Source organism: Rhodobacter sp. Har01 (genome assembly GCF_020564565.1).
Lineage (GTDB): Bacteria > Pseudomonadota > Alphaproteobacteria > Rhodobacterales > Rhodobacteraceae > Pseudogemmobacter.
The window spans coordinates 275,876-331,234 of record NZ_JAJCTD010000004.1; the positions used below are offsets into that span (position 1 = coordinate 275,876).

The 55,359-nt window shown below is 67.5% G+C and carries 53 protein-coding genes (2 of these 53 only partly in view); 31 read left to right on the top strand and 22 right to left on the bottom strand.

All coding sequences use genetic code 11. The annotated features are described in order from the left end of the window. The 10 genes from LHP98_RS12090 to LHP98_RS12135 all read left to right on the top strand — a co-directional run. A protein-coding gene (locus LHP98_RS12090; RefSeq protein ID WP_227252784.1) for a TerB family tellurite resistance protein crosses the window boundary here: on the top strand, positions 1–393 show its 3' portion. 48 nt of this gene lie to the left of the window's left edge; only the last 393 of its 441 coding nucleotides appear in the window; its start codon lies off the left edge, out of view; its stop codon occupies positions 391–393. After that, on the top strand, positions 390–1,160 hold the full coding sequence (locus LHP98_RS12095; RefSeq protein ID WP_227252785.1) for a phosphate/phosphite/phosphonate ABC transporter substrate-binding protein: 771 nt from the start codon (positions 390–392) through the stop codon (positions 1,158–1,160). The genes LHP98_RS12090 and LHP98_RS12095 overlap by 4 nt, the downstream gene beginning before the upstream one ends. A gap of 130 nt (positions 1,161–1,290) precedes the next feature. Then, positions 1,291–2,061, top strand: a complete 771-nt coding sequence (locus LHP98_RS12100; RefSeq protein WP_227252786.1) for an ABC transporter ATP-binding protein — start codon at positions 1,291–1,293, stop codon at positions 2,059–2,061. A 78-nt stretch (positions 2,062–2,139) separates the two neighbouring features. Continuing rightward, positions 2,140–2,868 carry a transporter substrate-binding domain-containing protein gene (locus LHP98_RS12105; RefSeq protein ID WP_227252787.1) on the top strand — a complete coding sequence of 243 codons (729 nt, stop codon included), beginning with the start codon at positions 2,140–2,142 and terminating at the stop codon, positions 2,866–2,868. Positions 2,869–2,913: 45 nt separating this feature from the next. Next, positions 2,914–3,801 (top strand): ABC transporter permease, encoded by an 888-nt coding sequence (locus LHP98_RS12110; RefSeq protein WP_227252788.1) that lies wholly within the window; start codon positions 2,914–2,916, stop codon positions 3,799–3,801. A 2-nt stretch (positions 3,802–3,803) separates the two neighbouring features. Continuing rightward, positions 3,804–4,631, top strand: a complete 828-nt coding sequence (locus tag LHP98_RS12115) for an ABC transporter permease (RefSeq protein ID WP_227252946.1) — start codon at positions 3,804–3,806, stop codon at positions 4,629–4,631. A 204-nt stretch (positions 4,632–4,835) separates the two neighbouring features. After that, positions 4,836–6,170, top strand: a complete 1,335-nt coding sequence (locus LHP98_RS12120; RefSeq protein ID WP_227252947.1) for a glutamine synthetase family protein — start codon at positions 4,836–4,838, stop codon at positions 6,168–6,170. 76 nt (positions 6,171–6,246) lie between these two features. Then, positions 6,247–6,960, top strand: a complete 714-nt coding sequence (locus LHP98_RS12125) for a type 1 glutamine amidotransferase (protein WP_227252789.1) — start codon at positions 6,247–6,249, stop codon at positions 6,958–6,960. A gap of 38 nt (positions 6,961–6,998) precedes the next feature. Next, the gene (locus LHP98_RS12130) at positions 6,999–8,354 is read left to right on the top strand and encodes a glutamine synthetase family protein (protein WP_227252790.1); all 1,356 of its coding nucleotides are present in this window, start codon (positions 6,999–7,001) and stop codon (positions 8,352–8,354) included. Then, positions 8,354–9,661 (top strand): NAD(P)/FAD-dependent oxidoreductase, encoded by a 1,308-nt coding sequence (locus tag LHP98_RS12135; protein ID WP_227252791.1) that lies wholly within the window; start codon positions 8,354–8,356, stop codon positions 9,659–9,661. Before LHP98_RS12130 ends, LHP98_RS12135 begins: the two co-directional genes overlap by 1 nt. Positions 9,662–9,677: 16 nt before the next feature. Here LHP98_RS12135 and LHP98_RS12140 read toward each other — a convergent pair whose 3' ends face one another. From LHP98_RS12140 to LHP98_RS12150, 3 genes are read right to left on the bottom strand one after another with little or no spacing between them, the layout of a single operon-like run. Beyond that, complete coding sequence (locus tag LHP98_RS12140; protein WP_227252792.1) at positions 9,678–10,106, bottom strand: VOC family protein; 429 nt, start codon at positions 10,104–10,106, stop codon at positions 9,678–9,680. Positions 10,107–10,145: 39 nt separating this feature from the next. Continuing rightward, positions 10,146–11,486: a tetratricopeptide repeat protein gene (locus LHP98_RS12145; protein ID WP_227252793.1), complete on the bottom strand. Its 1,341-nt coding sequence runs from the start codon at positions 11,484–11,486 to the stop codon at positions 10,146–10,148. A 53-nt stretch (positions 11,487–11,539) separates the two neighbouring features. Then, entirely contained in the window at positions 11,540–12,433 is an 894-nt protein-coding gene (locus tag LHP98_RS12150; protein WP_227252794.1) for a hypothetical protein, read from the bottom strand. A 197-nt stretch (positions 12,434–12,630) separates the two neighbouring features. Between LHP98_RS12150 and thyX the strand changes: the two genes are divergently transcribed. Beyond that, positions 12,631–13,536, top strand: a complete 906-nt coding sequence (gene thyX / locus LHP98_RS12155) for an FAD-dependent thymidylate synthase (RefSeq protein WP_227252795.1) — start codon at positions 12,631–12,633, stop codon at positions 13,534–13,536. On the opposite strand, the gene LHP98_RS12160 is transcribed toward thyX, so the two are convergent. From LHP98_RS12160 to nrdR, 5 genes are all read right to left on the bottom strand, one after another. Next, positions 13,533–13,925, bottom strand: a complete 393-nt coding sequence (locus tag LHP98_RS12160) for a hypothetical protein (RefSeq protein ID WP_227252796.1) — start codon at positions 13,923–13,925, stop codon at positions 13,533–13,535. The genes thyX and LHP98_RS12160 overlap by 4 nt on opposite strands. Next, positions 13,922–15,919 carry an RNA polymerase sigma factor RpoD gene (gene rpoD / locus LHP98_RS12165; protein WP_227252797.1) on the bottom strand — a complete coding sequence of 666 codons (1,998 nt, stop codon included), beginning with the start codon at positions 15,917–15,919 and terminating at the stop codon, positions 13,922–13,924. The genes LHP98_RS12160 and rpoD overlap by 4 nt, the downstream gene beginning before the upstream one ends. 83 nt (positions 15,920–16,002) lie before the next feature. Further along, positions 16,003–17,958, bottom strand: coding sequence for a DNA primase (gene dnaG, locus LHP98_RS12170; protein ID WP_227252798.1), 1,956 nt, complete (start codon positions 17,956–17,958; stop codon positions 16,003–16,005). 63 nt (positions 17,959–18,021) lie between these two features. Next, positions 18,022–19,089 (bottom strand): bifunctional diaminohydroxyphosphoribosylaminopyrimidine deaminase/5-amino-6-(5-phosphoribosylamino)uracil reductase RibD, encoded by a 1,068-nt coding sequence (gene ribD / locus LHP98_RS12175; RefSeq protein ID WP_227252948.1) that lies wholly within the window; start codon positions 19,087–19,089, stop codon positions 18,022–18,024. A 14-nt stretch (positions 19,090–19,103) separates the two neighbouring features. Then, entirely contained in the window at positions 19,104–19,571 is a 468-nt protein-coding gene (gene nrdR, locus LHP98_RS12180; RefSeq protein ID WP_227252799.1) for a transcriptional regulator NrdR, read from the bottom strand. A gap of 223 nt (positions 19,572–19,794) precedes the next feature. Between nrdR and yghX the strand changes: the two genes are divergently transcribed. Then, positions 19,795–20,682 (top strand): YghX family hydrolase, encoded by an 888-nt coding sequence (yghX, locus tag LHP98_RS12185; protein ID WP_227252800.1) that lies wholly within the window; start codon positions 19,795–19,797, stop codon positions 20,680–20,682. A 1-nt stretch (position 20,683) separates the two neighbouring features. Here yghX and LHP98_RS12190 read toward each other — a convergent pair whose 3' ends face one another. From LHP98_RS12190 to LHP98_RS12200, 3 genes are all read right to left on the bottom strand, one after another. Further along, positions 20,684–21,175: a hypothetical protein gene (locus LHP98_RS12190; RefSeq protein WP_227252801.1), complete on the bottom strand. Its 492-nt coding sequence runs from the start codon at positions 21,173–21,175 to the stop codon at positions 20,684–20,686. Between the two features lie 67 nt (positions 21,176–21,242). After that, a complete protein-coding gene (locus LHP98_RS12195) occupies positions 21,243–21,806 on the bottom strand; it encodes a cytochrome b/b6 domain-containing protein (RefSeq protein WP_227252802.1) in 564 nt (187 codons plus the stop codon). A 53-nt stretch (positions 21,807–21,859) separates the two neighbouring features. After that, positions 21,860–22,309, bottom strand: coding sequence for a cytochrome c (locus LHP98_RS12200; protein WP_227252803.1), 450 nt, complete (start codon positions 22,307–22,309; stop codon positions 21,860–21,862). A gap of 227 nt (positions 22,310–22,536) precedes the next feature. Between LHP98_RS12200 and LHP98_RS12205 the strand changes: the two genes are divergently transcribed. Further along, positions 22,537–22,932 carry a DUF2177 family protein gene (locus LHP98_RS12205; protein ID WP_227252804.1) on the top strand — a complete coding sequence of 132 codons (396 nt, stop codon included), beginning with the start codon at positions 22,537–22,539 and terminating at the stop codon, positions 22,930–22,932. An 81-nt stretch (positions 22,933–23,013) separates the two neighbouring features. Further along, a complete protein-coding gene (locus LHP98_RS12210; protein ID WP_227252805.1) occupies positions 23,014–23,337 on the top strand; it encodes an arsenate reductase family protein in 324 nt (107 codons plus the stop codon). Between the two features lie 27 nt (positions 23,338–23,364). Here LHP98_RS12210 and LHP98_RS12215 read toward each other — a convergent pair whose 3' ends face one another. Together LHP98_RS12215 and thrS are read right to left on the bottom strand one after the other, a co-directional pair. Continuing rightward, a complete protein-coding gene (locus tag LHP98_RS12215; RefSeq protein ID WP_227252806.1) occupies positions 23,365–23,571 on the bottom strand; it encodes a cold-shock protein in 207 nt (68 codons plus the stop codon). 226 nt (positions 23,572–23,797) lie between these two features. Next, the gene (thrS, locus tag LHP98_RS12220; protein WP_227252807.1) at positions 23,798–25,744 is read right to left on the bottom strand and encodes a threonine--tRNA ligase; all 1,947 of its coding nucleotides are present in this window, start codon (positions 25,742–25,744) and stop codon (positions 23,798–23,800) included. Positions 25,745–25,891: 147 nt separating this feature from the next. Here thrS and LHP98_RS12225 point away from each other — a divergent pair, with 147 nt between their 5' ends. From LHP98_RS12225 to LHP98_RS12235, 3 genes are read left to right on the top strand one after another with little or no spacing between them, the layout of a single operon-like run. Then, positions 25,892–26,554: a DNA-3-methyladenine glycosylase I gene (locus tag LHP98_RS12225; protein WP_227252808.1), complete on the top strand. Its 663-nt coding sequence runs from the start codon at positions 25,892–25,894 to the stop codon at positions 26,552–26,554. 28 nt (positions 26,555–26,582) lie between these two features. Next, positions 26,583–27,335, top strand: a complete 753-nt coding sequence (locus tag LHP98_RS12230; RefSeq protein WP_227252809.1) for an alpha/beta hydrolase — start codon at positions 26,583–26,585, stop codon at positions 27,333–27,335. Then, the gene (locus LHP98_RS12235) at positions 27,332–28,039 is read left to right on the top strand and encodes an alpha/beta fold hydrolase (protein WP_227252810.1); all 708 of its coding nucleotides are present in this window, start codon (positions 27,332–27,334) and stop codon (positions 28,037–28,039) included. Before LHP98_RS12230 ends, LHP98_RS12235 begins: the two co-directional genes overlap by 4 nt. 10 nt (positions 28,040–28,049) lie before the next feature. Here LHP98_RS12235 and phaZ read toward each other — a convergent pair whose 3' ends face one another. Continuing rightward, positions 28,050–29,336 (bottom strand): polyhydroxyalkanoate depolymerase, encoded by a 1,287-nt coding sequence (phaZ, locus tag LHP98_RS12240; RefSeq protein WP_227252811.1) that lies wholly within the window; start codon positions 29,334–29,336, stop codon positions 28,050–28,052. A gap of 108 nt (positions 29,337–29,444) precedes the next feature. Here phaZ and phaC point away from each other — a divergent pair, with 108 nt between their 5' ends. The 4 genes from phaC to LHP98_RS12260 all read left to right on the top strand — a co-directional run bounded on the left by phaC (position 29,445) and on the right by LHP98_RS12260 (position 33,634). Then, positions 29,445–31,250, top strand: a complete 1,806-nt coding sequence (gene phaC / locus LHP98_RS12245; protein WP_227252812.1) for a class I poly(R)-hydroxyalkanoic acid synthase — start codon at positions 29,445–29,447, stop codon at positions 31,248–31,250. A gap of 273 nt (positions 31,251–31,523) precedes the next feature. Then, on the top strand, positions 31,524–31,973 hold the full coding sequence (locus LHP98_RS12250) for a phasin family protein (RefSeq protein WP_227252813.1): 450 nt from the start codon (positions 31,524–31,526) through the stop codon (positions 31,971–31,973). 152 nt (positions 31,974–32,125) lie between these two features. Next, complete coding sequence (phaR, locus tag LHP98_RS12255) at positions 32,126–32,680, top strand: polyhydroxyalkanoate synthesis repressor PhaR (RefSeq protein WP_227252814.1); 555 nt, start codon at positions 32,126–32,128, stop codon at positions 32,678–32,680. Between the two features lie 3 nt (positions 32,681–32,683). After that, on the top strand, positions 32,684–33,634 hold the full coding sequence (locus LHP98_RS12260) for a LysR family transcriptional regulator (RefSeq protein ID WP_227252815.1): 951 nt from the start codon (positions 32,684–32,686) through the stop codon (positions 33,632–33,634). A 7-nt stretch (positions 33,635–33,641) separates the two neighbouring features. On the opposite strand, the gene LHP98_RS12265 is transcribed toward LHP98_RS12260, so the two are convergent. The 5 genes from LHP98_RS12265 to LHP98_RS12285 all read right to left on the bottom strand — a co-directional run bounded on the left by LHP98_RS12265 (position 33,642) and on the right by LHP98_RS12285 (position 40,179). Next, on the bottom strand, positions 33,642–34,829 hold the full coding sequence (locus LHP98_RS12265) for a DegT/DnrJ/EryC1/StrS family aminotransferase (protein WP_227252816.1): 1,188 nt from the start codon (positions 34,827–34,829) through the stop codon (positions 33,642–33,644). Between the two features lie 195 nt (positions 34,830–35,024). After that, complete coding sequence (locus tag LHP98_RS12270) at positions 35,025–35,579, bottom strand: sarcosine oxidase subunit gamma (protein ID WP_227252817.1); 555 nt, start codon at positions 35,577–35,579, stop codon at positions 35,025–35,027. Beyond that, the gene (locus LHP98_RS12275) at positions 35,572–38,487 is read right to left on the bottom strand and encodes a sarcosine oxidase subunit alpha family protein (RefSeq protein ID WP_227252818.1); all 2,916 of its coding nucleotides are present in this window, start codon (positions 38,485–38,487) and stop codon (positions 35,572–35,574) included. The genes LHP98_RS12270 and LHP98_RS12275 overlap by 8 nt, the downstream gene beginning before the upstream one ends. Continuing rightward, complete coding sequence (locus LHP98_RS12280; RefSeq protein ID WP_227252819.1) at positions 38,484–38,750, bottom strand: sarcosine oxidase subunit delta; 267 nt, start codon at positions 38,748–38,750, stop codon at positions 38,484–38,486. The genes LHP98_RS12275 and LHP98_RS12280 overlap by 4 nt, the downstream gene beginning before the upstream one ends. A 178-nt stretch (positions 38,751–38,928) precedes the next feature. Next, positions 38,929–40,179, bottom strand: a complete 1,251-nt coding sequence (locus LHP98_RS12285) for a sarcosine oxidase subunit beta family protein (protein ID WP_227252820.1) — start codon at positions 40,177–40,179, stop codon at positions 38,929–38,931. 207 nt (positions 40,180–40,386) lie between these two features. Here LHP98_RS12285 and LHP98_RS12290 point away from each other — a divergent pair, with 207 nt between their 5' ends. Continuing rightward, positions 40,387–41,514, top strand: coding sequence for an NAD(P)/FAD-dependent oxidoreductase (locus LHP98_RS12290; protein ID WP_227252821.1), 1,128 nt, complete (start codon positions 40,387–40,389; stop codon positions 41,512–41,514). Positions 41,515–41,593: 79 nt separating this feature from the next. On the opposite strand, the gene LHP98_RS12295 is transcribed toward LHP98_RS12290, so the two are convergent. Together LHP98_RS12295 and LHP98_RS12300 are read right to left on the bottom strand one after the other, a co-directional pair. Further along, positions 41,594–42,010, bottom strand: a complete 417-nt coding sequence (locus LHP98_RS12295) for a hypothetical protein (protein ID WP_227252822.1) — start codon at positions 42,008–42,010, stop codon at positions 41,594–41,596. Between the two features lie 88 nt (positions 42,011–42,098). Next, positions 42,099–43,526 (bottom strand): Glu/Leu/Phe/Val family dehydrogenase, encoded by a 1,428-nt coding sequence (locus LHP98_RS12300; protein WP_227252949.1) that lies wholly within the window; start codon positions 43,524–43,526, stop codon positions 42,099–42,101. Between the two features lie 396 nt (positions 43,527–43,922). Between LHP98_RS12300 and LHP98_RS12305 the strand changes: the two genes are divergently transcribed. The 7 genes from LHP98_RS12305 (at position 43,923) to glpX (ending at position 50,762) form a co-directional block, all read left to right on the top strand. Further along, positions 43,923–45,638 carry a pilus assembly protein TadG-related protein gene (locus LHP98_RS12305; RefSeq protein WP_227252823.1) on the top strand — a complete coding sequence of 572 codons (1,716 nt, stop codon included), beginning with the start codon at positions 43,923–43,925 and terminating at the stop codon, positions 45,636–45,638. Next, positions 45,635–46,192 carry a TadE/TadG family type IV pilus assembly protein gene (locus LHP98_RS12310; RefSeq protein ID WP_227252824.1) on the top strand — a complete coding sequence of 186 codons (558 nt, stop codon included), beginning with the start codon at positions 45,635–45,637 and terminating at the stop codon, positions 46,190–46,192. Before LHP98_RS12305 ends, LHP98_RS12310 begins: the two co-directional genes overlap by 4 nt. Positions 46,193–46,204: 12 nt before the next feature. Further along, positions 46,205–46,777 carry a TadE/TadG family type IV pilus assembly protein gene (locus tag LHP98_RS12315; protein WP_227252825.1) on the top strand — a complete coding sequence of 191 codons (573 nt, stop codon included), beginning with the start codon at positions 46,205–46,207 and terminating at the stop codon, positions 46,775–46,777. 162 nt (positions 46,778–46,939) lie between these two features. Next, complete coding sequence (locus LHP98_RS12320) at positions 46,940–47,164, top strand: hypothetical protein (protein WP_227252826.1); 225 nt, start codon at positions 46,940–46,942, stop codon at positions 47,162–47,164. Positions 47,165–47,236: 72 nt separating this feature from the next. Beyond that, entirely contained in the window at positions 47,237–48,535 is a 1,299-nt protein-coding gene (locus tag LHP98_RS12325; RefSeq protein WP_227252827.1) for a homoserine dehydrogenase, read from the top strand. Between the two features lie 65 nt (positions 48,536–48,600). Continuing rightward, positions 48,601–49,710 carry a hypothetical protein gene (locus tag LHP98_RS12330; protein WP_227252828.1) on the top strand — a complete coding sequence of 370 codons (1,110 nt, stop codon included), beginning with the start codon at positions 48,601–48,603 and terminating at the stop codon, positions 49,708–49,710. Positions 49,711–49,796: 86 nt separating this feature from the next. Further along, positions 49,797–50,762: a class II fructose-bisphosphatase gene (glpX, locus tag LHP98_RS12335; RefSeq protein ID WP_227252829.1), complete on the top strand. Its 966-nt coding sequence runs from the start codon at positions 49,797–49,799 to the stop codon at positions 50,760–50,762. A 144-nt stretch (positions 50,763–50,906) separates the two neighbouring features. On the opposite strand, the gene LHP98_RS12340 is transcribed toward glpX, so the two are convergent. Continuing rightward, complete coding sequence (locus LHP98_RS12340) at positions 50,907–51,797, bottom strand: helix-turn-helix domain-containing protein (protein ID WP_227252830.1); 891 nt, start codon at positions 51,795–51,797, stop codon at positions 50,907–50,909. A 237-nt stretch (positions 51,798–52,034) separates the two neighbouring features. Here LHP98_RS12340 and LHP98_RS12345 point away from each other — a divergent pair, with 237 nt between their 5' ends. Together LHP98_RS12345 and recJ are read left to right on the top strand one after the other, a co-directional pair. Beyond that, positions 52,035–53,051, top strand: coding sequence for an alpha/beta hydrolase family protein (locus LHP98_RS12345; protein WP_227252831.1), 1,017 nt, complete (start codon positions 52,035–52,037; stop codon positions 53,049–53,051). Positions 53,052–53,807: 756 nt separating this feature from the next. Continuing rightward, positions 53,808–55,359, top strand: partial view of a single-stranded-DNA-specific exonuclease RecJ gene (gene recJ / locus LHP98_RS12350; RefSeq protein WP_227252832.1) — the 5' portion only. The gene runs 191 nt beyond the window's last position; only the first 1,552 of its 1,743 coding nucleotides appear in the window; it begins with the start codon at positions 53,808–53,810; the stop codon falls past the right edge of the window.

The following is a 55,359-nucleotide window of genomic DNA, read 5'->3' on the forward strand; positions in this document are numbered from 1 at the left end:
CTGCCCGAACCCGACGCGCGCCTCGCCCTTGCCGCGCTCTTGGTCCGGGTGGCGAAAACCGACGGCCTCTACGCCGCCGAAGAGGTCGAGCGCATCGACCGCATCCTTGCCACCCGCCACGGCCTTGGCCCGTTCGAAGCCGCCCGCCTGCGCAGCGATGCCGAGCAACTGGAATCCGAAGCCCCCGACACCGTCCGTTTCACCCGCGCGCTGAAGGCCGCGACGGCGCATGAGGACCGGGCCGAGCTGATGACCGCGCTGTGGTCGGTCGCCATTGCCGATGGCCTGCGCGATTCCGAAGAAGACCGGCTGATGCGGATGGTGGCGAACCTTCTGGGCCTGACCGACGTGCAGAACGCGCAAGCCAGGCAAAGGGCGGAACGGGCGGAATGATCGCCAGCCTTGGCATGTACGACGCCGGCCCCGCACGCGCCGCGAATGACCGGTTCTGGGTCGCCATCCGCGACCGCCTCCGCGCCCGCAACCTGCCCGCGCCCGAGGCTTTGACCCGCGGCGAGGGCGCCTTCTGGCCCGCCTGGGAAAGCCCGGACCTCGTGCTGTCGCAGACCTGCGGCTACCCGTTCCGCGCCCGCCTGCAGGGCCGGGTGACCCTGGTCGGCACGCCGGATCACGGCCTGCCCGGCTGCCCGCCCGGACACTACCGGTCCGTCTTCGTGGCCCGCAAGGACGACCTGCGCGGCCTGAAGGAACTTGCGGCGACCCGCTTTGCCTGGAACGAAGACCTGTCGCAATCGGGCTGGGCGGGGCCGGTCAGCCACCTTCTGGGCCTTGGGCTGACCCCGCACCCCTGCCTGCGCAGCGGGGCGCACCGGCTTTCGGCGCTTGCGGTGGCGGAAGGCCGGGCCGACCTGGCCGGGCTGGACGCCGTCACCTGGGCGATGATGCAGGCGGACGGCGATCCCGCCGCCCCGGCGCTGCGGGTGGTGGCCGAGACGGCGCCTGCCCCCGCCCTGCCCTACATCGCCGCCAAAGGCGCCGACCGGGAGGGCCTTTTCGCGACGCTGGCCCAGGCCATCGCGGCCCTGACGCCCGAGGACCGCGCCCGCCTGCTTCTGCATGGTCTGGTCGAGATTCCCGCCGCCGCCTACCTGGCCGTGCCCACGCCGCCCCCGCCTGCCCATTTCGGCGCCGTTTGCTGACCTGATCCGACGCCGTCGCCACATCTTGCGCCGCAAACGCCGTTGCATTGGCCCGCAACATTTGCCCTATTGGCCGGAACGACCGGCACCGCCAGATGCGCCGGCGACACTCAGGGAAGCGAAAAGGGGCATGGCCGACACCCCCGTCATCGAAATCCACGACCTGCACAAGAGCTATGGCAGCCTCGAGGTGCTGAAGGGCGTCGACCTGACCGCCCCGCGCGGACACGTGATCTCGCTGATCGGCTCGTCGGGGTCGGGCAAGTCCACCCTGCTGCGCTGCTGCAACCTCTTGGAAGACAGCCAGCAGGGCGAAATCCTGTTCGAGGGCGAAGCGGTGCACTGGAAGGGCCAGGGCCTGCACCGCCACCCTTCGGACCGCGCCCAGGTGACGCGCATCCGCACCAACCTGTCGATGGTGTTCCAGCAGTTCAACCTGTGGTCCCACATGACCGTCCTGCAGAACGTCATGGAGGCCCCGGTGACGGTGCTGAAGCGCGATCCGAAGGAGGTCGAGGAAAAGGCCCGCCACTACCTGGCCAAGGTCGGCATCGGCGAGAAGGCCGATGCCTGGCCGGCGCAGCTGTCGGGTGGCCAGCAGCAGCGCGCCGCCATCGCCCGCGCCCTGTGCATGGAACCCCGCGCCTTGCTGTTCGACGAGCCGACCAGCGCGCTGGACCCCGAACTGGAACAGGAAGTCATCAAGGTCATCAAGGCCCTTGCCGACGAGGGCCGGACCATGCTGCTGGTCACCCATGACATGAAGCTGGCGGCGGATTGTTCCGACCATGTCATCTTCCTGCACATGGGCAAGATCGAGGAGGAAGGCCCGCCAGACCGCCTGTTCGGCGCACCGCAGACCGACCGCCTGCGCGGCTTTCTGTCGGCCACCATGGCCTGAGGCCGCAACCGAATTCGGCCGGGTCCCGCCGGGAACCGAGCACGATGAACAACCGAAAGCAAACTGAGGGAGACCCGTATGAAAAAGTTGCTTCTTGCCACCGCCCTTGCCACCCTTGCCGGCGTCGCTGCCGCGCAGGACGTCGTGCGCATCGGCACCGAGGGCGCCTATGAGCCCTACAACTACATCGACCAGGCCACCGGCGAGCTGACCGGCTACGAGATCGAGCTGGGCAACGAGCTGTGCAAGCGCGCCGAGTTGAAGTGCGAGTTCGTCCAGAACGCCTGGGATTCGATCATCCCGAACCTGCAGTCTGGCAACTACGACCTGATCATGGCCGGCATGTCGATCACCGACGAGCGCGACCAGGTCATCGACTTCAGCCAGAACTACATCCCGCCGGCCGCCTCGGCCTACATGGCGCTGACGGCTGACGCCAAGACCGGCGAGGGCGCGGTGATCTCGGCGCAGACTGGCACCATCCAGGCCGGCTACATCGCCGAATCGGGCGCGACACTCCTGGAATTCGCCACGCCCGACGAAACCGTCGCGGCGGTGAAGAACGGCGAGGCGGATGCGGTCTTTGCCGACAAGGACTACCTGGCGCCGATAGCCAAGGATTCCAACGGCGAGCTGCAGCTGCTGGCCAACGAAGTGCAACTGGGCGGCGGTGTCGGCATCGGCCTGCGCGAAAGCGACACCGAGCTGAAAGAGAAGATGAACGCCGCGATCCAGTCGATGAAGGATGACGGCACGCTGAACGCAATGATCACCAAGTGGTTCGGCCCCGAAGCCGTGACCTTCTGATTTGTGCAAGGAAGGGCGGCTTTCGGGCCGCCCTTTCGCCGCAGGATGTTTGAATATTGCAGTGACCCCGCAACGCTGACAGGCCTGAAATGGCTGGGATGCTTCCTGACCACCGGGACGCATCAGAATTTCTATTGGTCCTTCGGTACGGTCCTGCTGCTTCTGGCCATCACCGCGCCGGCGGCGCTGATGTTCGGCTTTCTTGGCGCCACCGCCGCGCGGTCGCACCTGCCGCCGTTGTCGCTGATCGGCCGCACCTACATTGCCGCCGTGCGGGGCGTGCCCGACATCGTCTATTTCATGTTCTTCGTGATCGCGCTGGACCAGGGCATCGAATGGACAAAGCATCTTTTCGTCTGTCCCGACCTTTCTCAGCCGGTCTGGTCAGGGCTTGAGTTCAAGGTCTGCCCTGACGCCAAGGTTCCGCTCGCGACCTCGGCGCCGATCTGGCACAAGATCTATGCCTTCGGCACCGCCGTCGTCACCTTTGCCATCGTTTTCGGGGCCTTCGCGGCCAATGTGATCTATGGCGCGATGCAGGCCGTGCCGCGCGCGCAACTGGAAACCGCCGAGGCCTATGGCATGAGCCAGGCCCAGGTGTTCCGCCGCATCCTGGTGCCGCAGATGTGGATCTATGCCCTGCCGGGCCTGTCGAACCTCTGGCTGATCCTGATCAAGGCGACGCCCTTGCTGTTCCTGCTGGGCATCCAGGACATCGTCTATTGGGCCCGCGAACTGGGCGCCGCAAAGACCAGCGGCAACAACCCCTATCCGCATGGAGACTGGCGGATCTTCTACTTCCTGGGGCTGCTGGTGTTCTACCTGGCCTTCACCCGCATCTCGGAAATCGTCCTTGGCCGCCTGACCGCGCGGCTGTCGCACGGCCAGGCCACCGCCGCCGGAGAAGCCATGCGCAAGGCCGCGGTCCCATGAGCATGACCTGCTGGGAAACCGTCCAGGCCTACGGGTTGCGCTCGCTGGGCATCGGTGAACGCCTGCTGCCGCGCGAGGATTACACGATCTGCCAGCACTTCACCCTGATCGGCTCGGGCCTGATCTGGAACATCTACTTCGGCGCGCTGGCGCTGGCCTTCGGCTTCTTTCTGGCCAATGCCCTGGCGCTGGCCAAGGCCAACCGCTCGGCATGGGTCCGCAAGCCGGCCGAGTGGTTCATCTTCGTCTTCCGCGGCTCGCCCTTGTTCATCCAGTTCTTCCTGGCCTACGAGACGCTGGTGCTGCTGCCCAAGTCCGGCATCGACGTCTTCGGCATCACCGTCGCCACCGCCTGGACGACGAAAGCCTGGGCCGGCGCGCTGTTCGTGTTGTTCCTGAACACCGCCGCCTATTCGGCGGAGATCTTCTACGGCGCGCTGCAGTCGATCCCGAAGGGCGACCTTGAGGCGGCGGAAGCCTATGGCATCAGCGGCTGGAAAAAGTTCACCCGGATCGAGTGGCCCACCATGCTGCGGCTGGGCTGGCCTGCCTATACCAACGAGGCAATCTTCCTGTTCCACGCCACGACGCTGGTGTTCTTTTCCGGCTTCCCGGCATTCCAGCAGAAGGGCGACGCGCTGTATTACGCCAACTACTTCGCCGACAAGACCTTCAACCCGTTCATCCCCTACCCCATCGTCGGCTTCTACTTCATCCTGCTGACGCTGGCGCTGACCTGGGGCTTCGGCCGGGTCAACCGCCACCTCAACCGCCACCTGCCGTCCAACCTGAAAGCGAAAATCCGCTTGCGTCCGGCCCTGATCCGGTAGTAGCCTGCTTTTGATCAAATTATCCGGGCCTCCGCCCGGACCCGGCGGGAAGGCCTTGCATCAAGGCGCCGCGGGGCAAGGCGATCGAAACCAAGGGAAGGACCAAGGGCATGGTCCAGAACCTTGCGCATCAGGCGGGCCAGATCCCTGTTCATCGGGGCAGGCCCCGGGCGCGGGGGACCGTGCTCTCCTGTTTTGAACATGATGAAGGACTGGCTGAGAAAGCACCCTAACGTGCGCACCATCCGCGTGGCCGCCGCCGACCTGAACGGTCAGGCGCGCGGCAAGCGCATCCCGGCACGTTTCGCCGACAAGGTCGTGAAGGACGGGACGCGGTTCCCCTTCTCGGTCCTGAACCTCGACATCTGGGGCGAGGACATCGACGACAGCCCGCTGGTGTTCGAGCAGGGCGACCAGGACGGCGTGCTGAAACCCACCGAGCGCGGCTTCATGCCGATGCCATGGCTTGAGGCGCCATCGGCCCTGCTGCCGATCTGGATGTTCCGCGAAAACGGCACGCCCTACGAAGGCGACCCGCGCCACGCGCTGAACGCCGTGGTGCAGCGCTACAAGGCGCGCGGGCTGACCCCGGTGGTGGCGATGGAGCTGGAATTCTTCCTGATCGACGACAGCGGCAAGACCCTGCAAGTCCCGCCTTCCCCGCGCAGCGGCAAGCGCCGCAAGGCGGCCGAGACGCTGTCGATCCGCGCGCTGGACGCCTTCGACACCTTCTTCACCGACCTTTACGACGCCTGCGAGGCGATGGACATTCCCGCCGACACCACCACCTCGGAGACCGGCCTCGGCCAGTTCGAGGTGAACCTGATGCACTGCGACGACCCGTTGCGCGCGGCCGACGACGCCTGGCTGTTCAAGATGCTGGTCAAGGGCCTGGCCCGGCGGCACGGCTTTGCCGCCAGCTTCATGGCCAAGCCCTACGCCGAATACTCGGGGTCCGGCCTGCACACTCATTTCTCGGTGATCGACGACAAGGGCGACAACATCTTCGATTCCGGCGGCCCGAAGGGAACCCTGCAACTGCGCCATGCGGTCGCCGGTTGCCTGGCGGCAATGGCCGACTCGACGCTGCTCTTCGCGCCGCACCTGAACAGCTATGACCGCCTGGTGCCCGACAAGCACGCCCCCACCGCCATTTCCTGGGGGTATGAGAATCGCACCTCGGCCATCCGCATCCCGGCCGGCAACCCCGCCGCGCGGCGGATCGAGCATCGCGTGGCGGGGGGCGACGTGAACCCCTACCTGATGCTGGCCGCCATCCTGGGCGCCGCCCTGACCGGCCTGGAAGACGGACTGGAACCGCCGCCGCCGGTCACCGGCAACGCCTATGCCATGGGGCTGCCGCAGATTCCCGCCACCTGGGACGCCGCCATCGACGCCTTCGAGCATTCCGACATGCTGTATCGCTTTCTCCCGCGCGAGTTGATCCGCAACCTGGTGCAGACCAAGCGGCAGGAACTGCACTACATCGCGGAACTGTCACCCGAAGAACGGGTCGAGCTTTACCTCGACACGGTGTGACCGCCGCAAGGCCGGCCCCCCTTGACCGCAAGGGGGGTCGTTCGCCACCTTGGGACAAACCGCACAGGACCAAGCCATGCAGATCGGCATCCTTCAGACCGGCGCCTCGCCCGACGCGCTCCGCGCCGAGATGGGCGACTACCCCGATTTCTTCGAACGCCTGCTGGCGGGCCGCGGCCTGACCTTCCGCCGCTACCATGTCGAGGCGATGCAGTTTCCGGGCAGCGTCCACGACTGCGAGGGCTGGCTGATCACCGGCTCGCGCCACGGCGCCTATGAAGACCACCCCTTCATCAAGCCGCTCGAGGATTTCATCCGCTCCGCCTACGCCGCCCGGGTGCCGGTGGTCGGCATCTGCTTTGGCCACCAGATCATCGCCCAGGCCATGGGTGGCAAGGTGGAGCGCTACGACGGCGGCTGGGCCGTCGGCCCCACCGACTATGACTTCGGCGGCGAGAAGATCACGCTGAACGCCTGGCACCGCGACCAGGTGACCCAGGCGCCCGAGGGCGCCGAGGTCATCGCCACCAACCCGCACTGCGAAAACGCAGGCTTCCTTTACGATGACCGCATGTTCACCGTGCAGGCCCACCCCGAGTTCAAGCCCGAATTCGTCGATGGCCTGATGCGCACCCGCGGCCCCGGCCTGGTGCCCGATGACCTGATGGACCGCGCCCGCGCCCGGCTGGACCAGCCGCTTGACGACCAGACCATGGCAGGCCGCATCGCGGCCTTCTTCCTGAACCACCAGACGACCCAAGCAAATGGGGCCGAGAAGCTCCGCGCCTGACCGGCCGCGGGGGCCACCCCCCAACCACAGTGTGACTTATGTCCAAATGGACCGACCAGCTGCCGCAGGCAGCGCGCGACTACATCGGCAACCGCCGGGTAGACGAAGTGGAATGCGTGATCGCCGACATCGCCGGCGTCGCCCGCGGCAAGGCCATGCCGGCCGCCAAGTTCGGCAAGCAGACCAGCTACTACCTGCCGAATTCGATCTTCCTGCAGACGATCACCGGCGACTGGGCCGACAACCCCTTCGACGCCTTCACCGAACCCGACATGGTCCTGGTGCCGGATTTCTCGACCACCGTCGCCTCGCCTTGGACCAGCGACGTCGCGCTGCAGGTCGTCCATGATGCCAAGGACCAGGATGGCAACGACATCGGCTTTGCGCCCCGCAACGTGCTGAAGCGCATCGTCGCGCTTTACGCCGCCCAGGGCTGGAAGCCGGTGGTGGCGCCCGAGATGGAATTCTTCCTGGTCGCCCGCAACATCGACCCCAATATGCCGATCATCCCGCCGATGGGCCGCACCGGGCGGCGGGCGGCGGCCAAGCAGGCCTATTCGCTGTCGGCGGTCGATGAATACGGCAAGGTCATCGACGACATCTACGATTTCGCCGAAGCCCAGGGCCTTGAGATCGACGGCATCCTGCAGGAAGGCGGCGCCGGCCAGATCGAGCTGAACCTCGCCCACGGCGACCCCGTGCGCCTGGCCGACGACGTGTTCTTCTTCAAGCGGATGATCCGCGAGGCCGCGTTCCGTCACGATTGCTTTGCCACCTTCATGGCCAAGCCGATCGCCGAAGAACCCGGCAGCGCCATGCACATCCACACCTCGGTGGTGGATACGAAGACCGGCAAGAACATCTTTTCCGGCCCGAAGGGCGTGGAAACCGAGGCCTTCGCCCATTTCATCGGCGGCATGCAGGCCCACATGGGCGCGGCCATCGCGCTGCTCGCTCCCTACGTCAACAGCTACCGCCGCTACGTGCCGGACTTCGCCGCCCCCATCAACCTGGAATGGGGCCGCGACAACCGCACCACCGGCCTTCGGGTGCCGCTGTCCACCCCCGCCGCCCGCCGGATTGAAAACCGCCTGCCCGGCATGGACTGCAACCCCTACCTCGGCATCGCCGCCACGCTGGCCTGCGGCTATCTCGGCCTGATGGCGAAGCAGGCGCCGCGCCCGGAATTCTCGGGCTCGGCCTATGTCGACAGCGACGAGATCCCCACCACCCTGGGCGACGCGCTGGACCTGCTGGATGAGGATGCGGCGCTGAAAGAGGTGATGGGGATCGACTTCATCAAGGTCTACGACAGCGTGAAGCGCAACGAATACAAGGAATTCCTGCAAGTCATCTCGCCGTGGGAGCGTGAGCATCTGCTCTTGAACGTGTGATGGCAGCGAACCTTCTGCACGCCAATGACCGGACCGGGGAATACCCGGCCAGTTACTACGCCGCGACTGCGACGCCGCTTGCGCCCTTCCCCACGCTGCACGGCGCAACCACGGCCGATGTCTGCATCATCGGCGGTGGCTACACCGGCCTTTCGGCCGCCCTGCACCTGGCCGAACGCGGGCTGTCGGTGGTGCTGCTCGAGGCGCACCGGGTGGGCTTCGGCGCCTCGGGGCGCAACGGCGGTCAGGTCGGCAGCGGCCAGCGGCAGGATCAGGTCTGGCTGGAAAAGGTGGCGGGCCGCGACGACGCCCACCGCTACTGGCAGCTGGCCGAGGATGCCAAGGCCCTGGTCCGCGACCTGATCGCCCGCCACGCCATTCCGGTGACCTTTCACCCCGGCATCGTCCATGCCTGCTGGACCGATACCGAGGTGCGCGAGCTGCACCTTTACGGCGAAAAGCTGCACCGCGACTACGGCTATTCCCAGCTTGAACCGCTGGACCGCGCGGGCATCGCCCGCATCGTCGGCTCGCCGGTCTACAAGGGCGGCGAGATCGACCGAGGTGCGGGCCACCTGCACCCCTTGAACTTCGCCCTCGGCCTGGCCGCCGCCGCCGCCCGCGCCGGCGCCCGCCTCTATGAGCGCAGCGAGGTGCACCACATCACCCACGGTGCAAAACCCGTGGTCGCCACCGGCGGCGGCCGCGTCACCTGCGACCATGTCATCCTTGCCGCCAACGGCTATCTCGGCGCGCTGGAGCCGAAGGTCGCGGCACGGGTCATGCCGATCAACAACTTCATGCTGGCGACCGAACCGCTGGGCGACCGCGCGGCCGAGGTCCTGTCGGAAAACGTCGCCGCCTGTGACACGAAATTCGTGGTGAACTACTGGCGGCTGTCGGACGACAACCGGCTGCTGTTCGGCGGCGGCGAAAGCTACGGCTACCGCTTCCCCGACATCGTGAAGACCGTCTCCAAGCCGATGCTCGAGGTCTACCCCCAACTGAAAGGCGTGAAGATCGACCACGCCTGGGGCGGCACCCTGGCGATCACCTTGAACCGCATGCCCTGCTTTGCCCGCGTCCGCCCCAACGTCCTGTCGGCCTCGGGCTACTCGGGCCACGGCGTGGCGCTGGCCACCCTGGCCGGCAAGCTGCTGGCCGAGGCGGTGTCCAGCCAGTCCGCCGGCTTCGATCTGATGGCCAGCCTGCCGCAACCCCGCTTCCCCGGCGGCGCCGCCTTCCGCTGGCCGCTTCTGGTGCTGGCGATGAGCTGGTATTCCGCCCGCGACCGGATCGGGTTCTGAGCCCTCGCCCGCAGGTCTACCAGTGCCCGATGTTCGGCATCGACACCCAAGGCTCGGCCGGCGCCAGGGCAGCGCCCTTCTGCAAAAGCTCGACCGAGACATTGTCGGGGCTGCGCACAAAAGCCATCCGGCCATCGCGCGGCGGGCGGTTGATCACCACCCCGTTCGCCTGCAGATGCGCGCAGGTGGCATGGATATCGTCCACCTCATAGGCCAGATGGCCAAAGTGCCGGCTGTCCGACGGCAGCCCGGTATCGCCGTCCCAGTTCCAGGTCAGTTCCACGGGGCAGTCCGGCTGCCCCGGCGGCGCCATGAAGACCAGCGTGAACCGGCCCTGCTCGCTGTCATAGCGCCGGGTCTCCTCCAGCCCCAGAAGCCGGTAGAAGGCCATGGATTTCTCCAGGTCCAGCACCCGGACCATGGTGTGCAGGTAGCGGATGGTCATGCCAACCTCCCTTTCAAGCGATGCAGTCGCCGGACACCATCAATACAGCGAGTGGATGCCCAGCCGCAACTCGGCCGCCTCTGTCGTCAGCGCCGAGATGTTCGACTCGGTCCGGGACAGGACGAAGCCCACCTCCGGCGCAAAGCCAAGGACATCATAGTCGGAAAGCACGGCGGTCACGCCAAGCTCCGCCGTCACGTCATGCTCGGTGCCCAGAAGCTCCAGCGGACGCTCGTAATCCGTCACCTCCAGGCTGCCGAAGGCCGACACCTGCATCCCCAGAACCGGCTTGGCCCGGCGCCAGGACAGGTTCAGCGCTGTCGAATGCCGCGCCACCGAGGCCGCATCCGACCACACCTTGCCCAGATCCAGGCCCAGTCGCAGCCTGTCGCCCGATCCCAGCGTCCAGGTCCACCCGGCGCCCAGCGACAGTTCTTCCGACGACCGGATGGACAGGTCCTTGCGGTCGCGGTCGGTCAGGGCAAGCGACAGGTCCCCGACCCCCAGGTCACCGAATCCGCGCTCTGCCGACAGGCTCAACCTTGTCCAGTCGGCCAGCGGGTCGCCGCCGCGCCAGTCCCGGCCAAAACTCAGCCGCGCCGACATCCGGCCCCAGTCTCGCCGCCCCGCCCAGCCGACCAGCAGCACGGCCTGCGCGGTCGCATAGTCCTCGGCCCGCGCTGTCGGCACCAGCGCCCTGGCCCGGTCCGACAACTGGTAGCTTGTCGACTCCACCGATACCCCGGCAAAGACCTGGTTCGCCTCGGTTCCCGCCAGCCGCAGCGTGGCATCGAAGCCCAGGGTCACCCCGGCGCCCGACAGCGGCACCGCATCGGGATTGACGAACTCAAGCCCGCCGACCACCAGAACGTTCGTCGTCGGACCGCCGTTCACATTCGACGACGGGAACACGTTGAACTGCAGCTTCACCGACAGCGGGTTGCGCGCACGAACATAGTTCAGGTCGCGCAGGGCAACGGCGCGGGCGCCCTTGTCCGGCGCCTCTTGCGCCGCACGGCGCAGCCAGAATTGCGCCCGCCCGCGCTTGCCATCCGAGGCCAGCGCCTGCGCCATCGCAAGCGAGGCGCCAAAGCGGTCCCGGCTGCCTTCCGGCGCCAGCCGGAACGCCCGCCGCGCCGCCGAGGCCGCTTCGTCATAAAACCCCAGGTCGCGGGCCGCCCGGGCCAGGACCAGAAGCGCCACCACATCATCGGGATCGCGGGTCAGCAGCGCCTTGGCGGCCACCCGCGCCGCCGTCGGCTGTCCGGACCGCACCAGGACCACCGCCAGAGTCCGGCCCTCTTCGATCGACAGCCTTTCCTCGGCGAAAACGGGCTGCGCATCTCCCACCCAAAGGCCGATGCACGCCGCAAAGGCCAAGGCACGGCACGCCCGCCGAATCCCTGACGTCTGTCGGCGCTCAGGGCCGCGCGTCATCGCGCCGCAATGATGACACCCGTTTCCCGCATGTTGCCCGTGCCGCCGGCGTCGTCCACCGCGCCCTCGAGAACCACAATGCCGGCAAGCTCGGTCCCGTTCGTCCCGCCGATCACGCCCGACCAGTCGCCCGAGGCGATGATGCTGCCGGTGCTGGTCTCGCGCAAGCTGGCACCGCCGCCGTCGATGGTGCCATTGCTCCGGTCGACGTTGCCCAGGGCCAGCGAGATGTAGTCGTCCATCACGCCCAGGGGTGCGCCGGCCGAGTCATAGACCTGCCGGCCCGAGACCGTGCCGAGGATGGCGCCGATGCCATCGAAATCGCCGAAGTCGATGTCGATTTCCGCCGCGCCGGTCACATACTGCGGCGTGTTGATGCCCGAGGCCGAGTCGAAGATCCGGATCGCTGCGTATTCGCCGGTGAAGGTGTATTCACCCGAGTTCGGCAGACTGACCGATGTCGCAAGCCGCTTGGCCGCGGCGCCGCCAAGGCCGAAGTCCACAAAGGCCGTCGTGCCGAAAGCACCCGCTTCGACCGCCCCAGTGCCCGAACGGCGGAACACCGCAAAATACCGGTTCGCCCCGGCAACGTTCTCATAACGGCCGAAGTCGCCCGGCAGCGTCCCGGTCTGCTCATACTCTGCCTGGCCATTCGCCGCGGTCGCACCGTCGAACGGAATGTTGTTCACCACGATGACGTTTCCGTCCGGGTCATAGACCATGCTGTTCATGACAAGATCGTCATTCAGATCGTCGCCATACACCGACCCGGGCGTGGTATCGGGCGTCCCGCCGTCCGCCCCCGGATCTTCCTGGTTCACGAAGGGATTGCCGCCGCAACCGGCCAGCATCGACAGCAGAGCCAGGACCGTGAAACCGCGCTTCGACATGGGGCTGACCTCAGAAATACCAGAATTCAGGCCGAACCTGCCGGCAAAGGTTCGAAAAGTCAAAGCGGAAGTGACCGGGTCTCCGTGGTGCGGGGCACCCGTTGCGCCCGGGCATCACGCAGCTTCTCGCGGTTTCCGCGCAGCGCTCTACCAGATATAGTCGCCCGCGACTCATTCCTTCCGCGAAAGGCCTTGCCATGCCCCTGACCCCCGACCAGCGTGCCGAGATCGAGGCCGCGCGCGCCACCGCCCAGCCGACGCTTCGCGCGGTCTCTCCCGGGATGGAGGCGCACCTCTACCGCGCGCATGAGGTGCTGGACCACGGCTTCATCCGCGTCATCGACTACATGGGCGACGACAGCGCCATCGTGCAGGCCGCCCGCGTCAGCTATGGCGCCGGCACCAAGCACGTCCAGAACGACGAGGGCCTGATCCGCTACCTGATGCGGCACTGGCACTCGACCCCGTTCGAGATGTGCGAGATCAAGCTGCACGTCAAACTGCCGGTCTTCGTCGCCCGCCAGTGGATCCGCCACCGCACCGCCAACGTCAACGAATACTCGGCCCGCTATTCCATCCTCGACCGCGAATTCTACATCCCCGCCCCCGACCAGCTGGCCGCGCAATCCACCGTCAACAACCAGGGCCGCGGAGACCTTTTGTCCGGCCCCGAAGCCGCCCGCGTGCTGGAAACCCTGAAACGCGACGCCGCCCAATGCTACGACGATTACGAGGCGATGCTGAGCCAGGACGGCCAGCAGGGCCTGGCCCGAGAGCTTGCGCGGATGAACCTGCCGATGAACATCTACACGCAATGGTACTGGAAGGTGGACCTGCACAACCTCTTCCACTTCCTGCGGCTACGGGCGGACCACCACGCCCAATACGAAATCCGCGTCTATGCCGAGGCGATTGCGGCCTGCACGAAAGACTGGGTCCCCGCCGCCTACGCCGCCTTCGAAGACTACCGCATGGGCGGAACCACGCTTTCGGCCAAGGCGATGGCAGTGCTGAAGCGGCGCCTGGCGGGTGAGGCGGTCGGCCAGGAAGACAGCGGCATGTCGAAGGGCGAGTGGCGCGAGTTTGTCGAGGTCTGGGGCTAAGGGTCAGCCGGCACGGGGCCCGCGGCGCGGATCATCTCAAGCCAGCGCGAGGCCGTGGCAGCATCGCGGATCCGAAGGGCAACCTCGCCTTTGGAGTTCACATGGGCATCCGGGAAGGCCACCAATACCTCTTCCGGCGTCAGCCTGCCCCGCCGCAACTCTGGCTTGCGGATGCAGGCCAGAACCCACTCGTCGTTGGGAATGCTGGAAAAGCAGTATTCGTCGCCTCGGAGGATGCGCAGGGTGTTGATGAACCCTTTGTGGTGCGCAATCAGCGTAAGACCCCCAAGCGCCGAGAATCCGTCCACGATGACGTCGAACGCGGCTTTCGCGCTCGACGTCGCGATTTCTTCGCGCAGCTGGGCGATCGTCAGGCCTTCGCCGCTCATTGATCCAGGAAACTCCGCAGTTTCCGGCTCCGGCTCGGGTGCTTCAGCTTGCGCAGGGCCTTGGCTTCGATCTGGCGGATGCGTTCGCGGGTGACGCTGAACTGCTGGCCGACCTCCTCAAGCGTGTGGTCGGTGTTCATGCCGATGCCGAAGCGCATGCGCAGCACGCGTTCCTCGCGGGGGGTCAGGCTGGCCAGCACGCGGGTCGCGGTTTCCTTCAGGTTTTCCTGAATGGCGGAATCCAGCGGCAGGATGGCGTTCTTGTCTTCGATGAAGTCGCCAAGCTGGCTGTCTTCCTCGTCGCCAATCGGGGTTTCCAGCGAAATCGGTTCCTTGGCGATCTTCATCACCTTGCGGACCTTTTCCAGCGGCATCTGCAGCTTTTCGGCCAATTCCTCGGGCGTCGGCTCGCGGCCGATCTCGTGCAGCATCTGGCGCCCCGTCCGCACCAGCTTGTTGATCGTCTCGATCATGTGCACCGGAATCCGGATGGTCCGGGCCTGATCGGCGATCGAGCGGGTGATCGCCTGCCGGATCCACCAGGTCGCATAGGTGCTGAACTTGTAGCCGCGGCGGTATTCGAACTTGTCCACGGCCTTCATCAAGCCGATGTTGCCTTCCTGAATGAGATCAAGGAATTGCAGGCCCCGGTTGGTGTATTTCTTGGCGATCGAGATGACGAGACGCAGGTTCGCCTCGACCATTTCCTTCTTGGCCTGACGCGCCTCTTTCTCGCCCTTCTGGACCTGGTTCACGATCCGGCGGAATTCGCTGATGTCGACGCCGACATACTGGCCGACCTGGGCCATCTCGGCGCGCAGCTCTTCCACCTTGTCGCGGCTCTTCTCCATCAGCATCTGCCAGCCGCGGCCGGCTTTCGCGGCCATGCGGTCGCACCAGCCCGGGTCCAGCTCGTAGCCCTGGTATTCGACGATGAATTCCTGGCGGTTGATCCGCGCCGCATCGGCCAGCTTCACCATGCCCGAATTGATCGACATGATCCGCTTGTTGATGCCGTACAGCTGGTCGATCAGGGCCTCGATCCGGCTGTTGTTCAGGTGCAGCTCGTTGACGAGCAGCACGATTTCCGACCGCAGCTTCTGGTAGGCGGCCTCTTCGCTGGTGGAAAACCGCGAGGTATGCGACAGCGCGGCCGACATCCGCTGATCCTGCATCTCGGCCAGCTTGGTGTAGTCGCGGGCGATCAGGTCCAGGGTTTCCAGCACCTTGGGCTTGAGCGCGGCCTCCATCGCGGCCAGCGACAGGTTCGAGCCCTCGTCGTCCTCGTCGTCCGGCTCTTCGCGCAGGATCGGGTTGCCGTCGGCATCCAGTTCCGGCTCGTCGCTGGCGGCCCGGCGCGGGGCGGCGCCGCCGACCTCGATGTCATCCAGCGGCGGGCCTTCCAGTTCCTCGTCGCCGTCCAGACTGCGGCCAAAGGTGGCCTCAAGGTCGATCACGTCGCGCAGAAGGATCTCTTCGTTCAGCAGTTCGTCGCGCCAGATGGTGATGGCGTGAAAGGTCAGCGGGCTTTCGCACAGGCCCGCGATCATGGTGTTGCGGCCGGCCTCGATGCGCTTGGCGATGGCGATCTCGCCTTCGCGGCTCAGCAACTCGACCGAGCCCATCTCGCGCAGATACATCCGCACCGGGTCATCGGTGCGGTCCAGCGATTCCGACTGCGCGCCCGCCAGCGCGACCTCGCGCGAGGTCGAGGCCTCGACGAGGTCGCCCGCAACCGTGGGCTCGACCGGGTCGTCGGATTCCTCTTCCTCGATGACGTTGACGCCCATCTCGGAGAGCATCGACATCAGATCCTCGATCTGCTCGGACGAGACGGTCTCGGGCGGCATCACCTGGTTGAGCTGGTCGTAGGTGATGTAGCCCCGTTCACGCGCGTCCGCGATCATCTTCTTGACGGCGGCCTGGCTCATGTCGAGCGAGGCGTCGGCGTCATCGTTTTCGGGCTTCGCGTCGTCGGTGTCCTTGAGGGCCATGCGTGCTCCTGGGGTCGGCGAATCGGAGAGTGATGTTATCGAATCAATAGCGCGAATCACGGCAGGGTGAAGGGCGAATCGGTCTAAGGACGGCTGCGACCGCCCCGGCTGAAGTCGATCTGGTCATGCAGGCGGCGGGCACGGTCCAGTTCCTCGCGGTCCTGTTCCACGCCGTTCGGCGCAAGGATGGTCTCGCCCTTCTGCTCCTTCGGCATGCCGCGGGACGCGGCGTTTCGCAGGTCGGTCGCGCGGGACACGCGCCAGGTCTGCGATTCGTCGGCCAGCCCGGCGATGCCCAACTCGGCCTCCGCCATCTCGATCCGGTGGGCCCGCTTGGCCTCGAGCGCCGCCAGATCGACCGCGATGCAGACGGCGGCGAAGTCCTCATCGTTTCGCGGCAGCATCGGCGGCGCAATACGGACATGGGGATGCGCCAGCAGCCGGTCAAGGGCGGCGGGGCTGTCGGCCTCGATCCGGGCGCGACAATCGGCGTCCGGCGCGTGGGTCAGCAGCAGGTTGCGCAGGCGGGTGTGGTCCTCGGTCGACAGGTCCAACCGTTCCAGCGAGGTCTCGAAACGGTGAACCAGGCCCGGAAAGCGGACCAGCGCGGCCAGGATCACCGCCTCGCGCAGGGTGTCTTCCGGCGCGTGGCCGGCGGCCAGCAGCGAGGCCCGGGTCGAGGCCAGGGGCGGCGCCTTGTCTTCGAAGAAGTCCTTCCGTTTGCCCTTTCCGGCTTTCGGCTTTCGGGCTGTGAGGGACCAGAAGAAGTCGTTCTTCAGGCGCCGCAAAGTCTCAGTGTAGCGATCCTTGATCAGTCGGTCCTTGATGCGCGAAGTCAATTCGTTCAGCCGCGATTCCAGGGCCGCCTGTCGTTCTGGGGACGAGAAGTCCTGCCCTTCGGTCTCGCGTTGCCACAACAGCCGCACCATCGGCTGGGCGCCGTCCAGCACCCGCTGCATGGCCTGCGCCCCTTCGGCCTTGATCAGATCGTCAGGGTCCATGCCGCCGGGCAGCAGCGCAAAGCGCAGGCCCTTGCCGGCCTCCAGCAGCGGCAGCGCCAGGTCCACCACCCGCAGGCCGGCGCGCAGGCCGGCGCTGTCGCCGTCCAGCGCGATCACCGGCTCGTCGGCCAGCCGCCACATCAAGCGCAGCTGGTCTTCCGTGACGGCGGTGCCCAAGGGGGCCACGGCGGCGGTGAAGCCGGCTTCGGACAGGGCGATCACGTCCATGTAGCCTTCGGCCACGACCAGCGGCTTGCCCTTGCCGGCGGCCTCGCGCGCGGGGCCGATGTTGAACAGGGTGCGGCCCTTGTCGAACAACTCGGTCTCGGGGCCGTTCAGGTATTTGGCCGGCGCATTGGGGTCAAGCGCGCGCCCGCCAAGGCTGATCGCCCGGCCGCGCGTGTCGCGGATGGGAAAGATGATGCGGCCGCGGAAGCGGTCGAAAAGGCTGCCGTCGTCGCCCTTGGCGATCAACCCGCTGGCCACCATCAGGTCGGGCGCGATGCCCTTTGCGGCCAAGGCGTCCTTCAGGGCATGGCGGCTGGCTGGGGCCCAGCCGATATCCCAGCGGTCCCAGGCCGGCTCGGCCAGGCGGCGCTTTTCGGTCAGGTATTTCCGCGCCTCGGCGCCGACGGCCGTCTTCAGTTGCAGGCGGAACCATTTGACCGCCTCGTCCATGACCTTGGCCAGTTCGCTGCGGCGGTCGGCCTGTTCGGCCGCGCGCGGATCGCGTTCGGGCATCGGCAACCCGGCCTCGGCGGCCAGAACGGCGACGGCCTCGATGAACGAGAGGTTCTCGGTCTCCTTGACGAAGGTCAGCGCGTCGCCCTTCGCATGGCAACCGAAGCAGTAGTAGAACCCCTTGCGGTCATCGACGTGGAAGCTGGCCGACTTTTCCTGGTGGAACGGGCAAGGCGCCCACCAGTCGCCCTTGGCCATGTTCGACTTGCGCATGTCCCAGGTCACCTTGCGGCCGACAACGGCCGACAGGGAGACGCGGGTGCGCAGCTCGTCAAGGAATCCGGGGGGCAGGGACATGGTCCAGATATGGGCCTGCCGGGCGCCCGAGTCGAGTCGCCGGTCGTGCCGGAGCGGACCGCCTCAGCTGAACCAGAGGCTGAAGGTGTCGGGACCGAGGGTCCTGGTCTCGCCCAGCCGCAGACGAGGGGCGTCCTGCAACAGGCTCAGGCCAAGCGGGCCAAGCGCGGGGGTGCCGTCGGCGCCGATCAGGCAACCGGCCTGATACAGCGCCAGCGCGTCAACCAGTCCGGCCCGGGTCAGCGCCGCCGCAAGCGTGCCGCCGCCTTCGCACAGGACGCGGGTCAGGCCTTCCTTTGCCAGGCGCCGAAAGGCGGCGGCAAGGTCGAGGTGGTCGCCCACGGCGGGGCATTCGATCAGGCGCGCGCCCGTTGCGGACCAGGCGGCGCGGGCCTCGGGCGCGGCCGCGGGGCCGTGCAACAGCCAGACCGGCAACAGGCGGGCGGTCTGGCCCAGCCGGCTGTCGGGCCGGTGCGACAGTCGGCTGTCCAGCACGACGCGCAGCGGCTGGCGCGCGGTGCCGAAGGCGCGGATGGTCAGGTCGGGGTCGTCGGCGCGGGCGGTGCCCGATCCGACCAGCACCGCATCATGGCTCAGCCGCAAGAGGTGCCCATGCGCCCGCGCCTGCGCCCCGGTGATCCAGCGGCTTTCGCCGGTGGCGGTGGCGATGCGGCCATCCAGCGTGGTGGCCAGCTTGAGCGTCACGAAGGGCAGGCCCCGGGTGACGCGCTTGACGAACCCGGCGGCGACGCGGGCGGCCGGATCGGACAGCACGCCTTCGGTCACCGCGATGCCGGCCTTGCGCAGCAGCGCGTGGCCCTGGCCTGCGGTACGCGGGTCGGGGTCGGTCAAGGCGGTCACCACGCGGGCCAGCCGGGCCGCCACCAGCGCCTCGGCGCAGGGCGGGGTCTGGCCGTGATGGGCGCAGGGCTCCAGCGTGACATAGGCGGTGGCGCCGGCCGCCGCCGCGCCCGCCTGTGCCAGGGCCACCCGCTCGGCATGGGGCCGGCCGCCCGGCGCCGTGGTGCCGCGCCCCAGCACCACGCCATCCTTGACGATCACGCAGCCGACCGAGGGGTTCGGCCAGGTCGCACCCAGGCCCCGCGCCGCAAGGCGCAGGGCGTGGGCCATGTGATCGGTGTCGCTCACTCTTCCTGCTTGTCGTTCGGCCGCAGCTCGCTGACGAAGCGGTCAAAGTCGCCCGCCGCCTGGAAGTTCTTGTAAACGCTGGCAAAGCGGACATAGGCCACGGTGTCGATCCGGGCCAGGCTTTCCATCACGATCTCGCCGATCAGCTTCGAGGGGATGTCGGTCTCGCCCAGGGATTCCAGCCGCCGCACGATGCCGCTGATCATCTGGTCGATGCGTTCGGGGTCGATCGGCCGCTTCTGCATGGCGATGCGGATGGACCGTTCCAGCTTGTCGCGGTCGAAATCCTCGCGCTTGCCGCTGGATTTGATCACCACCAGATCGCGCAGTTGCACGCGCTCATAGGTGGTGAAACGCCCGCCACAGGCGGGGCAAAAGCGCCGGCGGCGGATCGATACGTGATCCTCGGCCGGGCGCGAATCCTTCACCTGGGTGTCGATATTGCCGCAGAATGGGCAGCGCATCGGCTCCCTCCTTGCTTGTTCTTGTTGTCCTGCCTCAAGACCGGGTGTTTCCCCCGGTTCTTGCCACAGACTATAGGGGCAGCCCCGCAATCTGGGCCAGCGCGAAAATTCCGGCCCGGAATCTGGGGCCGCGGGTGTGGCGCGGCGGACTCACGCAAGCGTGTGCGGGGAAACCCTGCATCGCAGGTTACGCTTTTGTCTCAACCGCAGGGGGAGACTGCCGATGACCCGGATGACCGCCAAGGATTTCCCGCCCGAACTGCTGGAACTGTACGATTTCTATGCCCATGGCCGCATCACCAAGCGCGAATTCCTGGACCGCGCCGGAAAGTTCGCGGTGGGCGGGCTGACGGCGGTGGCGCTCTTGAACGTGCTCAGCCCGAACTACGCGCTGGCCCAACAGGTGGCCGCCGACGACGCGGGCATTCAGGCCGAGCGGATCAGCTACCCCTCTCCGCAGGGCCATGGGCAGGTGAACGGCCTGCTGGTCCGCCCGGCCGGGGCCACGGGCAAGCTGCCCGCCGTCGTGGTGGTGCACGAAAACCGCGGGCTCAACCCCTATATCGAGGATGTCGCCCGGCGGCTGGGCAAGGCCGGCTTCCTGACGCTGGCGCCCGATGGGCTGACCTCGGTCGGCGGCTACCCCGGCGATGATGAAAAGGGCCGCGAGTTGCAGGCCACGGTCGACCCGGTCAAGCTGATGAACGATTTCTTCGCCGCCGTCGATTTCCTGACGACCCACCCGGACAGCACCGGCCGCGTCGGCATCACCGGCTTCTGCTACGGCGGCGGCGTGGCCAATGCCGCGGCGGTGGCCTTCCCGGGCCTGGGCGGGGCGGTGGCCTTCTACGGCCGCCAGCCGGCGGCCGAGGATGTGGCCAAGATCAAGTGCCCGCTGCTTCTGCATTACGCGGAACTCGACAGCCGCATCAACGAGGGCTGGCCGGCCTTCGAGGCCGCGCTCAAGGCCGCCGGCACCCGGTATGAGGCCCATATCTACCCCGGCGTGAACCACGGCTTCCACAACGACACCACACCCCGCTATGACGCGGCGGCGGCCGATCTGGCCTGGAGCCGGACGTTGGAGTTCTTTGCGGCCAACCTGGCCTGATTCAAGGGCAGGGCGCCGCCTGCCAGGCCTGACTGTCGAAGTTCCAGCACTGCCCGACCGCCACCTTGGCGTCGTAAAGCGCGTCCAGGAACGGCGGGTCGGGCGGGTCCGAACAGGCCAACTCGGCCAGCGTCTCGTCGGCCCGGGTGACGATGACACCGCCCGCCCAGTCCGGGTCGGGGGCGTTTTCCTCCATCGGCTTGTCGACCGACGACCAGACCTCGTAGACCACGTCGTCGTTCTGGAAGCGCACGCTCTGCCAGATCGTCCGGCCGATGCCGGGCCAAGGCTGGAACGCCAGCGTGGCAAGGCTTTCCCGAATGGTCAGGTCCGGCGTGCCAGGGCGGCCAAAGACATACTGCGCCGCGCTGCCATCATGGCAGACCTCCAGCACCTTGCCCTTGATCGGGCAGGAAAAGACCACCTCGCCCGGGCAGTCGGCCAAGGCGGCAGAGGGGGCCAGCAGGGCAAGCGACATCAGGGCGGCGCGCATGGCAGGTCTCCTTTGCGGCCAGTGTGCCGGGGCGTCCCTGGCGGCGCAAGGTCGGGAAACGCGCCGGTCAGCGCCGCTGTCCAGTGATCATCGGGGTGACCAGATCCTCGCGCTTCCAGAACCGGTAGAACAGGATCGCGGCCAGGTGCAGCACCACCAGCGCCAGCAGCGCGACGCCCAGCTTGTGGTGCATGCCCAGCGCCCAGCGGTTCCATTCGGTCGAGACGCTTTCGGCCAGCGGGCCGACATTGATGTAGTCCTCGGGGTCCAGGATCAGCCCGGTGCCGATCTGCGCGATGAGCAGCCCCAGCATCGCCAGGATCGACCAGCCGCCCAGCGGGTTGTGGCCGCGGGCATGGCTGGCCTTGCGCGCGGGCAGGCTGCGGACATAGGCCAGCACCACGCCCGGGCCGCGCAGAAAGCTGGCGAAGCGGGCGGTGCGCGGGCCGACAAAACCCCAGACCAGGCGGAATCCGATCAGCACCGCCACCGCGTAGCCCGACCAGAAGTGCAGCGTCATGTCCAAGGGGCCGAACTGGCCCAGCAGCCAGGAGGCCACCACCGCCGCCGCCAGCGCCCAGTGAAAGATGCGCAGCGCGGGGTCCCAAATCTGTTCGTTTCGCTTGGTCATGGTGAGCCTCTATTGGAAAGGGAAAGGCCGGGGGCGCCCGGCCGTTGCGCTGCCTATTCCGGCACGCGATAGGCGTCGTGGCAGGCCTTGCAGGTGCCGCCCAGCTTGCCGAAAGCCTCGCCAAAGGCGGCCGCATCGCCGGCATTGGCCGCCGCAATGACCACGGCTGCGGCTTCGTGCATCGCCTTGCCCTTGGTACCGACGTCTTCCATGTTGTCCCACAGCTTTGCCATCGCACGGCTCTTGCCGGGGAATTCGGCATCCGAGGTGCCCGGCGCGAACAGCGGCCGCACGTCGACGGCCAGCGCCGCCTCAAGCTTCGCCGCTTCGGCCTTGGCGGCTTCGGCGTCGAAGCTCTCGGCCAGCTTGCCCATCGGCTTCATCACCGCGCCCAGCGACTTGTAGTAGTCCTGGCGGGCGGTCACCGTTTCCATCGGGTCGGCGGCCAGCGCGATGCTGCCCACCAGGGCCGCGGCTGCGGCGGCGTATAGAACCTTGCGCATGCGTATCTCCTTCGCTGCAAGTTGGGGTTGCTCGGGGCTTATACGCAGGTGCAGCATCATTCCGTCGTAAGAAAACCGTTACTTTCCAATATATTGAACTCATGTTTTGCCTGCCACAGGGCAGCGCCGCGCCCTTCGCCACACGTCCGCGCAAACACTGTGGCCGGCCGCCTGCCCCTTGCCGCCGCGAAATCCGCACTACCTCACCCGGGCAAAAGGAGTCGTCCATGCCCGTGCTCACCCTCTACGCCCTGACCGCCCTGATCTTTCTTGTTCTCGACGCGATCATGCTGACTCTGGTCATGAAACCGCTGTTCACCCGGCACATCGGCCCGCTGATGGCCGAGCCGATCCGCATGGCGCCGGCGGTCGTGTTCTATCTGTCCTACGTGGCGGGGCTGGTCTACCTCGTCTCGGCCCCGGCGCTGCGCGACGCCGGGCCGGTGGTGGTGCCGGCGCTGATCCTGGGGCTGATGGCCTACGGCACCTACGAATTCACCTCCTGGACGATCCTGCGCGACTGGCACCCTTCGATGGTGATCACCGACACGCTCTGGGGCGGCTTCCTGACCGCCTTCTCCGCCTGGGCGGGCGTGGCGGCGACACGGGCGATCCATGGCTGAGCAGGGGCTTGCGGGCCGCGGGCGAACCTGCCAGCAAGGCCTCGTCAGGCTTGACCCGTCTTCTGCGAAAAGGCACCGACGATGATCCTTTACGGCATTTCCACCTGCGACACCTGCAAGAAGGCGCTCAAGGCGCTTGCGGCGGCGGGCAAGGAGGTGACCTTCCGCGACCTGCGCGCAGCGCCGCTGTCTCAGGCGGAGATTGCCGAGATCGTCGGCGAATTCGGCGACCTGGCGGTGAACCGCCAATCCACCACCTACCGGTCGTTTTCCGATTTCCTGAAAGCCTCGGACCCCGAGGAACAGATCAAGGCGCAGCCCACGGTGATGAAGCGGCCGGTCATCAAGGCCGACCGCTGGTATCTGGGCTGGGATGCCGCAACCGAGGCGGCGCTGACGCGGTAGGGTGGGTGCGCTGCACCCACCGCCCGCTCACAGCAGCTTCAATTCGCCTGCCGAGGACCGGCCGTCGCGGCCCGAGGCCAGTTCGTAGGCCACCTTCTGGTTGTCGTTCAGGCCCTTCAGACCGGCGCGTTCCACCGCCGAGATATGAACGAACACGTCCTTGCCGCCGTCATCGGGGGCAATGAACCCATACCCCTTGGTCGAATTGAACCACTTCACAGTGCCCGTCGGCATTCCCCGCTCTCCCATTTCCAACCCCCCCGGGCGCGATTGCCGCGAGGCGGTGCCGCCAGGTCTTCCAGGGCCTTCCATCAGAGAGAGGCAGTCAGAAAGTCTGTCGTCACTGTGCGTCAGGATGCCACGGCGCAAAGGAAAATCAAGAAATATGGCGATGGCCGCTCTGCCGTTGCAGGAAAGCGCCCATCGCCTGGTCACCCGGCAGGCAGCACCCCGGGAAGGCTCAGGCCAGGTCGGGCGGCAGGGCGGCGCAGGTGAACTCGGCAAGGGCGGCGTCAAGCGCCATGGTCTCGGTCCGGGTGTCGCCCAGGCGGCGGACACTGACGGTCCGGTCCTCGACTTCCTTCATGCCGATGGCCAGGATCACCGGCACCTTGCCCACCGAATGCTCGCGCACCTTGTAGTTGATCTTCTCGTTGCGGATGTCGGCCTCGGCCCGCACGCCCGCCTTGACCAGCGCCGCCACCACCTCGGCCACGAAAGGATCGGCGTCCGACACGATCGAGGCCACCACCACCTGCCGCGGCGCCAGCCAGAACGGCAGCTTGCCCGAGAAGTTCTCGATCAGGATGCCGATGAAGCGCTCGAACGACCCCAGGCACGCCCGGTGCAGCATGAACGGCCGGTGCCGGCCGCCATCCTCGCCGATGAAGGCCGCATCCAGCCGCTCGGGCAGGTTCGGGTCCAGCTGCAGCGTGCCGCATTGCCAGTCGCGACCGATAGCATCGGTCAGCACGAATTCCAGCTTCGGCGCATAGAAGGCGCCCTCGCCGGGGAAGATGGTATAGGCATGGCCCGCCGCGGTGACGGCATTGGCCAGCGCGGTTTCCATCTTGTCCCACATCTCGTCGCTGCCGACGCGCTTTTCCGGCCGGGTGGAAAGCTTGATCCGCCAGGTGTCGAAGCCAAGGTCGGCATAGACCCGGCTGAGGAACTCGATGAACTTCTTCGATTCCGCTTCCACCTGCTCGAAGGTGCAGAAGATATGCGCATCGTCCTGGGTAAAGCCGCGCACCCGCATGATGCCGTGCAGCGCGCCTGACGGCTCGTACCGCGCGCAGGACCCGAACTCGGCCATCCGCAGCGGCAGGTCGCGATAGCTCTTGATGCCCTGGTTGAAGATCTGCACGTGGCAGGGGCAGTTCATCGGCTTCAGCGCGTTGATGACCTTTTCCCGCGCGCCTTCCTCGTCCACCTCGACGATGAACATGTGCTCGCGGTAGTTCTCCCAGTGCCCCGAGGCTTCCCACAGCTTGCGGTTCACCACCATGGGCGTGTTGACCTCGACATAGCCGTCGGCGCGCTGGCGGCGGCGCATGTAGTCCTGCAGCTGCGTGTAGATGGTCCAGCCGTTCGGGTGCCAGAAGATCTGGCCCGGGGCTTCCTCCTGCATGTGAAACAGGTCCATCTCGCGGCCCAGCTTGCGGTGGTCGCGCTTGGCGGCCTCTTCCAGCATGTGCATGTGGGCCTTGAGGTCGTCGCGGTTCCGGAACGCCAGGCCATAGATGCGCTGCAGCATCGGCCGGCTGCTGTCGCCCAGCCAATAGGCCCCGGCGACATGGGTCAGCTTGAAGGCATCCGCCGGCACCTGGCCGGTGTGCTGCAGGTGCGGACCGCGGCACAGGTCCTGCCAGGGCCCGTGCCAATACATGCGAATGTCCTGGTCTTCCGGGATGCGCTCGATCAGCTCCAGCTTGTAGCCCTCGCCGCGGCCGCGGTAATATTCCACCGCACGGGCGCGGTCCCAGACTTCCGTCCGCACCGGTTCGCGGGCGTTGATGATCTGCTTCATCCGCGCCTCGATCACCCCCAGGTCTTCGGGCGTGAAGGGCTCTTCGCGGTCGAAATCGTAGAACCAGCCATAGTCGCGCACCGGGCCGATGGTGACCTTCACATCCGGCCAGATCTCCTGCACCGCGCGGGCCATGATATGGGCGCAGTCGTGCCGGATCAGTTCCAGCGCCGCCGCGTCGTCCTTCAGCGTGTTCAGGCTGATTGTGGCGTCGGCCTTGATCGGCCAGGCGAGGTCCCAGTGCAGGCCGTTGACCTGGGCCGAGATCGCGGCCTTGGCCAGCGACGGCGCGATGCTGGCGGCCACCTCGGCCGGGGTCACGCCCGCGGCATAGCTGCGCCGGTTGCCATCGGGAAATGTCAGGGAAATCTGGGCCATCGGCCTTGCTCCTCGTCGGTCTGGCGCCCACGGAACGCCCGGTTGCGGGTTATGTCGGGCGCCGGTTTGCGCCGGCGGCGGCGCGGCGTCAAGCCCCGTCGCGCAGGGCAGCTTGCCGCAGCAACAGCGCTCTGCCACAGTCGGCCGATGCGCCGCTTTGCCGACATCCTTGCCGTCGCCGTGGCCCGCAAGGGCAGCGTTCAGGCCGTGCTTTCCGGCCTGCCGCCGGTGAAATCCGCCGCCGAGCTGGCCGCGATCCCCGATGACCGCTGGCTGGCGCAGATGGCGCGCGGCATCTTCCAGGCCGGCATCAGCTGGGCGGTGGTTCAGGCGAAATGGCCCGGCATCGAGACCGCCTTCCACGGCTTCGCCCCCGGCCGGGTGGCGCTGATCGAGGGCGACGAGTTGCACGCTCTGCTGGCCGACCCCCGGGTGATCCGCTCGGGCGCCAAGATCACCGCCATCCGCGACAACGCCGTCGCGCTGGCCGCCAATCCCGGTTTCGGCGCCCGCGTCGCCGACTGGCCGGCGTCCGACTTCGCCGGCCTGCTGGCCTGTATGGCGCGCGATTTCAGCCGGCTGGGCGGCAGCACCGGGCAGTATCTCCTGCGCGCCATGGGCAAGGAAAGCTTTGTCCTGTCGCGCGACGTGGTGGCCCGCCTGCAGGCCGAAGGCGTCATCGACGGCCCGGCGGCCTCGGCCAGGGCGCTGCGGGCCGTGCAGGCCGCGTTCAATGCCTGGAAGGCGGAAAGCGGCCGGTCGCTGACCGAGATCAGCCGGGTTCTGGCGCAAAGCATCGACGCGGACTAGGCTTGCCGCGCCCGACAGGACAGGCCCCATGACCGAATACCTGATGACGCCGCAGGGCCATCGCCTTGCCTTCAACCGCCTGCCCGGGCACAGCCCCGGCATCGTGTTCCTGGGCGGTTTCAAGTCCGACATGCAGGGCAGCAAGGCCAGCTTCCTGCACGACTGGGCGGCCGCGCAGGGCCGCGCCTTCCTGCGGTTCGACTATTCCGGGCATGGCCAGTCCTCCGGCGCCTTTGACGAGGGATGCATCGGCGACTGGCGCGATGATGCTCGTGCCGCGGTCGAGACCCTGACCACCGGCCCGCAGGTTCTGGTCGGCTCTTCCATGGGCGGCTGGATCGCGCTCCTGCTCGCCCGCGAGTTGCCCGCCCGCGTGGCCGGCCTGGTCGGCATCGCCGCCGCGCCGGACTTCACCGAACGCACCTGGACCGAAGAGTTGACCGAAACCCAACGCGCACAGGTGCGGACCCATGGCCGCATCGAACGCCCCTCGGATTACGCCGAGGCGCCCTACGTCTTCACCCGCCGCCTGTTCGAGGACGGGGCCAGACAGGCCGTGCTGACCCGGCCGCTTGCGCTGCCCTTCCCGGCGCGCTTCCTGCAAGGCACGGCCGATACCGATGTGCCGCCCGCGGTGGCTCTGGCGCTTCTGACCCACGCCAGCGGCCCCGATCTGCGGCTGACCCTGGTCAAGGGCGCCGACCACCGGTTCTCGGGGCCCGACGAACTGGCGCTGATCGCCGCCACGCTGGACGAGGTGCTGGAGCACGCCGCCCGATGAACGATCCCCTGGTCCTGATCCCCGGCTTCATGGCCGATGCGCGGGCCTTCCTGCCGCAGATCATGCATCTGGGCAGCGACCGGGCGGTGATCGTCGTGCCGCCCCAGGGCGATACCATCGAGCAGATGAGCCGGTCCGCGCTGGCCATCCTGCCGGATCGCTTCGCCCTGGTTGGCCATGGCCTGGGCGGCGAGGTGGCCATCGACATCCTGCGCCGGGCGGGCAAGCGCGTCAGCCGCATCGCGCTGATCTCGACCGACCCGCTGTCCGAACCGCCGCCGGTTGCCGCCGCGCGCGAGGCGCGCCTGGTGACCGCCCGCTCGGGCCGGCTGGCCGAAGCCCTGCACGAGGACCTGCCGGAGACCGCCCTTGTCGCCAGCGAATGGCGGGCCGAGGTGCTGGCGATGATGCAGGAAATGGGCGCGGCAATGGGGCTTGAGACCTACGTCCGCCACATCCGCGCGCTGCAGCGCCGGCCCGACCAGCAAAAGACCCTGCGCAGCGCGCGGGTGCCGGCGCTGATCCTGGCCGGCGCCGCCGACCCGCTGGTGCCGGTGCGGCGGCAAGAGGTGCTGGCGGGACTGATGCCCTTCGGCCGGCTTGAGGTGATTGCCGAGGCCGGCCACCTGCCGCAACTGGAACAGCCCGAAGCCGTCAGCACCGCGCTGCGCGGCTTTCTCGCCGGCCCGCTGATGCTGCGCTAAGGGCGGCCGGTTACGGCGTGTTGCTGGCGGCCAGACGGATCTGGCCCTTGGCCGCAGGCTCTGGCGTGCCCGAATTGGCGTCGATGAAGTTCAGCACCAGCGGCCGGATGTTCAACCGCCAGCTCTTGCCGGCGAAGATGCCATAGTGGCCCGCCCCCGGTTCGACATGGCTGGCCTTCTTTTCGTCCGGCAGGCCGGTCAGCAGATTCAGCGCCGCCACGCATTGCCCCGGCGCGCTGATGTCGTCGTTGGCGCCTTCCACCGTCTTCACCGCGACCTGGGTGATCGCGCCGATGTCCACCCGCTTGCCGGCCACGACAAACTCGTTCAGCGCGATCTCGCGGTTCTTGAAGATGCGCTCGACCGTCGACAGGTAGAACTCGGCCGTCATGTCCATCACGGCCAGGTATTCGTCATAGAACCGGTTGTGCGCGTCGTGGTCCGCCGCCTCGCCGCGCGCGACCTTCATGATCTGCTCGCGGAAGGCCTCGCTGTGCCGCTCGCCGTTCATCGAGATGAAGCCGGCCAGTTGCAGCAGGCCCGGATAGACCAGCCGCCCCGCGCCCTTGTACTTGAAGCCCACCCGCTGGATCGCCGACTGCTCAAGCTGGCCCATCGTCACCCGGCGGCCGAAATCGGTGACCTCGGTCGCCGCCGCATCGGGGTCCACCGGACCGCCGATCAGCGTCAGGCTGCGCGGCTGCGCCTCGGGGTCTTCGCCCGCCAGATAGGCGGTGGCCGCCAGGGTCAGCGGCACCGGCTGGCAGACTGCGATCACATGGGTATCGGGGCCCAGCTCGCGCATGAAGTCGACCAGATACAGCGTGTAGTCTTCCACGTCGAACTTGCCGACGCTGACCGGGATGTCGCGCGCGTTGTGCCAGTCGGTGACATAGACATCGGCATCGGGCAACAGCGACGACACCGTCGAGCGCAACAGCGTGGCGTAGTGCCCCGACATGGGCGCCACCAGCAGGATCTTGCGCGCCATCGGCGCCCGGCGGCGCACGAAGAACTGCACCAGGTTGCCGAAAGGCTTTTCCACCACCGTCTTGATGTCGACCAGGTGGTCGGTGCCGTCCGGCCCGACAATCGAGCGGATGCCCCAGTCGGGCTTGGCGACCATCCGCGCGAAAGTGCGCTCGGTCACTTCGCCCCAGGCCGCCATCAGGGGCAGCATCGGATTCATCGACAGCGCGAAGATCGGATAGCTGGCCATCGCCCGCGCGGTGGCGCCCAACCACTCGTTGGTGTTGCGGGCGCTTTCCATCAGGTCATAGGTGGTCATATACTTCATGCGCATCTCCTGAACCGCGGGAGGGACCCCGACCGCAGCGTCACATGTCCCCCCGGTGTCCGGCGACGCAATGCTGCACAGCAGCGACGATAGGGGGGAAGTTCGGACATGACAACTGAAACCGAAGACGGCGGGGTGCGGCAAGACAGACTTGATGCCAATCTCGCACGCCTCGAAGAGTTGTCGAAACGTCTTACCGCGGCGTTGACGCAGCGCCGCGCGCATGATCCCGCCCTGCACGGCCCCTCGGCCGAGGTCTACATGAAGGCCGCGACCGCCTACATGGCCGAGATGATGCAGAACCCGGCCCGCGTGCTGGAACATCAGATCGCCTATTGGGGCAAGACCCTGAAACACTATGTCGAGGCCCAGCAGGTGCTGGCCAAGGGCGAGTTTCGCGCCCCCGAAGACCCCGGCCCGAAGGATCGCCGGTTCCAGAACCCGCTGTGGGACAGCCACCCCTACTTCAACTTCCTCAAGCAGCAATACCTGTTCAACGCCGAGGCGATCCAGACCGCCGTGGGCGACATGGAGGCGCTGGCCCCCGAGGATCGCCGCCGGGTGGATTACTTCACCCGCCAGATCGTCGACATGTTCAGCCCGACGAACTTTTTCGGCACCAATCCCGACGCGCTTGAAAAGGCGGTGGCGACCGATGGCGCAAGCCTGGTGCAGGGCCTGGAAAACCTGGTGCGCGACATCGAGGCCAACAGCGGCGAGATGGTGGTCACCCTGGCCGACCGCGAGGCGTTCCGCGTCGGCAGCAACCTGGCCACCACGCCCGGCGACGTGGTCTATCGCAACAAGATGTTCGAGCTGATCCAGTATCGGCCGACCACCGAGAAGGTCCACAAGACGCCGCTGGTGATCTTTCCGCCGTGGATCAACAAGTTCTACATCCTGGACCTGAAACCCGCGAATTCGCTGGTCAAGTGGATCGTGGACCAGGGCTTCACCCTGTTCGTGGTGTCCTGGGCCAACCCCGATGCCACCTATGCCGGCATCGGCATGGACGATTACATCCGCGACGGCTACCTGCGCGCCATGGCCGAGGTGCGCCGCATCACCGGCGTCGACCAGATCAATGCCGCCGGCTACTGCATCGCCGGCACTACCCTTGGCCTGACCCTGGCCCATCTGGAAAAGGCCGGCGACAAGACGGTCAAGACCGCCACCTTCTTCACCACGATGACCGATTTCTCGGACCCCGGCGAAGTCGGCGTCTTCCTGGACGACGACTTTGTCGACGGCATCGAACGCCAGACCGCAAAGGACGGCATCCTGTCCAAGCTGTTCATGTCGCGGACCTTCTCGTTCCTGCGCTCGAACGACCTGATCTACCAGCCGGCAATCCGCTCCTACATGCTGGGCGAGGCGCCGCCGGCCTTCGACCTCCTGTACTGGAACGGCGACGGCACCAACCTGCCGGCGAAGATGGCGGTGGAATACCTGCGCGGCCTGTGCCAGCAGGACGGCTTTGCCAAGGGCCGGTTTCCCGTCTTCGGCCATCCGGTCAGCCTGGCCGAGGTCAAGGTGCCGCTCTGCGCCGTCGCCTGCGAGACCGACCACATCGCGCACTGGCGCGGCAGCTTCAACGGCATCGCGCAGATGGGGTCGAAGTCCAAGACCTTCATCCTGGCCGAAAGCGGCCACATCGCCGGCATCATCAACCCGCCGGGTCGCGACAAGTATGGCCACTACGTTTCCGATGCCCCCGTCGCCGGAGACCCCGACGCCTGGAAGGCCGCGGCCAGTTTCCACAAGGGCAGCTGGTGGCCGCGCTGGGGCGAATGGCTGGCCAAGGCTTCAGGCCCCATGGTCGACGCGCGCGTGCCGGGCGACAGCGTCCACCCCGCCCTGGCCCCGGCGCCGGGCAGCTATGTGGTGGCCGAGCCAAAGCTTCTGACGGCCTGATTCGCCCTAAGCCGGCGCGGCTTTCGCCCGGTCCTCGGATCGCCGCCGCGGACCGGCAGCCTGCCGTTTCGGCAGGTGACGCCGGGGAAAGCACGTCCGCTCAAGACCTTGGCCGAACGACCGCCGCCAATCGCCTGCGGGGTGATGGGCGGATCGGCCTTTCTCAGCCGACGGTTTTGCTGCGCCGCAGAAAAACTCTTGATTTGCTGCAGTGCAGCATGTATATCTCTGGACATGAAATCCGGCTCGCGCCCGGCTTAAGGAGACAGAAAAATGGCCAAGACCCCCGATATGAGCAAGATGTTCCAGGACATGATGGCGTCCTTCCCGATGGACACCTCCGCGTTCCAGAACGCGTTCAAGACCCAGGCCGCTTTCGGCGAGAAATTCTCGAAGGTTGCCATCGAGGCCGCCGAGAAATCGACCGAGATCACCGCCAAGTGGACCAAGGACTCGCTGGCCAAGCTGGCCGACATGTCCAAGGCCAAGACCGACCCGGCCGACTACACCAAGGCGATCACCGACTTCGCGTCGGCCGCTGCCGAGATGGCCGCCGAGAACATGGCCGCCTTCGCCGAAGTGGCCAAGAAGGTCCAGATGGAAACCGTCGAGCTGATGCTGGCTGCGGGCAAGGAAGTCTCGGAAGAGACCACCGCCGCCGTCAAGAAGGCCACCAACGAAGTGACCTCGGTCGCCAAGAAGGCCGCCACCGCCGCGAAGTAAGCCGATCGGTCCTTGCGTCCCGCTCCCGGACGCATCGGCCAACCGCAAAGCAGGGCGGGCTCATCCAGAGCCCGCCCTTGCTTTTTTCTGCGCCCCTGCCCTAGACTTCTCTGCAAGCGCGAAACGCGCGCAGCATCCCGGGGAGGGTTCGCATGGCCGACACCGACAAGCCGCTTCTGATCAAGCGCTACGCCAGCCGCCGCCTCTACAACACCGAGACCTCGGATTACGTCACCCTGGAAGACATCGCCGGCTTCATCCACGCCGGCCGCGAGGTGCAGATCGTCGATCTGAAATCCGGCGACGACCTGACCCGGCAATACCTGCTGCAGATCGTGGCCGAGCATGAATCCAAGGGCGAGAACGTGCTGCCGGTGAACGTGCTGACCGATCTGGTGCGCAGCTACGCCACCAACATGCAGGCGGTGATGCCGCAGTTCCTGGCCGCCAGCTTCGACATGCTGCGCGAAAGTCAGGCCAAGATGGTCGAGAACCTGACCCATTTCCCCAACCCGCTTGCCGCGATGCCCGGCTTCGAGGCGATGCGCAAGCAGCAGGAACTGTTTCTCAAGTCGATGATGGGCGGGTTGCCCGCCTGGGGGTCCTCCGGCCCCGCGCGCGACGACGACACGCCCGAAAAGCCCGACGACATCGCCGAAATCAAGAAGCAGCTCGCGGATCTGCAGGCCAAGCTCGCGAAGCTCTGATCCATGGCAGACCCCGAGGGCCGAGTCACGCTCTGGGGCATCGAGGTCTTTCTCGCCGCCGCCGAGGAAGGCGCCATTTCCGCCGCGGCGCGGCGGCTGGGCGTCAGCCCTTCGGCCGTCAGCCAGCAGCTGTCGGGGCTCGAGACGGCGCTGGGGGCATCGCTTCTGGACCGCGGGGGCCGCCCGATGCGGATGACCCCCGCCGGCACCATGTTCCGCCGCCACGCCCAGGTGATGCTGAACGCCGCGCTTGAGGCGCGGGCCGAACTGGCGCGCGCCGATCTGGCCGGCCTGACCACCCTGCGGCTGGGCATGATCGAGGATTTCGAGGCCGACGTGACCCCACGGCTGCTCTCGGGCCTGTCGGAAGAGCTGAAGGGCTGCCGCTTCCTCTTGGAGACCGGCCCGTCGCACCGGCTGATCGACCAGCTTGACGCCCGCGCGGTGGACGTGATCGTGGCCACCGACCTGCCCGGCGAGCCGGGCGCCGAGGCGCCCGCGCGCGAGGTGCATCCGATCCTGCGCGATCCCTTCGTCGCCGTCTGCCCCAGGGGCCGGTCGCCGGCCGACTTGCCGTTGATCCAGTATACCGCGCGCCACCTGATCGGCCGCCAGGTCGCCCAGCACCTGGCCCGGCTGGGGGTCAAGCCGGCCTCGCGGTTCGAACTGGACAGCTACCACGCCATTCTGGCGATGGTGGCCGCCGGGGCGGGCTGGGCCATCCTGACGCCGCTGGCGCTGCATCAGGCGCGGCGGTTCCGCCCGCAGGTCGAGGTGCAGCCCCTGCCCTTCGCGCCGCTTGACCGCACGCTGTCGCTGTCCGCCCGCGCCGGCATGCTGCGCGACATCCCCGACCTGATCGCCCGCCGCCTGCGCGGCCTGATCGCAGCCGAGGTGGTCATCCCCATGCGCGAGGCCTACCCCTTCCTCGGGGACAGCCTCGCCGTCCTGTAGGCGATGCTCAGCCCTTCACATCCTCGGCCGCGGCCACGATCGCACCCGAGATGAAGTCCAGCTCGGCCTCGGCCAGCCGCGTCGGAAGGCGCACGTCGCAGGCCCGCATCAGCATGGCCCGGGTCTGCGGCAATTCGGGCACATCGCCCAGGAACTGCCAGTTCCAGTAGGCCCGCGCGTTGCCTTCCGACAGGCCGAATACCTGCACCGAAACCCCGCGCGCCTTGGCCGCCTTCTGGAAGGCCAATGCCTCGGCATCCGACCAGTCACCCGCCAGATTGAACTGAATCGAATCCGGCGCGCGCTCTTCCGGCCCCAGCGGATCGGGCACATGCAGCCAGGCGCAGCCGTTCAGGCGCTCGGCCACCCGGTCGTGGTTCGCCCGGCCCTTTTCCACCCGCTCGGCGACCAGCGGCAGTTGCGGCCGGATCACCGCCGCCGACAGGTTCTGCATCCGCAGGTTATACAGCGGCAGCTTGTTCTGCCAATGCGCGCAGCTGTTCGACAGGCCCGGGTGCTTCTTCCAGTTTTCCTCATAGGCGCCGGACATGATGATGGCGCGGGCCGCGATTTCCGGGTCGTCGGTGATCATGATCCCGCCCTCGCCGGCGTTCACCAGCTTGTAGGACTGGAAACTGAAGCAGCCCACCTTGCCGATGGTGCCGATCTTGCGGCCGTGCCATTCGGTGCCCAGGCTGTGGGCGGCGTCCTCGATCACCGGAATGCCGGCGGCATCGCACAGCGCCATGATCGCGTCCATGTCGCTGGTATGCCCGCGCATGTGGCTGATCATCACCGCGTCCGCACCGGGCAGCTTGGCCGCGAAATCCTCCATGTCGACACGGTAGTTCGCGCCCACTTCCACCAGCACCGGCACGCAATCGGCATGCACGACCGAGGACGGCACGGCGGCAAAGGTGAAGGCCGGGATCGGCACCCTGGCGCCTCGGGGCAGGTCCAGCGCCTTCAGGGACAGGAACAGCGCCGCCGAGCAGGACGACACCGCCAGCGCATAGCGCGCGCCCATCAGGTCGGCGAATTCCTGTTCCAGCAGCGTCACCGGGGCGTCCGAGGGTGCGGTGTAGCGAAACAGGTCGCCCGAGATCAGCAGCCGGTCAATCTCGGCCCGCGCGGCCTCGGGGATGGATTCGGCATCATAGACGTTGGGGGCAAGGGTCTGTCCGTCGGGGGCCATGCTTCAGCTTTCCTGAAAGTCTGCTTCAGGAAGGATGTAAACACTGCGCGGGTGACGCGCCAGTGACAAATCTGTCGCCCGGCCGGTTTCTGCCACCGGATTGTTCCCTTGCGGGGTCACGTCGCGAACCGTTTTCTCCCGGGCGCCGGAATTCGAAGTCGAATTCCGTCCACGATTTCCGACTTCGGAAATCGGCTACCCGGCCACCGTCGCGCGGGCCTCGAACCGCGCCAGCACCTCGGTCAACTCGTGCCACAGGGTCCGCGCCATCGACCGGAAGACCCAGACCTCCACCGTCTCCGGCCCCGTCCGCAGGATCACCGCCGACATGTGATTCACCGGCGCCCGGATCGCCGCGCCCGCGGGAAAGCTCCCTGGCCGCAGGTCCACCGGCACCAGCCGCGCCAGCGCCTCGGGGCCGGCCGGGCCCGACAGCGACACCCCGGCCCAGCCGCCCGACTGGTCGGTCACCGCCGCATGCCCCGCCAGCCCCGCCGGCGGCTCGGCCCCCATCAGGAAGGCCTGCGCGCGGCCCGTCCAGACCAGCCGCACCTCGGCCGCCGATACCCAGCGGTTCGGCTCCGGGAAGCCCAGCCCAAGGCTCTCCAGCGCCGTCGCGGCGCCATCCGCGCCACCGGGAAACAGCGCCACCGACCAGATCGGCCGGTCCTGCAGCGGCGCCAGCACCAGCCCGGCCCTGGTCACCGCGGCCTGGCCCTGCCAGGCCTCTTTCGCTATCAGCTCAGGCACGCATCCGCCCTCCGTCCGGGTCCAGGAACACCGGGTCGCAGACGTCGCAGACAACGTCCTTGCCCCGCAGATGATCGACCAGCCGGACCTGCTCGCCCAGCCTTGCGCGACCGTCGGTCAGAAAGGCCAGCGCCAGCCAGCAGTTCAACGTCGGCGACCAGCAGGTGCTGGTGGAATAGCCCTCGTCCGCGGCCTGCCCGATCACCGCGCCGGGCCGGAACAGATGCGCCCCAGCCGTCAGCGGCGCAAACGACCGCAGGCCGACCAGTTGTTGCCGTTCGGGGCCGGACAGTCCTGGCCGCTGGCTGGCCGCCTTGCCGATGCAATCCTTCTTCGCGCTGACTATCTTGGCCATGCCGATGTCGAAGGCCGTCACCCGGCCGTGAATCTCGGCATGGGTGACAAAGCCCTTCTCGATCCGCAGGACGTTCAGCGCTTCCATCCCGTAGGGGCCGCCGCCCATGGTCTCGGCCCGCGCCAGCAGGTCGCGGAACAGCGCCTCGCCATAGCGGGTGGGCACCGCGATCTCATAGCCCTCCTCGCCGCTGAACGAGATGCGGAACAGCCGCGCCTCGACCCCGCCGACCGGCACCGAGGCCAGGCCCATGAACGGCACATCCCCCAGCGGCGCATCGAGCATCGAGTTCAGCAGCGCCCGCGCCTTCGGCCCGGCCACGGCGAACTGCGCCCAGGATTCGGTGACGGAGATGAACCGCAGGTCCCAATCCGCGCAGAACGCCTGATGCACGAAATCCAGATGCCGCATCACCAGCCCCGCCGCGGCGGTGGTGGTGGTCATCAGGAAATGGTTTTCACCCAGGCGCGCGCTGGTGCCGTCGTCCAGCACCATCCCGTCTTCGCGCAGCATCAGGCCATAGCGCACCCGGCCCACCGGCAGCGTGCTGAAGGTGTTGGTATAGACCAAGTCCAGGAACCGCGCGGCATCGCGGCCCTGAATGTCGATCTTGCCCAGGGTGGACACATCCGCCACCCCCACCGCATTGCGCACCATCATCACTTCGCGGTCGCAGGCTTCCTTCCAGGTCGTCTCGCCCGGCTTGGGGAAATAGCTCGGCCGATACCACAGCCCGGCCTCGATCATCGGCGCCATCCGGTCGCGGCTGGCCTGATCGCTGGTCATCAAGCGTTGCGGCGCGAAGCCCGCCCCCCGCCCGCCAGCCCCCATGGCCGCAATCGACACCGGCACGTAAGGCGGCCGGAAGGTGGTGATCCCGGTCTCGGGGATCGACCGCCCGGTGGCATCGGCCAGCACCGCCAGCGCCGCGACGTTGGAGTTCTTGCCCTGGTCCGGCGCCATCCCCTGCGTGGTATAGCGCTTCATGTGCTCGACGCTGCGGTAGTTTTCCTGGGCCGCCAGCCGCACGTCCTTGGTGGTCACGTCATTGGCGAAATCCACCCAGGCCCGCCCCTCGGCCGCCACCGCCCACAGGGCGCGCGGCTGGCAGGGCGCATCCTCGGCCTCGGGCAGCGCAATGTCCGGCACCTTGAAGCCAAGGTCGGCCAGCGCACCCTGTGCCGCCGCCTGGCCCCCCGCCAGCGCGCCATGGGTCGAGAACCGGCCCGCCGCCGCCCCCGCCGCCACCAGCCCCGGCACCGCGCCCTCCATCGGCACGAAGGCCATCAGATCCTCGGCCCAGCGCGGCCGGCCGTTCATGTGGCAGGTCAGGTGCAGCGTGGGGTTCCAGCCGCCCGAGATCGCCAGGCAATCGGTCTCGACCTCAAAGGTCTCGGCACCCTTGCGCACGGTGATGCCGCTCAGCCCCAGACGGCCACGGCTGCCCACCACCTCGGCACCCAGATGCACCGGGCAGTCTTCCAGCGACGAGGCATCGGGCCGCGGGTCGATGATTCCCGCCACCTGCACGCCCGCCGCCATCAACTCGCGCGCCAGCGCGCGCCCCGTTTCGCTGCCGTCGAAGATGGTGATCCGCTGGCCGGGCACCACGCCGTAGCGGTTCAGGTAGGTGCGCACCGCGCTGGTCAGCATGATCCCCGGCCGGTCGTTGTCGGGGAAAGCCACAGGCCGCTCCATCGCCCCCGCCGCCAGCACCGCGCGACGGGCGACGATGCGCCAGAAGCATTCGCGCGGCAGGTTGGCCTTGGCGGGCCGGTGCAGCCCCACCCGCTCCAGCGCGCCATAGGTGCCGTTGTCATAGGCGCCGGTGATGGTGGTGCGCGTCATGATCCGCACGTTGGGCAGGCTGCGCAACTCGGCCTCGACGGCGGCCGCCCAGACCAGCGCGGGTTCGCCGCCGATCATCCCGCCGTCGCTGGCCAGCCGGCCGCCCAGGATCGGGGTCTCGTCGGCCAGAATCACCTGTGCCCCGGCCCGCGCCGCCGTCAGCGCCGCCATCAGCCCCGCCGGCCCGGCCCCGATCACCAGAAGGTCGCACCAGGCCCAGGCCTTTTCGTAGGCCCCCTCGTCATGCTTGCCCGACAGCCGGCCCAGGCCGGCCGCCCGGCGGATCATCGGCTCATAGACGCTTTCCCAGAAGGCGCGGGGCCACATGAAGGTCTTGTAGTAGAAGCCCGCACTGAAGAACGGGGCCAGCAGGTCATTCACCTCGAGCAGGTCGTATTTCAGGCTGCCCAGGCGGTTCTGGCTGCGCGCCTCAAGGCCGTCGAAGATCTCCTGCACCGTCGCCCGCACGTTCGGCGTCTGGTTGGTCTTGCCGTGGATTTCCACCAGCGCATTCGGCTCCTCCGACCCGGCGGTCAGCGGCCCGCGCGGCCGGTGATACTTGAAGCTGCGCCCCATCAGCCGCACGCCATTGGCCAGAAGCGCCGAGGCCAGCGTGTCGCCGCGATAGCCGCCGTAGGAGGTGCCGTCGAAGCTGAAGCGCACCGGATGGGCGCGGTCGATCAGGCCCTTGCCCTCGATCCTCATGCCCCCGCCCTCCCGGCGACCAGTTCCACCGCCGAAACCTCATGCGTGACGGTATTGCGCGTCACCACCAGCCACTGCGCACAGCCCTGCTCATGATACCAAAGGTCCTTGGTCAGCCCGGCGGGGTTGTCGCGGTTGTGCAGATAGTCGTCCCAGGCCGCCGGCGCAGCCCCTTCGGCCGGACGGTCAAGATAGGCGTCGGAGCCGTAATAATGGAACTCCCGCCGGTCGCGGTCGCCGCAAAGGGGGCAGGTCAGGCGCATCGGGCGGTCTCCTTGCGGGCTGGCGTCGCAGAGGGGCGCTGCCCCTCGCGCTGCGCGCTCACCCCGGGATATTTTTGGACAGATGAAAACACTGCCGATTTCATCTGTCTGAAAATATCCCCGCCGGAGGCATCCGACGGCAGGTCCGGGCGGGTGGCGTGCGGGTGGGGCATGACGGTCAATGCAGGTTGTGCTGGCTGCCGGTGCCTTCTTCGTCAAGAAGGTGGCCGGTGCGGAAACGGTCAAGGCGGAAGCGGCGGGCGACGTCGTGGGGCTGGTCGGTGGCCATCAGATGCGCCATGCACCAGCCGCTGGCGGGCACGGCCTTGAAGCCGCCGTAGTTCCAGCCGCAGTCGAGGTAGAGGCCCTCGACATGGGTCTTGTCGATGATGGGGCTGCCGTCGGGCGACATGTCCATGATCCCGCCCCAGCTGCGCAGCACGCGGGCGCGGCCGATCATCGGCATCAGAGTCATGCCGGCCTCCATCACGTGTTCCACCATCGGCAGGTTGCCGCGTGCGGCGTATGACGCGTAGAAATCCAGGTCGCCGCCGAAGACCAGGCCGCCCTTGTCGGACTGCGAGATGTAGAAGTGGCCCATGCCGAAGCTGATGACATGGTCGATCACCGGCTTGAGCCCCTCGGTCACGAAGGCCTGCAGGACGTGGCTTTCGATCGGCAGCCGCATCCCGGCCATCGCCGCGACCTGGCTGGAGCGGCCCGCCACCACGATGCCGACCTTTTTCGCCCGGATCGCGCCGCGGGTGGTCTGCACGCCGACGACGCGGCCACCCTCGATATCGATGCCGGTCACCTCGCAGTTCTGGATCAGGTCGACGCCGCGCCGGTCGCCCGCCCTGGCATAGCCCCAGGCCACCGCGTCATGCCGCGCCGTGCCGCCGCGCGGGTGCAGAAGGCCGCCGTAGATCGGGAAGCGGGTCTGTTCGAAATCCAGCCAGGGCAGCAGCTCGCGCACGCCCTCGCGGTCCAGCAGCACCGCGTCGTCGCCCAGCGTGACCATGGCGTTGCCGCGGCGGGCGAAGGCGTCGCGCTGGCCGTCCGAGTGGAACAGGTTGATCAGGCCGCGCTGCGAATGCATCACGTTGTAGTTCAGCTCGGCCTCCAGCCCTTCCCACAGCTTCAGCGAGTGGCTGTAGAATTCCTGGTTGCCGGGCAGGAAGTAGTTGGCCCGCACGATGGTGGTGTTGCGGCCGACGTTGCCGCCGCCGAGGTAGCCCTTTTCCAGCACCGCGACATTGGTCAGCTTGTGGTTCTTCGCCAGGTAGTAGGCGGTGGACAGCCCGTGCCCGCCGCCGCCGATCACGATGGCATCGTATTCGGCCTTGGGGGCAGGGTCGCGCCAGGCCGGCTTCCAGCCCTTGTTGCCGAACAGCCCCTCGGTCAAGACCTTCAGGCCCGAATAGCGCATCCTGCCGCTCCTGTCGTTCCGGTGCCACTGAACCGGCTTTGCCTCCGGTTTGCAAGGCGGCGCGGCCACAGGCCTGCCTGCCCGCGACAGCCCCTGTCGCTTTCGACCCAACCGGCCACGCGTCCTGCTGCCGCACCGCGCCCCTTGCGCCCGCGACGCCTGTCCATTACATTCATAAAAATGAATTTGAACCCGGCAGGAGCCGCCATGACCCAGATCGTCCTCCTCGGCTCAGGCTTCGCCGCACTGACCGCCGTGCGCGAGTTGCGCCGCCGCAAGGTGCAGGCCCAGATCACCGTGATCTCGCCGCGCGACGAGTTGCACTACCTGCCGTCGTCGATCTGGATTCCCGCCGGTCTGCGCACACCCAAGGGCCTGCGCCTGCCGCTGGCGGGGTTCTTCGCCCGCCACGACGTGCGCCACCTCAAGGCCCGGGTCACCGGCCTTGCCACCGCCAGCCGGACGGTGGAAACCGACGCCGGCCCGGTCACCGCCGACCACATCCTGATCGCCACCGGCGGACGCTTCCTGAAGAAGCTGCCGGGCATCGAGAATGCCATCATCCCCTGCGAAGGCCTGGCCCCGGCCGAGGCGCTTGCGGCCCGGTTCGACGCCCTGCGCGAAGGCACCATCGCCATCGGCATGGCCACCAACCCGGCCGAACCCGGCGCCATGCGCGGCGGGCCGATGTTCGAATACGCCTTCATCCTGGACACGCTTCTGCGCCGGCAGGGGCGCCGCGACGCGGTGCGCATCGTCTTCTTCAGCCCCGCCGAACGGCCCGGCGCCCGGCTGGGGGAAAAGGCGGTGGACGGCATCCTGGCCGAATTCGCCCGCCGCGGCATCGAGACCCACCTCGGCCACAAGATGACCCGCATCGATCCCGGCCGGGTGGTGACGGAAGGCGGAGAGATTGCGGCCGACCTGATCCTGTTCCAGCCCGGCATGACCGGACCGGACTGGCTGGCCGCCTCGGACCTGCCGCTGTCCCCCGGCGGCATGGTCAAGGCCGATGCGATGTGCCGGGTCGAGGGCGCCCCCGGCATCTGGGTCGCCGGCGACGCGGGCAGTTACCCCGGCCCGGACTGGATGCCGAAACAGGCCCACCAGGCCGACCTGCAGGCTGCGGCGGCGGCGGCGAACATCGCCTCCGAACTGGCCGGACAGGCGCCGACGAAGCGGTTCACCCCGGAGCTTGTCTGCATCATGGACACGCTCGACAGCGGCATGCTGGTGTTCCGCCGTGGCAAGCTGAACCTGGTCCTGCCGCGGATGAAACCCCTGCATTGGCTGAAACGCGCCTTCGAGCGGCACTACCTGCGGACCTATCGCTGACGCCGGCCCGGGGAACCGGAATTCGAAGTCGAATTCCGTGCACGATTTCCGAATTCGGAAATCGGCGCCCGGCCGCCGCTCAGGGCTTCAGCATGTAGTGGATCCCCTGGCCTTCGCCCTTGACCTCGACATGGTCGTCGATCTGCAGGTCCTTCCAGCCGTTGGTGACCGTCTCCAGCACGGTCACCGTCTTGGCATAGGGATAGCCGTAGGTTTCCCAGGTCTCGCCTTCCTGGCGGACAATGACCACCCGGCAATGCTCCATGTCGCCATTGCACCAGGTCGGCTCGGTGATCTTGACCAGCGCCTCATCGACGCCGTCGCCGTCCAGATCGGCCGCGCCGTAGCCATAGGTCGCGCCCGGCACGCGCCCCTGCGCGTCCTGCCAGGCCGAATAGCCGGCGATGCCAGCCGGCTCTTCGGGGGTGAACACGATCTCCTGCGCCAGCGCGGGGGGCGCCAGCAGGGCCGCAAGCAGCGGGACAACAGCCTTCATCGCGCAATCTCCTTGGCAGGCGGACGGGCCTTGCACCCGCCCGCCGCCAAGGCATCGGCCCTGCACCGCGGCGGCGCCTTGATCCGCGTCAAAGCCCCTTCGAGCGATAGGTCTTGGCCACCCGGTCGATCGCCACGATATAGGCCGCCACCCTCAGGTCTTCGACGCCCGTCCGGCCATGCCAGACCTCGCGCATCGCCTGGTAGGCGATCCGCATCGTGTCATCCAGGCCCGAGCGCACCAGCACCAGCTCGTCCGAGCCGGTCAGGAACTGCTCCTTGAACCCCGGCGCCAGGGCCCAGCCCAGGTTCTTGTCGGCGCTCAGCCGTTCCAGTTCCTCGACCAGGAGGCGCGACCGCGCCTCCTCGGCCCGGCGCTGCATCCGGCCGAACCGGATGTGGCTCAGGTTCTTGACCCATTCGAAGTAGGACACCGTCACTCCGCCGGCGTTGGCGTAAAGGTCGGGGACGATCACCGTGCCCTTCTGGCGCAGGATCTCGTCGGCACCGAAGGTGATCGGGCCATTTGCGGCCTCGATGATCAGGGGCGCCTGGATGCGGGCGGCATTGCCCAGGTGGATGACGCCTTCCAGCGCCGCGGGGATCAGGATGTCACAGGGGGCCTCCAACACCTTCGCTCCGTCGGGCAGCCAGGTCGCCCCCGGAAACCCGTGCAGGCCTCCGGTCGCCGCCAGGTGGTGCTTCACCGCCTCGACCTCCAGGCCCGCGTCCGACACCAGCGCACCATCGCGTTCGATGATCCCGGTGATAAGGGCGCCGTCCTCTTCCGACAGGAACTTGGCCGCGTGATAGCCGACGTTGCCAAGGCCCTGGACGATGACCCGCTTGCCGTCCAGCCCGCCGGACAGATGCGCCCGCGCCACGTCCTCGGGGTGGCGGAAGACCTCGCGCAAGGCGAACTGCACGCCGCGGCCAGTCGCCTCGACCCGGCCCTGGATGCCGCCGGCATGCGGCGGCTTGCCGGTCACGCAGGCGCGGGCGTTGATGTCGGTGGTGTTCATTCGGGCATACTGGTCGGCGATCCAGGCCATCTCGCGCTCGCCGGTGCCCATGTCGGGGGCGGGCACGTTCTGCGCCGGGTGGATCAGGTCGCGCTTGATCAGCTCATAGGCGAAGCGGCGGGTGATGCTCTCCAGCTCCTGTTCGTCCCAGGCGCGCGGGTCGATGCACAACCCCCCCTTTGATCCGCCGAACGGCGCCTCGACCAGCGCGCATTTGTAGGTCATCAGCGCCGCCAGCGCCTCGACCTCGTCCTGGGTCACCGCCAGGGCATAGCGGATGCCGCCCTTGACCGGTTCCATGTGTTCCGAATGCACGCTGCGATAGCCGGTGAAGGTCTCGATCTTGCCGCGCAGGCGCACCCCGAAGCGCACCGTGTAGGTCGAGTTGCAGACCCGGATCTTCTGTTCCAGGCCCGGGCTCAGGTCCATCAGGCGCACCGCGCGGTCGAACATCAGGTCGACCGAGTCGCGGAAGCCGGGCTCCTGGACAGCCATCGTCATCGTGCATCCTCCCTTTGCCGGCGCAACCCTGGGTCCCTTGCCCGACCGGCCGGCAGAGCATAGCCGCGCGCCGGTCGCGGCGCATCGGGTGAAACGACCGGCGCCAAGGGCGAAAGCCGGCATTTGTTCATGGTTTTCCGGCATCCTGATTCGCCGCAGATGTGGATTTTCCGATTCTTAGCCGTCGCCTTCGCGCGAAAGTTGTGAAAATCCGTTCACCGCAACGCTTCAATCCGGAAGCCTTCGCAAAATCGTTTCCCGCCAACGCGAATGTCCGGGGTCCGACCTGCGGTTGCCACAATTTGGCCCGAAGACCTGCGCTATCTGAGAGCGGGAAATCACGCCCCTATTCCGGGGTGAGAACGGGTTGGAAGTGACAGGGTGCATGAGATGAGACATTTCTTGCGGTCGGCAACGCAGAAGCTGGATCGGCAGGCCGGTCGTTTCGCGGCCGAGGAATCGGGCGTCATGGCGCCGCAGATCCTGTTCTTCTTCTTCCTCATGCTGCTGGTCGGAGGCGTGGCGATCGACTTCATGCGCTTCGAGACCAAGCGCGTCGCCCTGCAGAACACCATGGACCGCGCCACCCTGGCCGCGGCCAGCCTGGAACAGACGCTGGTCCCCGTCGATGTGGTGAACGACTGGTTCGACAAGGCCGGCCTCGAAGAGGACCTCGACTCGGTGACCATCGACGAGGGGACGAACTACCGCATCGTCCAGGCCAAGGCGACCACCAAGTCGAAGAACTTCTTCATGTCCATGATGGACATCCCCTACCTTGAATCGCAGAACCGCAGCCAGGCAGAACAGCGCATCAACGATATCGAGATCATGCTGGTGCTGGACGTCTCGGGTTCGATGGCCTCGAACAGCAAGATCCAGAACCTGAAGATCGCCGCGCACGACTTCATCGACACCGTCACCGCGAACGACCCCGAGGGCCGCATCTCGATCGGCATCATTCCCTACAACGCGCAGGTCAACCTCGGCAACACGCTGGCGGCCAAGTACACCGCGTCCTACAACCACGGCGTCTCGAACGCCAAGTGCTTCGAACTGCCCAGTGGCGTGTTCAACTCGCTTGCGCTGTCGCGCAGCACCGCCTTCCCGATGATGGCCGTGGCCGATACCCAGGGCGGAACCAACCAGTTCAACCAGTATGTCGCCCTGACGGACACCGACTATGCCACGCCGGGCAACACCGCGGCGCGGCGCTGGTGCAACCCGTCCACCAAGATCGACGTGACCCTGCCGACCAAGAACAAGACCTCGCTGCACTCCGCGATCGACGACCTGGTCGCCGAAGGCAACACCTCGATCCTCTTGGGCATGCGCTGGGCCACCGCGCTGCTCGATCCGGGCGCGCAGTCGCTTTACACCTCGCTGATCAACGACGGCGCGATGGCCTCGAACATGTCCGGTCGCCCCTTCACCTATGACAGCAACGAGGCGATGAAGGTCGTCGTGCTGATGACCGACGGCGAACACGTGGCCCACGGCCGCGTCGTCGACGCCTACAAGACCGGCACCTCGCCGATCTGGCGGGCGAACGACGCCTACCTGTCGATCTTCCATTCCTCCAAGGTCAACAACTCGACCTCCACCACGATCTGCAACAGCCGGCCGTTCTACGTGCCGCACCTGAATGCCTGGCATTCGCGGCCCTGGAACGGCACCACGCCCAATGCCACCGCCTGCTACTCGCCGACGGCGACCTACACCAACACCACCCGTCAGAGCTGGGAACAGGTCTGGGCCCGGGCGCGCGTGTCCTGGGTGGCCTGGCAACTCTATGCCCGCGCCCTGGGCACCACCAACACGACCCGCACGAACACCTACAACGCCCAGATGGCAGCGATGATCCAGACCTACCAGTCGGTCAGTTCGATGAACTCGCTGCTGTCGTCCAACTGCAGCAAGGCCCGCGACGAGGGCATCCTGATCTACGGCATCGCCTTCGAAGCGCCCAGCAACGGCAAGACCGCGATCTCGGATTGCGCGTCCAAGCCCGGATCGACCTACTTCTTCGACGCCAACGGCCTGGAAATCCAGACCGCGTTCCAGTTGATCGCCGCCAACCTCAGCCAGTTGAGACTGACCCAATGACCCAGTCCCCGCTTCGTGTCCTCGGCCGGCGCCTGCGTCGCCTCTGGCGGCGCGAAGACGGCACCGCGACGATCGAATTCGTCATCTTCATTCCGGTGGTGCTGGGCATCTTCATGGCCTCGGTCGAAGCCGGCTACTACATGATCCGCCACGTCTCGATGGAACGCGGGCTTGACCTGGTGATGCGCCAGTTCCGGCTGGGCAACCTGGGCCTCGTCACCCATGACCAGCTGCGTGACCTGATCTGCGAGGCGACACCGATCCTGAAGGACTGCCAGAGCGAGCTGAAGGTCTGGCTGAAGCCGGTCGACACCGCCAACTGGATCATCCCGGGCGACACCGCCTATTGCGGCGACGGCAACGGCACCCTGTCCAGCCTTGGCTCCGGCGACGTGCAGAATGGCGGCTCGAACCAGATCATGGTGGTCCGCATCTGCGCGCTGCAGAACCCGATGTTCCCGACCACCGGCCTTGGGCTGAACCTGCGCGCCGACTCGGTGAACGGTGGATACCAGTTGATGGCGGCGACCGTCGTCGTGAACGAGCCGCGCTGAGGAGTCGAGAAAATGAAATTCCTGGCACGCCCGCTCAAGCGTTTCTCGCGCGAAGAAGACGGTCTGGTGATGACCGAATTCCTGATCATGCTGCCGCTGCTGGTCTGGACCTTCATGGCGCTGTTCATCTACTGGGACGCCTTCCGCACCATCAACCAGTCGCAGAAGGCGGCCTATGCCGTGTCCGACCTGGTGTCGCGCCAAAGCGAAGTGGATCGCCCCTTCATCGGCGGCATGGAAAAGGTGATGGAATACCTCACCAACGGCAAATCGGTGCGGATGCGCATCACGTCGATCCAGTGGGACGCCATCGCCGAGGAATACCACGTCATCTTCTCTGAATCGCCCGGCGGCGAGATGCCGAAGCTGACCGCGTCCGACGTGGCCGACATGGCGGACGACAAGATTCCGATCATGGCCAGCGGCGACACGGTGGTGATCGTCGAGACCGAGGTCGCCTATACGCCGGCCTTCGATGTGGGCATCACGGCGCACACCTTCGACAACTTCATCGTCACGCGCCCGCGCTACTATGTGAAGGTCTGCCTGATCGAAGATCCGCTGTCCTGCGCATCCGCCATCTAGGTCGCAGGCCCGCACGTCTTGCGGGCCTTTCGCCGCCGCCGAAGCGCGGCTAGAGTGCCGCGCATGAAGGTGCCGCGTCCCGTCCCTTGCCTGCTTCGCCGGTCTGGCAACGCTGCCGCTCTGGCCCTCGCGCTTGCAGCGGCCTGCGCACAAATCCCCGAGATGGATGCGTTCCCCCCCGCTGCGTCCGGTGCCTCGCCCCGGTTGCTGCCGCTGGACGAGCTTCTGGCCCAGGCCTCGGCGGGGACCACCGTCGCAGCCAGGGGCGATGCGCTGGCGGCCCGCGCCGCGCGGCTGAAGGCACGGGCGGCGCTGATGCGCGGCCCGGTGATCGATTCCGAGACCAGGGCGCGGCTGGCCGCGGCCATTGCCGCCGGCAGGGCCTAGGTGACGTTGCGCCGGTGCCGCCGAACGGCTAACAGGCGAAAGCCTTAAAGACGAAACCGAAAGGTCGCCGCCATGCCCGCCGCCCCGCTCCGCCTTGGTCTTGCCGGTCTTGGCACGGTCGGCATCGGCGTCGTCAAGATCGTCCAGCGCGAAGCCGCGCTGATCGCCGCCCGCGCTGGCCGCCCCGTGGTCGTCACCGCCGTCTCGGCCCGCGATCCGAAAAAGAACCGCGATGCGGACCTCAGCGGCTATGCCTGGGAAACCGACCCGGTGGCGCTGGCCACCCGTCCCGACGTCGATGTCTTCGTCGAGGTGATGGGCGGCCACGACGGCCCGGCCAAGGCCGCGACCGAGGCCGCCATTGCCGCCGGCAAGGATGTGGTCACCGCCAACAAGGCGCTGCTGGCGCACCACGGCCAGGCCCTTGCCCTGGCTGCCGAAGCCGCCGGCCGCACCATCCGTTTCGAGGCCGCCGTGGCGGGCGGAATCCCCGTCATCAAGGCCCTGACCGAGGGCCTTGCCGGCAACCGCATCAAGCGGGTGATGGGGGTGATGAACGGCACCTGCAACTACATCCTCACCCGGATGCAATCCGCCGGCCTGCCCTATGAGACGGTGTTCGAGGAAGCCCGGCAACTCGGCTACCTTGAGGCCGACCCCAACCTTGACGTCGGCGGCATCGACGCCGGCCACAAGCTGTCGCTGCTGTCCGCCATCGCCTTCGGCACCCGCGTCAGCTTTGACGCGGTGGAACTGGAAGGCATCGGCGCGGTCTCGATCGACGACATCCGCCTGGCCGAACAGATGGGCTACCGCATCAAGCTTCTGGGCGTGGCGCAGATGACCGGCCGCGGGCTGGAACAGCGCATGACCCCCTGCCTGGTGCCCGCCGCCTCGCCCCTGGGCCAGTTGCAGGGCGGCACCAACATGGTGGTGCTGGAAGGCGACAGCGTCGGCCAGATCGTCCTGCGCGGCCCGGGCGCGGGGCAAGGCCCCACCGCCAGCGCGGTGATGGCCGACGTGATCGACCTCGCCCGCGGCTGCCGCGTGCCCGCCTTCGGCCTTCCCGCCGCCGCGCTGGCCGAACCCGTGCCCGCCCGTTCGGCCACCCCGGCGCCGTATTACCTGCGGATGCGGCTGTTGGACAAACCCGGCGCCCTGGCCAAGATCGCCACCTGCATGGGCGATGCCGGCATTTCCATCGACCAGATGCGCCAGATCAACCAACCCGGCGAGGCCGACGACGATGCCATCGTGCTGATCGTCACCCACAAGGCCAGCCCCGCCGACATCGCCCACGCCATGGCCCAGTTCGACCGCACCGGCGTGCTGGTCGGCCGCCCCGTGGCCATCCGCATCGAGGAAATCTGATTTCTTGACACGTCTCGCCGGCTGGTCCGATGATCGGCCCTCTGCGCGAGACGTGAGGTCAAACGATGCGGGCAATCCTTCTGACACCTCTGCTCGCCGCGCCCGCGTTCGCCGACCCGGTTTCAGGCATCGACGATCCGGCCTTTCGCGCGCCTTTCGAGACGGCCCTGGCGACCGATGCCCCCCTTGCGCTGATCGAATTGCACAAGGCCGCCCTGGCAGGAAACACCGCGGCGCTGCTTTCCCTTCCCGCCGTGATGAACTGGTTCGGAAAGGACGTCCCGCGATCCGTGCTCAAACAGCTGCTCTTCGTCAATGGCGTCGGCCTGGTCGATGCGCTTGCCGAGGCGGATCCGGCAGCCAAGGCTTGGGGGCTCATGTATATGTCCGGTGGCAAGGACATGGATTTTCTTGACCGCGCCATCGCCCTTTACGCCGCGGGGGAAGCTGCAAAGGGCACCGCGCTTTTCGTGAGATGGCAGCAAGAAACGCAGGCCTATCTGCCATTGCCGCCCGGGTTCTTTGACCTGCCCGTGCCCGACTGGGCCGTGGCAAGGCACCTGAAGGACAGGCTGACCTATGTGGGTGGCGACTATCCGGCAGCGGCCGAAGCCCTGCTGGCCGAACGTCTGAAGCTGGATGATCGCGCCGGCTGGATGGGACTGGCCCTTTACGCCGCCTTGCACCTTCCGCCGGAAAACCGGGGCAAGGTGGATCAGCAGCGCATCGACCGGATTCTTTCGGCCGCAGGATATTCGCCCGCCGAGGGCTTGGCGCGGATGACAGAGGTGATCCCGGCGCTGCAGGTGTTCCAACGGTCCGTTCCGGTGCTCAGCCCCGAAACCGCGCTCGCGGCGATGGCGCTCATGGCCGAAGAGCCCGAGTTCGGATCGCTGACCACCTTCTGCCAGACGCGCTGCCCCGCCTCGGTCACGGCCTGTGCCACCGCTTACGTGGCCGCGTTCGGCCACCCGCAAGGCATCGACCCCGAGGCGCAGCCCTTCGTCTCGCTGATCTCGCAGGACGCCTTTTTCTCATCGCCGCGCGGGCAGAAGGTCTTCCTGCAATCGACGCATCGCCTCAGCGGCGCCGATCGTGCCGACTCGCCGGTCCAACGGGCCCTGCGCCAGATCGACGCCTGCCTTGCCGATGCGGTCCTTTCGGCAGCGCAATGATCCACCGTTAGCGTCACCATCCTTGCCGTGCCTGCAAGCCCCCGTTACAGCGGGGGAAACAGCACCCAGGGACGGAGACCACCGCCATGTCCGACGTCAAGGAATTCCAGGACCGCATGCTTTCGCTGGGCCTTGCCCGCGTGTCCGAAGCGGCGGCGCTGGCCAGCGCGCGGCTGATCGGGCGGGGCGACGAAAAGGCCGCCGACCAGGCCGCCGTCAACGCCATGCGCGACCAGCTGAACGAACTGGACATCGCCGGTGTCGTGGTCATCGGCGAAGGCGAGCGTGACGAAGCCCCGATGCTCTACATCGGCGAAGAGGTGGGCACCGGCAACGGCCCCGCCGTTGACATTGCGCTTGACCCGCTGGAAGGCACCACGCTGACCGCCAAGGACATGCCGAACGCCCTGACGGTGATCGCCATGGCCGCCCGCGGCACCCTGCTGCACGCCCCCGACGTCTACATGGAGAAACTCGCCATCGGCCCCGGCCACCGTCCCGGCGCCGTCACCATGGCGATGAGCCCGTCCGAGCGCGTCTCGGCTCTGGCCTCGGCCAAGGGCTGCTCCACCACCGACATCACCGTCTGCGTGCTGGAACGCCCGCGCCACGAAGAGCTGATCCAGGAAATCCGCTCGACCGGCGCCTCGATCCGGCTGATCACCGACGGCGACGTCGCCGGCGTGATGCACTGCGCCGAGCCGCACATCACCGGCATCGACATGTACATGGGATCGGGCGGGGCGCCCGAAGGGGTGCTGGCGGCGGCGGCGCTGAAATGCATGGGCGGGCAGTTCTTCGGCAAGCTCTTGTTCCGCAACGACGACGAACGCGCCCGCGCCCGCAAGGCCGGCATCACCAACTTCGACCGGGTGTATACCCGCGACGATCTGGTGCGCGGCGAGGTGATCTTTGCCGCGACCGGCGTCACCAACGGCTCGCTTCTGGCCGGCATCAAGCGCGAACCCGGCTGGGTCACCACCGAAACCCTGCTGATGCGCTCGAAAACCGGCTCCGTCCGCCGCATGACCTACCGCAGCCCGGTGCGCTGACCGGGCCGGACGGCACGGCACAGCCAAAGGGGCGGCCCACGCCGCCCCTTGTCTCGCCCCGCATGGCCAGATCGGGAACGCGACAGGGTCGATGCGGCGGATGCGGCTCTTGCCGACCCGGACCGCCGTTCCCGGCACCTCCGCTCACCGCTGGTCGGCCAGCCAGTCGCTCGGGCTCTTTCCCGCCACACGAAGGAACTCCCGGTTGAAGTTGGACTTCGTGTTGAACCCCGACTCGAACATCGCCTCTGTGATCGACTTGCCCTGCGTCAGCATCTTCTGGGCCGTCCGGATGCGCGCAGCATTGATGTAGCGCGAGACATTCGCACCGGTCACGCGGTTGATCGCACCCGACAACTGCTTGGCCGGAATCACCATCTTGCGCGCCAGTTGAGACAGGGTCAGGTCGGGATCAAGAAACAGACGCCGTTCCTGAACCAGCGCATCCAGCCGCTCGACGATCTGGATGTCCTGGTCGGATATCGGCCTCTCCGGCGGCTCGTCGGGATCGACAGGCCTGGCCGTCAGCGCGCTGGACAGGCTCAGCATGCCAACGGCCAGAAGCATGCCGCTGGAAAAGATGCTGATGATCCAGGGTTGCAGGAAGGCTGCGCCAAGCATCGAGGCCGCGATGATCAGGGCATCGCTCAATGCGGACGCAATCAACGATGCGCCGATGACCTGCCAGATCCGGCCCGGAAGATCGCCCGTCTCCAGCCGCAGTCGCGGCATCGCGTCTGCTCCCTTCAGCCCAACCCAGAGGATCGCGGCTCCATAGGCGACGAACAGGCCGGGAATGACCACGTTCAGCAGGCCGGGGTGAAGCACAAGACAGACGACCGCGACGACCGGGCCCGACAGGTGCCAGCCGTCCGACAGCCGGAACCCGCGGATTGCCGTGGTCTGGAACGCAACCCAGGCCATCGGAGGGATCAGCGTCGCCGTGATCGGCTGCAACAGGGCGAACCCCGGGACCCGGTAGTGCTGTGCCAGCGAAATGATCACGCCCTGGGCCGCACACAGGGCCAGCAGCACCACCAGCGGTCCGGCCCGCCTGTCAACCAGCCAGACACGCGCAAGCAGAAAGCCCAGTACCAAAGCGCTGATCAGGGGGATGGGAAGGCTGGGCATGTCGTCCGGTCGCTTTCCTTGCGGGCTGGCCTTTTCATGGACCCAAGACGCGATCCAGGCGACCCAAAACCGGTTTCAGGACGCGCGAACCGCGCAGATCGGGCCATGTGCTGGCATCCAACCAGCACAAGGAGACGCGAAATGAAGGCAATCTGCACGACACTGGTAGCGGCCGCGCTGTCTGCAACAGTGGCTTCGGCCGATCCGGCGGGCTACAGCGCGTTGGGTTTCGACGCGCCGCATCACGGCCGTGGCGTCATGGGCGCGATCTGGTATCCGACCGGCGGCCCGGGGCGAACGTTCCTGTTCGCCGACAGCCCGGTGTTCGCTGGCGTCTCCGTCGTCGAAGAGGCGCCGGTCAGGGACGGCCTTCATCCGGTGGTGGTGCTCAGTCACGGCATGGGCGGCAACATCCGGTCGCTGGCCTGGCTTGCCAGTGCGCTCGCGGAACGCGGGGCGATCGTGGTCAGCGTCAATCACCCGAACTCGACCTGGGGCGACTTCGACCTGGCATCGGGCATGCAGCACTGGACAAGGGCCCAGGACCTCAGCCTTGCGCTCGACACGCTCTGGGCCGATCCGCGGTTTGCGGAGCACCTCGACACGGCCCGTGTCATGGCCGCCGGCTTTTCCTATGGCGGCTGGACCGCCCTGTCACTTGGCGGGCTGCGGGGCAACCTCTCGGGCTATGTCGATCACTGCCGGACCTATGGCGAGGCGTCAGCGATCTGCCCCGACGTTCTCGGGCCAGAGGTGAACCTCGCCGCGTTTTCCGACACCGCCTGGAACGCCTCCTACGCAGACCCGCGCATCACCCGGGTCGCGGCGATCGAACCCGGTCTGATCTGGGGCCTCGGCGCGGCTGAGACGGCCGGTCTGGCAGTCCAGGTGCGACTGATCGGCCTGGGCGCGGGGGATGACCGCATGCTTGCGACCGACTTCGACACCAGCGGTCTCGCCGCTTTCCTGCCGAAGGCGCGGATCGACCGCATCGCGCCGGCGATCCACTTCACGGCGCTTCCACTGTGCAAGGCAATGGCCGAGGCGATCCTGATCGAAGAGCAGGACGATCCGGTCTGCACCGACCCGCCGGGAACCGACCGGGCCGCGGTGCATCGGCAGATCGTCGACAGCCTCGCCGATGAGCTGAATCTGTAGGCCGGGCGATCCCGCAGGTTGGGGTCTGCCTTGTCGGCCGGGCCTGCCAGACAGACAGAGGTCGTGTCGGGAGAAACGGCGACATCGCACTGCGGCCACCTCGTCACGCACCGGTGATGACCGTCGGCTTTTGGCTCGATGCGGGCATTCCTCGGCGCCATGGCGGCGACCATCGTCGTCGCCGCAGCGCCCCGGTGCCCCGTTCGGGCCGGGTGCCTTTGCATCCGGCCCGCGCCCGCCCCGCCTGCACCGGCGGCCGGAGCGCAGCGCGGAAACAACCGTGCCGCGCCCTGGTGCGTGCCGGGCGGGGAAACGCGATGCGCCCCCTGATCCGCCCGCTCCTGGCGGCGCGAACGCCCGCAACAGGCGCGCAGCGGCCAGAGATGGCCTCCAGTGCGTTGACCTCTGTCGGCGCCACGGTGTCCCCCTGAGCCTCGCGCGAGCCGGGTGACCGCCCCCTCCGCCCTGAGCGTGGTGCGGAGGGGGCGGCCGCACCGGGGTCAGGGCATGTATCCGTCCGCTCGGCCAGATGCGAGCCAAGTCCGCGACCTGCTTGCCCCCCCTCCGCACCGCCCTTGGATCATCGGCCGCGCCGCCGGATCGGCGCGCCGGCGAATGGCCCGCTCGGGACAGATCCTTAACAGATCCTGAATTCGGCTTCGCAAGCCATTGCTTTCATTGCATCAGATTGCTGTCCCATCATGGGACACCTTCTGCCCCCTTGCGCCGGGCCCCCCTTTGCGGCACCCCTGCCGCATGTCCCCGGCCTACCTCAATGTCGAATCCTCCCTGACCGGCCGCCGCTGGGTCGGCCCCGACGACGCGACCGAGCGCCGGGCCGAGGCTTTGGCCCAGGCCACCCTCCTGCCGCTGCCCCTGGCCCGCGTCCTTGCGGCCCGCGGCGTCGGGCCTGACCAGGCGGCCGGGTTTCTTGCCCCCACCCTCAAGGATCTTCTCCCCGACCCCCGTTCCCTCAGGGATATGGAGAAGGCCGCAACCCGCCTCCTCGCCGCCCTTCGCCAGGGCGAGAAGATCGCCATCTTTGCCGACTACGACGTCGACGGCGGCGCCTCGGCGGCCCTGCTGCTGGCCTGGCTGCGCAGCCTGGGCCACACCGCCAGCCTCTACATTCCCGACCGCATCGAGGAAGGCTACGGCCCCAACGTCCCCGCCATGCAGGCGCTGGCCCGCGACCACTCGCTCATTCTCTGCGTCGACTGCGGCACCCTCTCGCACGACCCCGTCGCCGCCGCGACACCCGCCGACGTGGTGATCCTCGACCACCACCTGGCGGCCGAAACCCTGCCCGCGGCCCATGCCGTCGTGAACCCCAACCGGCAGGACGAAGACGGCGCCCTTGCCCATCTTTGCGCGGCCGCCGTCGTCTTTCTCCTTCTCGTCGAGGCCAACCGTCAACTCCGCGCAACCGGCGCAACCGGCCCCGACCTGATGGCGCTCCTCGACCTCGTGGCCCTTGCCACCGTGGCCGACGTCGCCCCGTTGACCGGTGTCAACCGGGCCTTCGTCCGCCAGGGCCTCAAGGTCATGGCGCGCCGCGATCGCCCCGGACTGCGCGCGCTGGCCGACGTGGCCCGCATGGACACCGCCCCCACTGCCTATGCGCTGGGCTTCCTCCTTGGCCCCCGCGTCAACGCTGGCGGCCGCATCGGCCAGGCCGACCTCGGCGCGCGCCTGCTGGCCTGTACCGACGAGGCCGAAGCCGTCGCGATGGCTCAGCGGCTGGACCGGTTGAACACCGAGCGCCGCGAGATCACCGAGCGCGTCCGCGAAGAGGCCCTTGCCCAGGCCGAAGCCCGTGGCCTGGACGGCCCGCTTGTCTGGGCCGCAGCCGAGGGCTGGCACCCGGGCGTGGTCGGCATCGTGGCCGCCCGCCTGAAGGAAGCGACCGGCCGCCCTGCCGTGGTCATCGGCTTCGACGGCGAGATCGGCAAGGGCTCTGGCCGCTCGGTCAGCGGGGTGGACCTCGGCGCCGCCGTGCAGCGCATCGCCGCCGAGGGACTGGCCCTGAAAGGCGGCGGCCACAAGATGGCCGCCGGCCTGACCCTCGCCCGAAACCGTCTGGACGAGGCCATGGCCCGTCTTTCGGACCTGCTTGCCCGCCAGGGCGCTGGCCAGTCCGGCCCGCGCGAATTGCGCATCGACAGCCTGATCCTGCCAGAGGCCGCCACTTTGCCGCTGGTCGAGCAGATCGAGGCCGCCGGCCCCTTCGGAGCTGCCGCCCCCGCCCCGCGCTTCGTTCTGCCCTCAGTCTCGGTCACCGCCCGCCGCATCGGCGAGCAGCACCTGC

What these genes read in the sequence shown, in the direction of transcription:
- LHP98_RS12095 (WP_227252785.1), top strand. Translation starts at nt 390, where the DNA reads ATGATCGCCAGCCTTGGCATGTACGACGCCGGCCCCGCACGCGCCGCG.
- LHP98_RS12105 (WP_227252787.1), top strand. Translation starts at nt 2,140, where the DNA reads ATGAAAAAGTTGCTTCTTGCCACCGCCCTTGCCACCCTTGCCGGCGTC.
- LHP98_RS12160 (WP_227252796.1), bottom strand. Translation starts at nt 13,925, where the DNA reads ATGAGCGGCGAAGGCCTGACGATCGCCCAGCTGCGCGAAGAAATCGCG.
- LHP98_RS12310 (WP_227252824.1), top strand. Translation starts at nt 45,635, where the DNA reads ATGACCCAGTCCCCGCTTCGTGTCCTCGGCCGGCGCCTGCGTCGCCTC.
- LHP98_RS12120 (WP_227252947.1), top strand. Translation starts at nt 4,836, where the DNA reads ATGAAGGACTGGCTGAGAAAGCACCCTAACGTGCGCACCATCCGCGTG.
- LHP98_RS12130 (WP_227252790.1), top strand. Translation starts at nt 6,999, where the DNA reads ATGTCCAAATGGACCGACCAGCTGCCGCAGGCAGCGCGCGACTACATC.
- glpX (WP_227252829.1), top strand. Translation starts at nt 49,797, where the DNA reads ATGTCCGACGTCAAGGAATTCCAGGACCGCATGCTTTCGCTGGGCCTT.
- LHP98_RS12285 (WP_227252820.1), bottom strand. Translation starts at nt 40,179, where the DNA reads ATGCGCTATTCGGGCCTGAAGGTCTTGACCGAGGGGCTGTTCGGCAAC.
- rpoD (WP_227252797.1), bottom strand. Translation starts at nt 15,919, where the DNA reads ATGGCCCTCAAGGACACCGACGACGCGAAGCCCGAAAACGATGACGCC.
- LHP98_RS12325 (WP_227252827.1), top strand. Translation starts at nt 47,237, where the DNA reads ATGCCCGCCGCCCCGCTCCGCCTTGGTCTTGCCGGTCTTGGCACGGTC.
- LHP98_RS12300 (WP_227252949.1), bottom strand. Translation starts at nt 43,526, where the DNA reads ATGGCTGTCCAGGAGCCCGGCTTCCGCGACTCGGTCGACCTGATGTTC.
- LHP98_RS12140 (WP_227252792.1), bottom strand. Translation starts at nt 10,106, where the DNA reads ATGACCATCCGCTACCTGCACACCATGGTCCGGGTGCTGGACCTGGAG.
- LHP98_RS12150 (WP_227252794.1), bottom strand. Translation starts at nt 12,433, where the DNA reads ATGTCGAAGCGCGGTTTCACGGTCCTGGCTCTGCTGTCGATGCTGGCC.
- LHP98_RS12125 (WP_227252789.1), top strand. Translation starts at nt 6,247, where the DNA reads ATGCAGATCGGCATCCTTCAGACCGGCGCCTCGCCCGACGCGCTCCGC.
- LHP98_RS12305 (WP_227252823.1), top strand. Translation starts at nt 43,923, where the DNA reads ATGAGACATTTCTTGCGGTCGGCAACGCAGAAGCTGGATCGGCAGGCC.
- LHP98_RS12110 (WP_227252788.1), top strand. Translation starts at nt 2,914, where the DNA reads ATGTTTGAATATTGCAGTGACCCCGCAACGCTGACAGGCCTGAAATGG.
- phaZ (WP_227252811.1), bottom strand. Translation starts at nt 29,336, where the DNA reads ATGAAGTATATGACCACCTATGACCTGATGGAAAGCGCCCGCAACACC.
- LHP98_RS12195 (WP_227252802.1), bottom strand. Translation starts at nt 21,806, where the DNA reads ATGACCAAGCGAAACGAACAGATTTGGGACCCCGCGCTGCGCATCTTT.
- LHP98_RS12275 (WP_227252818.1), bottom strand. Translation starts at nt 38,487, where the DNA reads ATGAGGATCGAGGGCAAGGGCCTGATCGACCGCGCCCATCCGGTGCGC.
- LHP98_RS12345 (WP_227252831.1), top strand. Translation starts at nt 52,035, where the DNA reads ATGAAGGCAATCTGCACGACACTGGTAGCGGCCGCGCTGTCTGCAACA.
- LHP98_RS12190 (WP_227252801.1), bottom strand. Translation starts at nt 21,175, where the DNA reads ATGCGCGCCGCCCTGATGTCGCTTGCCCTGCTGGCCCCCTCTGCCGCC.
- LHP98_RS12200 (WP_227252803.1), bottom strand. Translation starts at nt 22,309, where the DNA reads ATGCGCAAGGTTCTATACGCCGCCGCAGCCGCGGCCCTGGTGGGCAGC.
- LHP98_RS12235 (WP_227252810.1), top strand. Translation starts at nt 27,332, where the DNA reads ATGAACGATCCCCTGGTCCTGATCCCCGGCTTCATGGCCGATGCGCGG.
- LHP98_RS12330 (WP_227252828.1), top strand. Translation starts at nt 48,601, where the DNA reads ATGCGGGCAATCCTTCTGACACCTCTGCTCGCCGCGCCCGCGTTCGCC.
- ribD (WP_227252948.1), bottom strand. Translation starts at nt 19,089, where the DNA reads ATGGCCCACGCCCTGCGCCTTGCGGCGCGGGGCCTGGGTGCGACCTGG.
- dnaG (WP_227252798.1), bottom strand. Translation starts at nt 17,958, where the DNA reads ATGTCCCTGCCCCCCGGATTCCTTGACGAGCTGCGCACCCGCGTCTCC.
- LHP98_RS12250 (WP_227252813.1), top strand. Translation starts at nt 31,524, where the DNA reads ATGGCCAAGACCCCCGATATGAGCAAGATGTTCCAGGACATGATGGCG.
- LHP98_RS12210 (WP_227252805.1), top strand. Translation starts at nt 23,014, where the DNA reads ATGATCCTTTACGGCATTTCCACCTGCGACACCTGCAAGAAGGCGCTC.
- thrS (WP_227252807.1), bottom strand. Translation starts at nt 25,744, where the DNA reads ATGGCCCAGATTTCCCTGACATTTCCCGATGGCAACCGGCGCAGCTAT.
- LHP98_RS12230 (WP_227252809.1), top strand. Translation starts at nt 26,583, where the DNA reads ATGACCGAATACCTGATGACGCCGCAGGGCCATCGCCTTGCCTTCAAC.
- LHP98_RS12135 (WP_227252791.1), top strand. Translation starts at nt 8,354, where the DNA reads ATGGCAGCGAACCTTCTGCACGCCAATGACCGGACCGGGGAATACCCG.
- LHP98_RS12100 (WP_227252786.1), top strand. Translation starts at nt 1,291, where the DNA reads ATGGCCGACACCCCCGTCATCGAAATCCACGACCTGCACAAGAGCTAT.
- nrdR (WP_227252799.1), bottom strand. Translation starts at nt 19,571, where the DNA reads ATGCGCTGCCCATTCTGCGGCAATATCGACACCCAGGTGAAGGATTCG.
- LHP98_RS12320 (WP_227252826.1), top strand. Translation starts at nt 46,940, where the DNA reads ATGGATGCGTTCCCCCCCGCTGCGTCCGGTGCCTCGCCCCGGTTGCTG.
- LHP98_RS12290 (WP_227252821.1), top strand. Translation starts at nt 40,387, where the DNA reads ATGACCCAGATCGTCCTCCTCGGCTCAGGCTTCGCCGCACTGACCGCC.
- LHP98_RS12215 (WP_227252806.1), bottom strand. Translation starts at nt 23,571, where the DNA reads ATGCCGACGGGCACTGTGAAGTGGTTCAATTCGACCAAGGGGTATGGG.
- LHP98_RS12265 (WP_227252816.1), bottom strand. Translation starts at nt 34,829, where the DNA reads ATGGCCCCCGACGGACAGACCCTTGCCCCCAACGTCTATGATGCCGAA.
- LHP98_RS12225 (WP_227252808.1), top strand. Translation starts at nt 25,892, where the DNA reads ATGCGCCGCTTTGCCGACATCCTTGCCGTCGCCGTGGCCCGCAAGGGC.
- LHP98_RS12205 (WP_227252804.1), top strand. Translation starts at nt 22,537, where the DNA reads ATGCCCGTGCTCACCCTCTACGCCCTGACCGCCCTGATCTTTCTTGTT.
- LHP98_RS12315 (WP_227252825.1), top strand. Translation starts at nt 46,205, where the DNA reads ATGAAATTCCTGGCACGCCCGCTCAAGCGTTTCTCGCGCGAAGAAGAC.
- LHP98_RS12260 (WP_227252815.1), top strand. Translation starts at nt 32,684, where the DNA reads ATGGCAGACCCCGAGGGCCGAGTCACGCTCTGGGGCATCGAGGTCTTT.
- yghX (WP_227252800.1), top strand. Translation starts at nt 19,795, where the DNA reads ATGACCCGGATGACCGCCAAGGATTTCCCGCCCGAACTGCTGGAACTG.
- phaC (WP_227252812.1), top strand. Translation starts at nt 29,445, where the DNA reads ATGACAACTGAAACCGAAGACGGCGGGGTGCGGCAAGACAGACTTGAT.
- phaR (WP_227252814.1), top strand. Translation starts at nt 32,126, where the DNA reads ATGGCCGACACCGACAAGCCGCTTCTGATCAAGCGCTACGCCAGCCGC.
- LHP98_RS12115 (WP_227252946.1), top strand. Translation starts at nt 3,804, where the DNA reads ATGACCTGCTGGGAAACCGTCCAGGCCTACGGGTTGCGCTCGCTGGGC.
- thyX (WP_227252795.1), top strand. Translation starts at nt 12,631, where the DNA reads ATGCCCCTGACCCCCGACCAGCGTGCCGAGATCGAGGCCGCGCGCGCC.
- LHP98_RS12280 (WP_227252819.1), bottom strand. Translation starts at nt 38,750, where the DNA reads ATGCGCCTGACCTGCCCCCTTTGCGGCGACCGCGACCGGCGGGAGTTC.
- LHP98_RS12295 (WP_227252822.1), bottom strand. Translation starts at nt 42,010, where the DNA reads ATGAAGGCTGTTGTCCCGCTGCTTGCGGCCCTGCTGGCGCCCCCCGCG.